This window comes from Weissella sp. LMG 11983 (assembly GCF_025908495.1).
Lineage (GTDB): Bacteria > Bacillota > Bacilli > Lactobacillales > Lactobacillaceae > Weissella > Weissella fermenti.
Genome location: NZ_JAOZFD010000001.1, coordinates 687,268 through 743,167, shown reverse-complemented (window position 1 = coordinate 743,167; position 55,900 = coordinate 687,268). Strand labels below are relative to the sequence as shown.

Sequence of the window (55,900 nt, the reverse complement as noted above, 5' to 3'; positions counted from 1 at the left end):
AACGAAGGACCAACGCTAAAGCGTTTCCGTCCACGTGCCAAGGGTTCAGCTTCACCAATCAACAAGCGTACAAGCCACATCACGATTGTGGTAAAAGAAAAGTAAGGAGGATTGAGTCATGGGTCAAAAGATTAACCCAACTGGTATGCGTGTCGGCATCATCCGCGACTGGGATGCTAAGTGGTACGCTAACAAGAAGGACTACGCAACGGCTTTGCACGAAGATTTGAAGTTGCGTAAGTACATCGAGACTAAGTTGGCTGACGCATCTGTATCTCGCATCGAGATCGAGCGTACTGCTAACCGCGTGAACATCTCAATCCACACTGCTAAGCCAGGTATGGTTATTGGTAAGGGTGGTTCTGAAGTTGATGCATTGCGTAACGAGTTGTCAAAGCTTGTTGCTAAGGGCGAGCGCGTCCACATCAACATCATTGAGATTAAGAAGCCTGATTTGGACGCCCACTTGGTTGGTTCACAAATTGCATCTGACTTGGAGCGCCGTGTGGCATTCCGTCGTGCAATGCGTGGTGCTATCCAACGTGCTATGCGTGCTGGTGCCAAGGGTATCAAGACGCAAGTTTCTGGACGTATCAACGGGGCTGACATTGCTCGTGTAGAGCAATACACTGAGGGTACGGTGCCTTTGCACACTTTGCGTGCTGACATCGACTACTCATGGGATGAGGCAACAACTACTTACGGTCAATTGGGTGTTAAGACTTGGATTTACCGTGGTGATGTTTTGCCAGAGAAGAAGTCTGTAAAGAAGCAAGGAGGCGAGTAACATGCTAGTACCAAAGCGTGTAAAGTACCGCCGTCCACACCGTGGAAAGATGCGCGGTGAGGCCAAGGGTGGTAAGACAGTTACATTTGGTGAGTTTGGTTTGCAAGCCACTGAATCACACTGGATCACTAACCGTCAAATCGAGGCTGCTCGTATTGCTATGACGCGTCACATGAAGCGTGGTGGTCAAGTTTGGATCAAGATTTTCCCACACTTGTCATACACTTCTAAGGGTGTTGGTGTTCGTATGGGTAACGGTAAGGGTACTCCAGACGGATGGGTTGCACCTGTTAAGCGCGGCAAGGTAATGTTTGAAGTTGCCGGTGTTCCTGAAGAGGTTGCCCGCGAAGCCTTGCGTCTTGCATCTAACAAGTTGCCAGTCAAGACTAAGATCTTGACTCGCCAAGTGGAGGGTGAATAATGAAGATCAAGGATCTACAAAACGAAATCAAGGGTCTCAGCCAAGCTGAGTTGGTTGCCAAGGAAAAGAGCTACAAGGAAGAATTGTTCAACTTGCGTTTCCAATTAGCTACTGGTCAACTTGAGAACACGGCTCGATTGTCAGAAGTACGTAAGCAAATTGCACGTATCAAGACGGTCATTCGTCAACAAGAATTGAACAAGTAGACTAAGAGAGGAGACCGATATGACTGAAGCTCGTAACGCACGTAAGGTTTACCAAGGCCGCGTGGTTTCAGATAAGATGGATAAGACAATCACTGTTGCCATCGAAACTTACAAGAACCACCCTGTTTATGGTAAGCGTGTTAAGTACACGAAGAAGTTTAAGGCTCACGATGAAAACAACGAAGCTAAGCAAGGTGACATCGTACGCATCATGGAGACGCGTCCAACGTCAGCTACAAAGCGCTTCCGTTTGGTAGAAATCGTCGAGAAGGCCGTTATTATCTAATCGTTTAATCTCGAATCTACCAATAACGGAAGGAGGACAAAATCGTGATTCAACAAGAGAGTCGTTTGAAGGTTGCTGACAATTCTGGTGCACGTGAAATCTTGACTATCAAGGTTTTGGGTGGATCAGGTCGTAAGTTCGCCGGTATCGGTGACATGATCGTCGCAACTGTTAAGCAAGCTATTCCTGGTGGTACTGTAAAGAAGGGTGACGTCGTTAAGGCTGTTATCGTTCGTACTGTTTCAGGAGTTCACCGTGCTGATGGTTCATACATCAAGTTCGATGAAAACGCTGCAGTCATCGTTAAGGATGACAAGAGCCCTGTAGGTACTCGTATCTTCGGACCTGTTGCGCGTGAATTGCGTGACAATGATTACATGCGTATTGTGTCATTGGCACCTGAAGTATTGTAATTACCATCATTAAATCAAGGAGGAAGCCTCGCATGTTTGTGAAGACTGGTGACAAGGTTAAGGTTATCGCCGGCAAGGACAAGGGCAAGGAAGGAGTAGTTGTTAAGACTATTGCTGCTAAGGACCGTGTTGTTGTCGAAGGTGTGAACATCGTAAAGAAGCACCAAAAGCCAAACAACCAATACCCACAAGGTGGAATTGTTGAGCTTGAAGCTCCAATCCACGTTTCAAACGTACAATTGCTTGACCCTTCTACTAACGAACCAACGAAGATTGGTTACAAGGTTGAAGATGGTAAGAAGGTACGTTTTGCTAAGAAGTCTGGAACGACTTTGGCATAATTTTCTAGGTGAAAGGAGGAAATCATTATCATGGCAAATCGCTTGAAGGAAAAGTACGTCAATGAAGTAACGCCTTCATTGATCGAGAAGTTTGAGTACTCATCAATCATGCAAGCACCTAAGATCGAAAAGATCGTGCTTAACATGGGTGTTGGTGACGCCGTATCAAACTCAAAGAACTTGGATGAAGCTGTTGCTGAATTGGAATTGATTGCTGGTCAAAAGCCAGTTATCACTCGCGCTAAGAAGTCAATCGCTGGCTTCCGTTTGCGTGAGGGTATGGCAATCGGTACTAAGGTTACTTTGCGTGGTGAGCGTATGTACGACTTCTTGGATAAGTTGATCAACGTTTCATTGCCACGTGTTCGTGACTTCCGTGGAGTTTCACCAAAGGCCTTTGATGGTCGTGGAAACTACACGTTGGGAATTCGTGAGCAACTTATTTTCCCAGAAATTGATTACGATCAAGTTAACCGCGTTCGTGGATTGGACATCGTTGTTGTAACGACGGCCAACACTGACGAAGAAGCTCGTGAATTGCTTACTCAATTGGGTATGCCTTTCTCAAAGTAATCAACACTGATTTACAGTAATTAATAATAGGAGGCAAACATCAATGTCAATGACTGACCCAATTGCAGATTTCTTGACTCGCATTCGTAACGCGAACATGGTTCGCCACGATTTAGTTGAAGTACCTGCATCAAAGATCAAGAAGGACATCGCCGAAATCTTGAAGAACGAAGGCTTTGTTCGCGACGTTGAATACATTGAAGATGACAAGCAAGGTGTCATCCGTGTCTTCCTTAAGTACGGTGCCGACAAGCAACGCGTTATCACTGGTTTGAAGCGTATTTCAAAGCCAGGATTGCGTTCATACGTCAAGGCAGATGCTGTACCTAAGGTTTTGAACGGTTTGGGTATCGCTATCATCTCAACTTCCGAAGGTGTTATCACCGATAAGGAAGCTCGCGCCAAGAAGATTGGTGGCGAGGTATTGGCTTACGTCTGGTAATAAATAAAATCTAAACAAGGAGGTGTCTACCGATGAGTCGTATTGGTAACAAGGTTTTGACTTTGCCTGCTGGCGTTGAATTGTCACGCGAAGGTAACGTCGTTACTGTTAAGGGACCTAAGGGTGAGATTTCTCGCGAAATCGCATCAGAAATCGAATTCACTGTGGACGGTACTGAAGTATCATTCACTCGTCCTTCAGACGAAGGACGTATCAAGGCACTTCACGGAACTACTCGCGCTAACGTTGCGAACATGGTTGAAGGTGTATCAGCCGGCTTCAAGAAGACTTTGAAGTTGGTCGGTGTTGGATACCGTGCTGCTAAGCAAGGCGACAAGCTTGTCTTGAACGTTGGTTACTCACACCCAGTTGAGTTTGAGGCCCGTGAAGGCTTGACAGTTGAAGTTCCTGATTCAACTACGATCACTGTTGAAGGAATCAACAAGCAATTTGTTGGTGACTTGGCCGCAGAGATCCGTGCCGTACGCGCACCTGAGCCATATAAGGGTAAGGGAATTCGCTACGAAAACGAATACGTTGCACGTAAGGAAGGTAAGACTGGTAAGTAATCTTAAGCTTATTGCTTAAGGCCCGGGAGCAACGTCTCGGGATTTACTTATTGGTATATCTTTCGAGTATATACAAAAAGAGGTTACGAACATGATTACGAAGTCAGACAAGAACAAGGTGCGTCAACGCCGACACACGCGAGTTCGTGGAAAGATTTCTGGTACTGCTGAGCGCCCACGCTTGAACGTTTACCGTTCTAACAAGAACATCTACGCGCAATTGATTGATGACGTAGCGGGTGTGACGCTTGCTAGTGCCTCAACTTTGGACAAGTCTGTTGAGACTGCTCCAAAGACTGAACAAGCAGCTAAGGTTGGAGCTTTGATCGCAGAACGCGCCAAGGCTGCAGGTGTTGAAGTTGTTGTATTCGACCGTGGTGGTTACTTGTACCACGGTCGTGTACAAGCTTTGGCAGAAGCTGCTCGTGAAGCTGGTTTGAAGTTCTAAGGGAAGGAGGAAATTTAACATGGCTTTTATCGATGCAAACAAGCTCGGCGAGCTTGAAGAAAACGTTGTTGCCATCAACCGTGTTACCAAGGTTGTTAAGGGTGGACGTCGTTTGCGTTTCGCCGCTTTGGTAGTTGTTGGTGACCGTAACGGACACGTTGGTTTTGGTACTGGTAAGGCACAAGAAGTGCCTGAAGCTATCCGCAAGGCCGTTGAAGCTGCAAAGCGTAACATCGTTGCAGTTCCAACTGTTGGTACGACCCTTCCTCACTCTGCAAATGGTGTCTTTGGCGGTGGTCGCATCTTGCTTAAGCCAGCCGTTGAAGGATCTGGAGTGGCAGCCGGTGGTGCTGCTCGTGCCGTTTTGGAATTGGCTGGTGTTGCCGACGTGACTGCAAAGTCATTGGGATCATCAACTCCAATTAACGTTGTGCGCGCAACTTTCGATGCAATCAACTCATTGAAGAACGCTGAAGAAGTTGCTGAATTGCGTCAGGTCTCACTTGAGCACTTGGCAGATTAAGGAGGCAGAAAATGGCTGAACAAGTTAAGATTACTCTTGTAAAGAGTGCTGCCCACCGTTTGCCAAAGCAACGTGCGATTGTTAAGGCCCTTGGTTTGAACAAGGTGTCATCATCAGTCGTGTTGCCTGACAACGCAGCAACGCGTGGTGCAGTGTTTAAGATTGCTCACTTGGTTACTGTTGAAGTAGTTAAGTAAGCACATAAATAGATTGCTTTGAAGGAGGTACAACCTAATGAAGCTTAATGAACTCCAAGTTGCTGAAGGTTCACGCAAGGTCCGCAACCGTGTCGGACGTGGTGAGTCATCAGGAAACGGTAAGACTGCAGGACGTGGTCAAAAGGGTCAAAAGGCTCGTGGTAAGGTACGTTTGGGCTTTGAAGGTGGACAAATGCCTTTGTTCCGTCGTAAGCCAAAGCGTGGATTTACTAACATCAACCGCAAGGAATTCGCTGTTGTGAACCTTGATGTGTTGAACCAATTCGATAACGGAACTGAAGTTTCACCAGCATTGTTGGTCGAAGCTGGTATCGTTAAGAACGAATTGAGTGGCATTAAGATCTTGGCTAACGGTCAATTGGAAAAGTCATTGACTGTTAAGGCAAACAAGTTCTCAGCCGCTGCTGTTACGGCTATTGAAGCTGCCGGTGGTAAGACTGAGGTGATCTAATGCTGAAAACCGTGCTCAACTCACTTAAGGAAAAGGACATCCGTAAAAAGTTGTTCTTTACCTTAGGGATTCTGATTGTTTACCGATTGGGTGCCTACATTACTGTGCCGGGTATTAACACGGCAGCACTTACTGAGGTAGCAAATTCTGGGCTCGGCAGCATTTTGAATATGTTTAGCGGTGGTGGACTTACAAATTACTCATTGTTCGCAATGGGTGTTTCACCATACGTTACTGCTCAAATCGTGGTACAGCTCCTACAAATGGATATTGTGCCACGATTTGTTGAATGGTCGAAACAAGGTGAAGTTGGTCGACGTAAGTTGAACCAAGTGACCCGCTATTTGACTATTGTTCTAGCGTTTGTCCAATCAATTGGAATCACCGCTGGATTCAATCAACTGAGTCAAGTGAATTTGGTTAAGACACCAAATTTGGAGACGTACTTGTTGATCGGTTTCATCCTAACTGCAGGAACTATGTTTGCTGTTTGGTTGGGTGAGATGATCACTGAGCGCGGACTCGGTCAAGGTGTCTCAATGTTGATTTTTGCTGGTATCATTGCGCGTGTGCCAGCAGGTGTATACCAACTGTTCAAGGAACACGTCCTACAAGGTGACGACCCAGCGCGTGGGTGGGCATTCTTGGTTGGTATCTTGTTGATTTTCGTATTGGTTATCGCGTTTGTTACGTGGTTCAACCAAGCGATTCGCAAGATTCCAATGCAATATACACGTCGTTCAACTGGTTCAGGTAACTCATCTTACCTACCATTGAAGATTAATGTTGCGGGTGTTATTCCTGTTATCTTCGCTTCATCATTGTTGGTAACGCCACAAACAATCTTGCAAGCATTTGCAAGTAAGTTTGCGGACGCAGGTTGGTACAACACTTTGATGCAATACCTATCAATGCAGACGATGCAAGGTGGTATTGTTTACACATTGTTGATTATCTTGTTTACGTTCTTCTATGCGTTCGTTCAGGTTAATCCTGAAAAGGTTGCGGAGAACTTGCAGAAGCAAGGTAGTTACATTGTGGGCGTCTGGCCAGGACGTGCCACTGAAAAGTGGTTGTCTGGTTTGCTGATGCGTTTGTCAGTTGTCGGCGCTTTGTTCCTAGGATTTGTCGCTTTGGCACCAATTCTAGCAACACACATCTTCGGGTTGGATAGTAACCTTGGAATGTCAGGAACATCAGTATTGATTGTCATTGGTGTGGCAATTGATCTGATTCGCCAACTTGAAGGATTGATGATGAAGCGGCAATATGTTGGATTTATTCAAGAAGGAGTCGAAGCAAAATGAGTTTGAATATCATGCTATTGGGCTTGCCAGGTGTTGGTAAGGGTACCCAAGCTGCGAAGATTGTTGAAGAGTACAACTTGCCGCACATCAGTACGGGCGACATGTTCCGTGCTGCCATGGCTAACGAGACTGAACTCGGTATGAAGGCAAAGTCATTCATGGATGCTGGTAACTTGGTCCCAGACGAAGTTACTAACGGTATCGTTGCTGAACGCTTGGCTGAAGAGGATACGAAGGTTGGATTCATCCTTGATGGATTCCCTCGTAACTTGGACCAAGCTAAGGCATTGGATGAGATGTTGGCAAAGGATGGTCGTTCATTGGACGGTGTTCTTTACTTCACTGCTGATGCTGATGTTTTGGTTGATCGTATGATGGCCCGTGGCCGTGCAGACGATACGCCTGAAGTGATTAAGAATCGCTTGGACGTTAACGGAAAGCTTACTGAGCCTATCGCTGAGTTCTATGCCGAAAAGGGCATTTTGCACAAGATCGATGGTGCTCGCGAGCTTGATGTAGTGTTCGCTGATGTAAAGACGTTACTTGATAATTTGAAGAACGCGTAATTATTCTGGGAAGCTTTCTTGTTAAATTGTAAGAGAGCATGTTATAATTACTTGTTACGTTCTCCAATGTCACAACTAAGGAGGCAGCAACGTGGCCAACGATGTTATTGAAATTTCTGGTGTGGTAAAGGAAACTTTGCCAAATGCCATGTTTACCGTTGAATTGGAAAACGGCGCCGCCATTCTAGCTCACGTGTCAGGGAAGAATTCGTAAGAACTTTATCCGCATTTTGCCTGGTGATCGTGTGACGGTTGAAATGTCGCCATATGATTTGACTAAGGGACGTATTACGTACCGCTTTAAGTAGTCAACCATAAAAAATCCAAGGGAGGTAAATACCATGAAGGTTCGTCCATCTGTTAAGCCTATGTGCGATAACTGCAAGGTTATCAAGCGTAACGGTCGTGTGATGGTGATTTGCTCAGCAAACCCTAAGCACAAGCAACGCCAAGGTGCATAATTTGCATTTTGACACAAAAACTTTTTAAATCTTATATAGGAGGTAATCGTAATGGCTCGTATTGCTGGTGTTGATTTGCCTCGCGACAAGCGTGTCGTGATCGCATTGACATATGTATATGGAATCGGTAACGCAACTGCCAAGAAGGTGTTGGAAGAAGCTAAGGTTTCTGAAGACGTACGTGTTCGTGATTTGACGCCCGACCAAGAGGACGCCATCCGTGCCGTCGTAGACGGTATCAAGGTGGAAGGTGACTTGCGTCGCGAAATTTCATTGAACATCAAGGCATTGCAAGAAATTGCATCATACCGTGGTATCCGTCACCGTAAGGGCTTGCCTGTTCGTGGTCAAAACACGAAGAACAATGCCCGTACGCGTAAGGGCCCAGCTGTTGCAATTGCAGGTAAGAAGAAGTAATTCTTAATTTGTAAAGAAAGGAGATTACTTGATTATGGCAGGTCGTACTAATCGTAAGCGTCGTGTAAAGAAGAATATTGAGTCAGGTGTTGCACACATCCACGCAACGTTCAACAACACGATTGTGATGATCACGGACGTTCAAGGTAACGCCGTTGCTTGGTCATCAGCTGGTTCTCTTGGATTTAAGGGTAGCCGTAAGTCAACGCCATTTGCTGCGCAAATGGCTGCTGAGGCTGCTGCCAAGGGTGCTATGGAAAACGGCATGAAGACTGTTGAGGTCACTGTTAAGGGACCTGGTTCAGGTCGTGAAGCCGCTATCCGTGCGTTGGCCGCTGCTGGTTTGGAAGTTACGTCAATTAAGGACGTTACTCCTGTACCACACAACGGTTCACGTCCACCAAAGCGTCGTCGTGTCTAATTGCCAGTTGCAACTAGTTCACACAATGCTTTGAAAGGGGTAACAAACAGTATGCTTGAATTCGAAAACCCAAAGATTACGCTGGTTGAAGAGGATAGCAATTACGGTAAGTTTGTGGTTGAGCCGCTTGAACGTGGTTACGGAACTACTTTGGGTAACTCCCTACGCCGTGTATTGTTGTCTTCATTGCCTGGTGCGGCAATCAATTCAGTACAAATTGATGGCGTTTTGCATGAGTTTTCAACGGTCGAAGGTGTCGTTGAAGATGTAACGCAAATCATCTTGAACCTCAAGAAGGTTTCAATGCGCATCGATAGTGATGAAGCGAAGACGCTCGAAGTTAACGTAACCGGTCCCGCTACTGTGACGGCCGGCGACATCGCTGGAGATAGTGATGTAGAGATCTTGAACAAGGATCTTCACATTGCCACTGTTGCGGCTGGGGCTACGTTGCACATGACTTTGTCTGCAGAACGCGGACGTGGTTATGTGTCAGCGGACCAGAATAAGGAATTGCATGAAGAAATGCCAATTGGCGTTCTAGCAATTGATTCAATCTTTACCCCAATCGAACGCGTAAACTATCAAGTTGAGAACACTCGTGTGGGACAACGTGATGACTTTGACAAGTTGACTTTGGACATCTGGACTGATGGATCATTGACTGCTACTGAAGCTATTTCATTGGCAGCTCGTATCATGTCAGACCACTTGAACTCATTTGTTGAATTGTCAGAACGCGCGGTTAACACACAAGTGATGGTAGACAAGGAAGAAGTACCAACTAGCAAGCATGCCGACACTCCTATTGAAGAGTTGGACTTGTCAGTTCGTTCTTATAATTGTCTCAAAAGGGCCGGGATCAACTCTGTACAAGAGTTGACGGAGCGTACAGAGACTCAAATGATGTCTGTACGAAACCTCGGTCGGAAATCACTTGACGAAATCCAGGAAAAGCTGGCAGTGCTCGGTTTAGGGTTCCACAAGGAAGATTAGATTAAACGATAGAATTCCAAGTAAAGGAGGACATACTCATGGGATACCGCAAGTTGGGACGTACTAGCTCACAACGTAAGGCTATGTTGCGTGATTTGACGACTGCTTTGTTGATCAACGGTCGCATTCAAACGACAGAAGCCCGCGCTAAGGAAGTTCGTCGTACTGCAGAGAAGATGATTACGTTGGGTAAGCGTGGTGACTTGGCTTCACGCCGTAAGGCCGCTGCTTTCGTACGTAACGTTGTTGCAGACGTACAAACGACTGAAGATAACAAGGTTAAGGTAGAAACGGCTTTGCAACACTTGTTCAACGATGTTGCACCTCGCTTTGAGGGCCGTGCGGGTGGTTACACTCGTATCTTGAAGACGGTACAACGTCGTGGAGACGCTGCACCAATGGTTATCTTGGAATTGGTTGACTAATTTCATTGGTTAATTAATAAAACAATGAAATCTCTCATGTTACATGGTATAAACCGCTACGATGGTGGCTTTAAGCCAAGTCTAGGTTGAATGGCACTTGTGTCGCACCAGTAATGTGTGAGGTTTTTTTGTATACTTTTGCCTTTATGTCGGCTGGTCCGATATAAAGGCTTTTTGTTTACCTTGGTGAGTGATGTGTCTATAATGTATGTAAACTTAGTGATATTAAAGGGGGAATATATTATGAACGCACATACGGATGATAACATTTTAAATATGACATTCCATTTGACGCCGGGGAGTTTGACGTCTGACAAGGTTTGGATTAAGGGACAACGTTATCCATACCGTTGTTTTGATGGGTTACAGATTGGTGATTCTGTTCGCGTAACAGGTGTTTCAGAAGGCACAGTCGCGCTTGAGAAGTTGCAGCGTAATAACTAACATGGCTTATAATTTCGATAATCGCCTTAAGCAAGAAATTATTACCTTGTCAGATGATAATTATACGGATGGTATGCTAAAAATAAACGGTATTTATTATCAAGTGAACAATCCGTCTAAGTTTAGTATGGGCGATACTGTTATAATTGATGATGTAATAGGTAATAAGGTTATGTTGGTTGAAATGGGGGATAATGATGATCTTATTTAGTGTGTTAATCGTATTGTTGCTGATTATATTGGCGTTTGTGGTGTTTACTGGTATTCGCATCATTCCACAGAACATGGTGGGTATGGTATCAGTGCTTGGTAAGTATCAACGTCAAATTCAGCCTGGTTTGCACGTTGTGATGCCATTCATCACGCGCGTTGATCGTGTTGACTTGGCCCAAGTACCCTTGCGTCTGAGCGAGCAAAGTGTCATCTCACGTGATAACGCTGAAGTTATTATTTCATTGTCATTGAACTATCACGTAACGGATCCATACAAGTTTACGTTTGAGAACGCGGACTCAGTAAAGTCGATGGTGCAACAATCACGTGCACATTTGCGAGGCATTATTGGTACGATGGATTTGAAGGAAGTCTTGAATGGCACAGAGCGTATTAACGCAGCGCTAAGCAAGGAACTTGGTTCAATTACGGATGCTTATGGTGTTAATGTTGATCGTATTAATATTGATACCATTCAACCAACGCCTGAAATTCAAGAATTCAATGAATAAGCAAATCAATGCCACGCGTGAACGTGAAGCCGCGATTGCGCGTGCCGAAGGTGAGGCGCGTTCAATCGAGCTGACGACGAAGGCGCAGAACGATGCCTTGGTTTCAACAGCTGAAGCTAATGCCAAGGCTGTACGTTTGGCGGCAGATGCTGAGGCATATCGTATCCAAAAGGCAAATGATATTTTGAGTACGGTTGATGCAAATTACTTGGTCGCTCAAAACATTGACGCGTTCAGAGACGTTGCTAAGAGCCCTGCTAACACGGTTATCGTACCGAATACAGCTATTGATGCTCTTGGTGAACTAAAGGTCGCTGGACAGCTTCTAAACACAAATCAAAAGTAAACGAAAAGGCAGCTCGGTTGAGCTGCCTTTTGTTATGCAAATTTCTTCTGGTAAACAACCCCGAGAATAATAAGTGCAATTGTTAAAATAAGAATGTTGGTAATACCACCCATGTTAAACAAGGCATGACCTGGTGCTAGGACTGAAAAGTCGTAGAAACCGTGTGCGAATGCAATTGGTAGTAGCGCCTTTGTCTTTAGATAGATGACCCCGAGGAAAATACCTAGTCCAAATGTAAATAGTACTTGGAATACTAGGGCGATTAAGTTGCCACCTGCAAGACCATTTACCATGTGGAATGCGGCGAAGATGACGGCTGAGACGACGATAAGTGCTGTATCACCAACGCCAGCTTTACTGAAAGCTGCAAACAAAGCACCCCGGAAGATGTATTCCTCAGTCAACCCAACTACCAAAGCGCCAATCAGATAAACGACGGCTGTTGTATTCCAGGTAATCCCCTGGGCGATGGTGCTGATAACCGCGTAGAACAAGTATGGCAATAAGAGTAACCAGGCTAGGGCAGCTTTGGTACCCCACCAGCCGATGGCGTAGTGGAACAAAATCATATTTAACAGGATAAGTGGTAGGAACCACCAGATGTCGTTAATTTGTGCCCCGATTGTTGTACCGAGGTTGCCAAATAGCTTGGTCATGAGATTGCTTTTGTCGATCAAAATATCAATCAAACCACTAATGAAAAAACCAAGGATGAGCCAGACGAGCCACTTTAAAAATGCGATGAATTTCAAAATATGAGCCACCTTTCTTTACGGATTTAACTTCACTTATTGTACATGTAGAAGGGACAATATTACACGAAAAAAGCCTGGCCTCAATGAATGAAGCCAGGCTAAGTTCATATTATCCGTGATGTGCACGCTTAGCGAAGAAGTCACCAACGAATTGGATCAACACGATAAGGAGCAAGATGATGATGGTTGCCAACCACATAACGTCGTTTTGGAAACGTTGGTAACCAGTCACGATAGCAGTTGTTCCAAGTCCACCGGCACCGATAGCACCAGCCATGGCTGTCAAACCAACCAAGCTAATCAATGTAACCGTTGAGACACGAATCAATTCTGAACGACCTTCGCGTAGGTAAACGTCAGTAATGATGTCCCAGTTCGTGGCACCGAATGAGCGAGCGGCTTCAACCTTACCAGCATCAACACCCAACAAAGCGACTTGCACTTGGCGAGCGTAGAATGGGAAGACACCCAATGACAATGGTACAAGGGCGGCCGTCGTACCGATTGTGGTACCAACGATTAATTGCGTCAAAGGTGAAAAGGCCACCACCATGATGATAAATGGAATGGCACGGCCGACAGAGACGACCTTATCCAAGATTTGGAATACGGTACGGTTCGGCGTAATACCGTTTTCAGTCGTTAGAACCAAACCAGTTCCGAAAGCAAGCCCAAGCAAGCCACCGAAGAAGGCTGAACCGATGGTCATGTAAATAGTTTGCCAGATGGCAATTCCCCAGCCGTAGTCACCACTCCAGCCAAGTTGATAAACATTTGGAAATGTCGTTTCAATCCAGTGAATCATTAGTTTTGTCCTCCCTTAGCAAGTTCGACAATCTTAACACCGTGATCAGCAAAGCTTGCCTTAGCTGTCGCACGTTGTGAATCAGTTCCCTTGAAGATAGCGATGGCCAAGCCAACCGGCGTCTTCGTCAAGATCTCCATGTTTGAGTACAACAAGTTTGTTGTGACACCGTAGTCGGCGTAAATCGTTGATAGCAATGGTTGTGCCGTATCAGCACCAACGTAATCGATTTGCAAAAGCTCTTCATCAGCTGACAATGGTTGCTCAGCCAAAAGCTCATTAACCTTTTCAAGCGCTTCGTCACGGTTCGTGGCCGTGTTAATGAAGTCCTTCGTCAATTGCTTTTGTGGGTTCGTGAAGATTTCAAGCAATGAACCGCGTTCGATAATGGCACCATTTTCCATCACAGCAACCTTGTTAGCAGCTTCCTTAACGGCCTGCATTTCGTGCGTGATCAAAACGATGGTCAAACCAAGTTCTTGGTTCAATTGCTTCAACAACGCCAAAATTTGGTTGGTCGTCTTAGGATCCAAAGCTGAGGTTGCTTCGTCAGAAATTAAAATTTCAGGGTCGTTAGCCAAGGCACGTGCGATGGCAACACGTTGCTTTTGACCACCAGAAAGTTGAGAAGGGTAGTTCTCAGCGCGGTCAGCCAAACCAACCAACTCAAGCAATTCATTAACCTTAGCGGCCTTCTCAGCCTTTGATAGGTCAGAGTGCTTCAATGGTTGGGCAACGTTACCGAATACTGTCAATTCGCTCATTAAGTTGAAGTGTTGGAAAATCATCCCAATCTTCTTACGCTCATCACGCAATTGTGCTGGCGTCAACGTCGTCATTTCAGTTCCGTTCACCAAAACAGAACCTGAAGTAGGGCGTTGTAACAAGTTAATCGTACGCACTAGCGTTGACTTACCAGCCCCAGAATAACCAACAATTCCGTAGATATCACCTTTTTCAATTGTGATTGATTCGTTTTGAACCGCCACAATTTCTCGATTCTTTTGCTTAAATGTCACGTTGACATCAGTTAGTTGAATAACAGCCATTAAAATCTCTCCTTATTAATCTCAATATGTATCACCGCTCGTGAAAGCGGTGGGGGGTGAAGTTGATTACTTCAATGTGATGTCCCATGCTGGAATTTCAGCTTGACCCCAAGTCTTCTTCAAGTAGTTCTTAGTGGCCTTTGTTTGGTAAGCCTTAACAACTTGCTTGTAGATCTTCTTGTTAGCGTTCTTCTTAGAAGCTGCGATGACGTTGATCCACTTCTTTGAATCCTTGTTAACCGGCTCAACGTAGATAGCTGAGCTCAACTTCAACTTCGCTTGTTGCGCGTAGTTCGTGTTGATAACCGCACCATCAACTGACTTCAATGATGAAGGTGTTTGGTCAGCGGCCACTTCCTTGATGTCCAAGTCCAACTTGTTCGTCTTGATATCCTTGACCGTTGGCATATCAACGCCCTTCTTCAAGGTAATCAAACCAGCTGATTGCAACAACGTCAATGCACGCGCTTCGTTAGTTGCGTCGTTAGGAACGGCGATTGCGTCACCCTTCTTGAACTTCTTCACTGACTTGTACTTTTCTGAGTACAAACGGATTGGTGTGATGAAAGTCTTACCAATTGCCTTAACTGAGTTTTTGTTTGACTTGTTCCAGTTTTCCAAGAAGTAGTAGTGTTGGAATGAGTTCAAGTCCAATGAACCATCAGCAACAGCCTTGTTAGGTTGGTTGTAGTCCGTGAAGACCTTTGTCTTAATTGTGATGCCGTACTTCTTCTTAGCTGTCTTAGCAACTTCTTCCCAAACGCCCTTGTCAGACGTTCCGACGATACCAACCGTCACAGTCTTTGAAATCAGCTGAAACAGCTGTAGCAGGCAAAACAACAGATGCAGTCAACGCTGCGGCAGCTACCGCAACACCAGTCTTAAATACCTTGTTCATAAATAAATCTCCCAAATAATTAAAGTTCATGTCCCATTTCAATAATGTGTAAGTCTCAAACAGGTGAGTAGAAAAAGAAAAAACTCGTTTCCATGTGACCATTCAAATAAATTGATGATCAAATAGAAACGAGTCTTCGTGTTACCATTCTACTTCATCTGGAGCGTTGCCACTCCAGACCTTAACAACGAGCGGGCAGTGAGCGAGATGATGCTTTGCCAATTCGTGTGTCTTGTAACGTAGACCAATCCGTCGCCAGCTTACAGACTTGCTGCTCACCAACGCCAATCACAGGCCATTTTCAGATACAATCCACATAACAACTCACACCGAACGTTGTCTCTCTTTGATGCTTCAGGTAACTTACTTTCCTGCTCAACTTGTTTAAAACTTATAAAATGCTTGATTTGTATATTAACTGATTCTGAGAAACGTGTCAACAGGAAAAGTTACTTTGTTTCCAAACGGTCTTGACGAACGAAGAACCAAACGAAGGCCAATAGGATTGGCGCACCGAATAATGTGTAGTCACCAATCATCAAACCAAGGAAGTGGGCAATGATTGCTGCCCCCAAAAATGAGGCGATAACCAAACCAACGTTACGCGTTTTCACGAATTGTGACTTATCGTGATTCAAGAAGCCATTTGCCAATGTGGCACCGAACGTCTTCAAGTTACCAGTACTCAAAACCGTTGCGTAAGGCATACCACGCAACTTGCTGAAGGTATCCGCTTGCATGGCCATGAAGATTGCCAAGACACTTAGTACAATCAATGAGTTCACGCGGGCTAGCTCAAGGAAGGCGACGAATAGAACGCCAAGCAACTCGATGAAGACTGAACGTTCTTCCCATTGCACTTCATTCTTGAATGAAGCCTTCTTGATGATTTGGTTCAAAATTGCGCCGACGAAGAAGGCAATAACTGGCCAGAAAAACAAACTAGCTGCATGCCACTTACCAGACGCAACGTTAATACCAAGTTGCAATAGGTTACCACTTTGGAAACTTGCAAAGCGGTTATCGTGAAAGGCGAAGGTATATGAGTCGATGTAACCGGCTGTACCGGCTAGCAACATACCTACACGGAGAGACTCCTTATAAGGAAACTTTTGTTCTGCCATGAACAAATTCACCAGCTTTCTACATATTAAAATTAAATAATTCCAAATATCAGTATACAACTTACTTTCGAGCAGTGCTAAAAAAGTGTGCTGGCGTTTAGGGACGTGAATTGTGGTAAAATATAGGGCATATATACTTACGAAAGTTAGGGAGACGAACGTCATGACAATGGCATTTCCGGATGACAGTTTGGCATTGCACACAGATGCTTACCAACTATCAATGATGCAAACGTATTTTAAGAAGGGCATTCATGAACGCAAGGCAGTTTACGAAATGTACTTCCGCAAGATGCCTTTTAAAAATGGTTACGCGGTTTTCGCCGGACTGGAGCGTTTGGTTGAATACTTGAAGGGACTTCATTTTTCAGAAAGTGACATCGCATACCTACGTGAAACAGGTGAGTTTGATGAAGACTTCATGGACTACCTGAAGGATTGGCGTTTTAAGGCGACGGTTCGTGCACCACGCGAAGGTGAAGTTGTCTTCACAATGAGCCAATCTTGCAAGTTGAGGGAAGCGTTTTTGATGCGCAACTTGTGGAAACGCCACTATTGAACATCGTTAACTACCAAACGTTGATTGCCACGAAGGCCTCTCGTATCCGTTCGGTTGTTGGTGATCAAACGCTGATGGAATTCGGAACTCGTCGTGCCCAAGAAATGGACGCGGCCCTATGGGGAACACGTGCTGCTTATATCGGTGGCTTTAACGCAACGTCAAACGTGCGTGCCGGTAAGCTATTTGGTATTCCAATCTCTGGTACGCATGCCCACAGTTTGGTGCAAGTTTACCGTAATGATTACGAGGCCTTTAAGGCATATGCCGAGACGCACAAGGACGTCGTATTCCTAGTGGATACGTATGATACATTGCGTTCAGGTGTGCCATCAGCAATCCGTGTTGCCAAGGAAATGGGCGACAAGATTAACTTTATCGGGGTCCGCATTGATTCGGGTGACTTGGCTTACGTTTCAAAGGGTGTCCGCAAGATGCTTGATGAAGCCGGCTTCCCAGATGCCAAGATTGTGGCATCTAACGACCTGGACGAAGAAACAATTACGAGTTTGAAGCTGCAAGGGGCTAAGATTGACACTTGGGGTATCGGGACAAAGTTGATTACGGCTTATGACCAACCTGCATTGGGCGGTGTTTATAAGGTTGTTTCAGTCGAAAACGAAAACGGTGAAATGGTGGATACCATCAAGATTTCAGGAACGGCTGAAAAGATTTCAAATCCTGGTAAGAAGCAAGTTTGGCGCATTACGCGTAACTCAGACGGAAAGTCACAAGGCGATTACGTGGCTCTTTGGGATGAAGATCCACGTGAGTTGCCAGATGGTTTGTACATGTTCCACCCAAACTATCCTTACTTGAATAAGACGGTTGTTGATTATACAGCCCGTCCAATCTTGCAAGATGTGTTTGTGGATGGTGAACTGGTCTATGACTTGCCAGCTTTGAATGATATTCGTGATTACACAGCTGAGCACATCGAATCACTATGGTCTGAGTACCGTCGTGATTTGAACCCACAAGAATACCCAGTCGACTTGTCACAAGCCGCTTGGGATCACAAGATGAATTTGATTAAGGAGCTCCGTGAATACGTCTCTGAAGTCGCAAAAGAATACGAAGAGAATTAGGAGCGTCATCATGCGTGATTTGCAAAAGAAGATTATTGATACGTTGGGTGTCCAAGCAACCATTGACCCTGAAACGGAATTCCGTCGTTCAGTGGAATTGTTGAAGGCTTACCTTAAGAAAACTGGGATGAAGACGCTGGTTTTGGGAATTTCAGGTGGTCAAGATTTAACGCTTGCTGGTAAGATGTCACAAACCGCAGCTGAAGAGTTGCGTGCTGAGACTGGGGATGCGGACTACAAGTTTGTAGCCATGCGTTTGCCATACAACGCCCAAGCTGATGAGCAAGATGCCTTGGATTCAATTGCTTGGCAACAAGCTGACCAAACAATTCGTGTAAACATCGAAGACTCTGTTCAAGGTGTGGTCAAGCAACTTGAAGCAGCAGGTGTTACGGTGTCAGACTTTAACAAGGGTAACATCAAGGCCCGTGAGCGTATGATCGCGCAATACGGTGTTGCTGGAGCTATGCATGGTGTTGTTGTTGGAACTGACCACGCAGCTGAAGCGTTGGCTGGTTTCTACACAAAGTTTGGTGATGGTGCGGCTGATATCACGCCATTGTACCGTTTGAACAAGCGCCAAGGACGTCAAATATTGGCTTACTTGGGTGCGCCTGAACACTTGTACCAAAAGACGCCAACGGCTGATTTGGAAGAAGACCGTCCAGCGTTGCCTGACGAAGTAGCTTTGGGTGTTACTTACGATGCAATCGATGACTACCTAGAAGGTAAGGATGTCGCTGAAAAGGATGCCATCCAAATCGAGAAGTTGTTTACGACAACTGAGCACAAGCGCCAATCACCAGTCACTGTTTTCGATGAGTGGTGGAAGTAAAACGTTATACGAATTGAGACCTGTTTCCTGCTGGGAAACAGGTCTTTTTTGTAATAAAAATGTATTGTGTATATTTTGACAATCGTTAAAATGATAAAACCCTAATGTAACAGAACGTTAGGTTGTTGGTTACGAATGTATAGGAATAAATTTACGACCAAAAATTTGTATATAAATTAATTAAACAATACCATATCAGTGTTTTTTAATCGTCATTCACTAATAGTTAGGAATAAATATTCATTTGACGTTTGTATTTATTTTTCCGATAATAAACACAACAAACAATTGGAAACGTTCGTATACTAACGAATTGTTACTGAAAAGGGGTATTGGAAATGGGGTCTATTAAGTTATCAGACGCGTTTGTTGCCGAAACAATTGCGAACATTAAGCCACACTGGGGAACGTTGGGCTGGGTAACCTACAAGCGTACGTATGCACGTTGGAATGATGCAGCGGGCCGTACGGAAGAATGGCATGAGACGGTTAAGCGTGTAATCGAAGGAAACATCAACTTGGATCCACGTTTGCAAGAAGGGACAGCATCAGTTGCGGATATTGATGCGCTACAAATCGAAGCCGAAGAGTTGTTCCGTGCGATTTACTCATTGTCTGCAACGCCATCTGGTCGTAACTTGTGGATCTCAGGTACGCCGTATCAAGAGGCGCACGGGGATGCGTTGAACAACTGCTGGTTTGTGGCAATGCGCCCACAAGCATACGGTGAGAGTCACATCGTGCCACCATATGCAGATAAGCAAGAAATCATGGCCTCAATGCCATTTGCTTTCTTGTTCGACCAATTGATGAAGGGTGGCGGTGTTGGTGTTTCTGTGACACAAAAGAACGTCGCGCAAATGCCGGCAGTTGCCCAAACAGTTGATGCAACTATCGTGATCAACCCTGAAGCTGATGCTTATGAAGAGGCTCGTATTGCTGGTGCTGATAACGCAACTGAAATTATGGTTGGGGACGCCGATGTTGTGACAGTGCCTGATACGCGTGAAGGTTGGGTATTGATGACGGCTGATTTGATTGATCGCCACTTCCGTCAAGATATGAAGCGCGCGGTGGTTTATGATATTTCAGCTATCCGTGCTAAGGGGGCTAAGATCAAGGGCTTTGGTGGTGTTGCTTCTGGTCCAGCGCCGTTGATTGAATTGATTCAAGATGTGAACGACTTGTTGAACGACACGTTGGGTGAGCACTTGTCATCAGTTGACTGCACGGACATCGCCAACTTGATTGGTAAGACAGTTGTTTCTGGTGGTGTGCGTCGTTCTGCAGAAATCGCGCTTGGGGATGCCGATGATGCGGCCTTCGTTGCGATGAAGCAAGACAAAGAAAAGCTCTACCACCACCGTTGGGCATCTAACAATTCTGTTTTCGTAACGGCTGATGACACAGCTGAATACGATGACATCGCCGCAGCCATTGCTGAAAATGGTGAGCCTGGGGTTGTTAACTTGGATTTGTTGCGTAACTACGGCCGTTTGGCAGATGAGCAACCAGGCATTGATGCAGATGTTGAAGGAACGAACCCATGTGGTGAGATTTCTTTGGCTAATGGTGAAGCCTGCAATTTGTTTGAGGTATTCCCGAACGTTGCGATGGAACAAGGTTTTGATCCTGCCCGTATCGTTGCATTGGGAGCCCGCTTTGCAAAGCGTGTGACATTTAGCCCATATGATTGGGAGATTTCACGTCAAATCATTAACGAGAACCGACGTATCGGGGTGTCTTTGTCAGGTATCCAAGATTGGGTTTTGACGTCATTCGGTGCCCCTGTTGTGACGGGCTGGGATGGGGACACGCCAATCTACAACCAAGAGTTGATTAATGAAGTTGACCGTTTGTACCAAGCGGTTAAGGAAGCTGATGCACAATACTCAGCAACGTTGCACTGCAACCCATCAGTGAAGTGCACAACGGTTAAGCCATCAGGTACGGTTTCAAAGTTGACGGGTGTTTCAGAAGGGATGCACTTTAACTACGCTGACCACTTGATTCAACGCATTCGTTTCCAAGATACGGATCCGTTGTTGAAGGCGTTGCAAGCAGCTCGTTACCACATCGAGCCAGATGTATACTCAGAAAACACAATGGTTGTGGAGTTCCCAGTTAAGGCTGCTTCAGCTGATTATCCTGGCTTTAAGTCAGCGGGTGAAGTTAGTGTTGCCGAGCAATTGGCGAACCAAGCCTTCTTGCAAAAGTACTGGGCTGACAATTCAGTTAGCTGCACGATTACGTTCCAAGAGGATGAGAAGCCACTGTTGGCCAAGATGTTGCGCCAATACGCCCCACAAATTAAGTCAACGTCAATGTTACCTTACTCAGGGCACGGCTTTGCGCAAGCGCCAAAGGAGCCAATTTCAGCGGAAGATTATGCTGAACGTTCAGTATCAGTATTCGGTGATGTGCAAGCGGTTTACGAAGCGCTACACAGTGAAGATAAGTTGATGGACTTGGTTGATTCAAGTGATTGTGAGACGGGTGCATGCCCAATTAAGTAACGCAGGAGCAGAGAGATGCGAGTGATTAATAAAGTTTTGATGTTGTTGATTGCGCTAGTTTTGATTATTGGTGCGACACTGTTTGGCATGCAACATTGGCAAAGTCGAACAGATGCCCAAACAACGCAAGCAAAGACAGAACGTCATGTGACAATGGTTGTTAAGCATGATGATAAAGAGAAGACGTTCAAAGTGACGTTAAAAAAGGGCGAAACGCTTTTGGATTTGGCTCAAAACGAGAAGCGTGAGCCAAAGATGTCGGTGACGGCCGATGGGTTTATCACTGAAATTGATGGTCGTGCCCAAAATCAAGTGAAGAACCAATACTGGGTTTATACGGTAAATGGAAAGCAAACCAGTGAAGCGCCCGCTGATTTGAAGTTGCATTCCGGCGATCGTATTACCTTTGAGTTGAAGCAGTTCTAATGACAAAAACGCTACATTGGGTGGCGATGACAGGCGTGTTGACGGCCGTGATGGTTGTCGCGCGCCTGTTCGTGCATCCATGGCCAAACGTGACCCCGTTCACGGCTTTGGTCATTCTTGTTGCTTGGTATTTTGGCTGGCGCATCGCCTTGCCGGCAACAAGTCTAGCCGTGATTTTAACTGGATTGTTGTTGGGGATGCACCCGGTGGTGATGGTGCAACTGATTTTGTATGCCGGTTTGGTATTGATTACCAGTGGTAGTCGGCATGTTGCTGATGAAAAAAGCATGGCATTGATTGTTGGCCTAGGCTTCTGTTTGACTTACGGTTTTTGGACGACAATTTTGCAAGCGCCATTCTTATTTGGTAGATTTAATTGGCCCGCAATTTGGAGTTATTGGTTGGCCGGATTATCGTTCGATTTTGCTCATTGTGTTACCACGTTTATGTGCGTCATGGCGCTATTTCATCCGTTTTCTAGGATACTGTTGATGTATCAAAAAATACCGCAAAAAACTTGACTTACTATGCTAAAATAAGTGTGATACATTAGGAGAATATGATAATTCAATTACCCACTGTTCACCTAATTGTAAGCATATTGTTTAGGGATTTTTTGCCGTCATGTTACCATTGGCTTATACAAACTAAAAGGGGTAAATCACAATGATGAAGACGTTCAACACGATGAGCTTGCAAAAGGAAGATTTCAAGCCCATCAACGAGAAGACGATCAACATGTACGTTTGCGGACCCACTGTCTACAACTACATCCACATCGGTAACGCACGTTCTGCGATTGCATTTGACACCATCCGTCGCTACTTCGAGTACCGCGGATACGAAGTTAACTATGTTTCTAACTTCACTGACGTCGATGACAAGATGATTGCTGCCGCCGCTGAGCAAGGAATTACGGTTCCTGAATTGGCCGACAAGTACATCGATGCCTTCAACGAAGATACAGCACCATTGAATATCAAGCCTGCAACTGTTCGCCCTCGTGCAACTGAGCACATTCCTGAGATTATCGAGTTCGTTGAGGACTTGATTAAGAAGGGCTATGCTTACGAGTCTGAAGGTGACGTTTACTTCCGTGCTAAGAAGTTCAAGGGTTACGGAATTTTGGCTCACCAAGATTTGGCTGAGATGGAATCTAACGCTGCTGGTCGTTTGGATGACGGCGAATTGGCACGTAAGGAAGACCCAATGGACTTTGCTGTCTGGAAGGGTGAGAACGGCGATGGTGCCATTGCTTGGAACTCACCTTGGGGTAAGGGACGTCCTGGATGGCACATCGAGTGCTCAGTGATGTCAACGAAGTACTTGGGAAACCACTTGGATATCCACGGTGGTGGAATTGACTTGGCTTTCCCACACCACACGAACGAAATTGCACAAACTGAAGCTCACACTGGTGAGAAGTTCGTTGAGAAGTGGTTGCACAACGGGTTCGTTACGGTTGGTGACGAAAACGAAAAGATGTCAAAGTCATTGGGTAACTTCACGACTGTTCACGAATTGTTGCAACAAATCGATGATCCAATGGTTTTGCGTTTCTTCATGGCAACGACGCAATACCGTCGTCCAATTGCATACTCACAAAAGAACATGGACTTGGCTGCCCGTAACTTGGAGCGTATCCGTACTGGTTACCGCAACTTGCAATTCCGTTTGGGATCAGCAGTTGAAGGTGCAGATGCAGATATCGAAGCAAAGGCACAAGAAAAGGTTGATGCTTTTGTCGAGGCCATGGACGATGACTTCAACGCACAAAACGCTATGACGGCGGTTTACGAGTTGATTGAATTGGCAAACTTGTACTCACAAGCTGAAGAAGTAAAGACTGACACGGTCAACTTTGTCTTGAAGCAAATCAAGGACTTGATGAACGTGTTCGGTGTTGATGGTTTGGAGCAAGCGCCTTTGTTGGATGCAGATGTTGATGCATTGATCAAGGAACGTGATGCTGCCCGTGAGACGTCAAACTTTGCTCGTTCAGATGAAATTCGTGACGAGTTGGCGGCTCGTGGCATTATCCTAGAAGATACGCCACAAGGAACACGCTGGCGTCGTGCATAATTAATAGTTTTTCGAACAGTCGCTTGGCTCTATGCTAGGCGGCTGTTTTTTTGACGCTGTTTCTCTAATTGTTTTTTAATAAAACTATTGAACTTTTGCGTGGGTAGGGTTATTGTGTACGCATGAAGAGGGGGGGATTTATTATGACGAAATTGGCGATTGTAACAGGTGCTGGTCAAGGAATTGGTGAAAGTATCGCCTTCCGATTGGCAAAAGATGGTTTTGCGATTGGTGTTGCGGACATCAATACCGTTACTGGAGAAGAAGTTGCCCACGCACTGGTTGAGGAAGGCTATGAAGCTAAGTTTTATCAGGTTGATGTGGCGCACCGGGATGAGGTGTTCCAACTGGTTGACCAGGCAGTTTCTGACTTAGGTGAGTTGGCTGTGTATGTGAATAATGCCGGGATTGCAGTGATTGATGCGTTTGTTGATGCTGATCCGGTTGATGTTGAACGGATTCTTGATGTGAATCTAAAGGGCACTTACTGGGGGATTTAAGCCGCGGCGACGCGCTTTAAGCAACAAGGACATGGTGGGCGCATTGTGAACGCTGCCTCGCTGGCTGGTGTGGAGGCATCAGCGTTACAAAGCGCCTATTCGGCATCAAAGTTTGGTATTCGTGGCTTAACACAATCGGCTGCTAAGGAATTAGCGGCGGATCAAATTACAGTTAACGCCTATAACCCCGGCGTAGTACGCACGCCATTGCGGGATGCGATTGATGAGCGAACGGCGGCGATTAAGCAGGTGACGGTGCCTGAACAACAAGCAAACGTTTTAACTGAAATTGCCTTGGGACGAGAAGCGACTCCGGCAGATGTTGCCGAAGTTGTGGCTTGGTTTGCGTCACCAGCAGCCGCGTATATTACTGGTCAATCTATCATGGTTGATGGCGGTATGGAATTTCTCTAATTTATTTTTAATAAAACTATTGACGTTTTCTAATTTTAGTTTTAAGATACAAACATCGACTAGGAAGAGATAAGTACTTTTCAAGCGTCGCCCAGAGAGTTAATGGTTGGTGTGAATTAACGGACGCGCGAATTGGAAAATGGTCTTGGAGTCTTAATGACGTGAGCAAAGTGTTAGCGTCACTCGGGTGCGCCCGTTATCGCGCTTAGGTATCGTCGGTATACGACCGTACTGAAAGAGGATGGTTCCTATTTTTGTGGACCATTGAACCCGGGTGGTAACACGTGAAAACGTCCCGCAGCTGTAGTAGCTGCGGGACGTTTTTTTGTTTACGGATAGTTGAAGAAAGTGAGGAAGGGACGATGCAATATCTATGTGTCACCGCTCACCGATGTCTTTTTGTTGGTGAGGGGCTTGGTCAAAGTCGAATGTGATTTTTGGAACTGGCGGTGGGCCAGACAAAATGACAGTTACGACAGATTGAGTTTTAAACAACAGGAGATTAAACATTATGACAGTAGAAACTAAGGTACGTTATCACTTTGACCAAGTTGGATCATATCTACGTCCAGCAGCATTGAAGCAAGCTCGCGCAGATTATGCAGCTGGGACAATCGACCACGAAACGCTTATTCAAGTGCAACATGACGAAATTCATGACTTGGTGGTTCACCAACATGAAGTCGGACTGCAGGATGTCACGGATGGTGAGTTTGCTCGTTCATGGTGGCACCTCGACTTTTTGTGGGGCCTTACCGGTGTTGAGCGCTACACACAGGAAGATTTATACAAATTCCACGGCGAAAAAACGCGAACGGATAACGTCCAATTGACTGGCAAGATTGCTTTTAACCCAGAACACCCATTCTTTGAAGACTTCGCCTACCTGAAGTCAGTTGCGCCAGAAGGGACTGAACCTAAGTCAACGATTCCAGCGCCAACGTTGCTCTTCCGCGATGGTCGTTCAGACCGGGCCTTAGAGTTTTATGACACATGGGAAGCTTACTTGGATGATTTGGCGCAAGCGTACCACGATACCTTGCAACACTATTACGATTTAGGTAGTCGTTATGTCCAACTAGATGATACGACCTGGGCCTTCTTGATTAGCAAGTTGAACGAGTTTAAGAATGATTCGGCTGAGCGTGCTAAGTATGAAAAGATTGCGACAGACAGCGTTTACGTCATTAACAAGTCGTTGGATGGCTTGCCAGAAGATTTTAAAATCTCAACGCACATTTGCCGAGGTAACTTCAAGTCAACGTATCTATTCGAAGGTGGTTATGCGCCAGTAGCAAAGTACCTTGGCCAATTGCATTATGACACCTACTTCTTGGAGTACGATGATGCCCGCTCAGGTGACTTTGAGCCGTTGCCTGAAATCTGGCAAGGTCGCGAAGACGTCACGATTGTGTTGGGCTTGGTGACAAGTAAGTCTCCTAAGCTTGAGTCGGCCGAGGCAATTAAGAATCGCATCGCCGTGGCAGCGAAGTTAGTGCCACTAGAAAACTTAGCACTATCGACGCAGTGTGGCTTTGCCTCAACGGAAGAGGGAAACGCGTTGACGGAACAAGAAGAGTGGACGAAGTTATCATTCATCAAGCACATTGCGGATGAAGTTTGGGGGTAGGCGAAATGGTTAAGAGAGTGGGAATTGTGATTGCTGGGGTTGTCGTGACTGGAACTTTGTTAGCGACAACGACGTCAATTCAGGCGGCGACAGTTAAAAAAGTAACGGTTGGATCGGTGACAGGGGATGCTGAAATTTGGCGACATATTGCGGATTCATCAGCAGCAAAAAAGGCGCATGTGCAAATTAAGGTGAAAGAATTCACGGATGGGGGAACCTTGAATAAGGCGACGGCTTCGGGTGAAGTCGACGTGAATGCCTTCCAGTCATACGACTATTTCCATGCGTTTAATAAGCAGACCGATACGGAGAAGCTAGCTGTGTTGGGCACGACTTATATTGAGCCGATGGGTGTTTATTCAAAGGACTATCACAAGGTGAGCGACATTCCAGATGGCAGCACAATTGCGATTGCGCGTGATAACGCTAACGCAGCGCGTGGCCTACGCTTGCTTGCTAACGCGGTTTTGGTTAAGTTGAAGGCGAACTTCTCAGCCTTGTCAGGTGTGGCTGATATCGCCGACAATCCACATCATTTCAAGTTCAAGGAAATAGATGACACAACCGGGGTATCGCTGGTTAAGCAGGATGACTCAGTGGCGGCGGTTCTGATTTCAAATTCAGTTTCACAAGCCGGTGGTTTGAATGTATTGAAGGATTCTATCTATCATGAGTCAATCAATTCAGGCACGATTGGTAACATCAACATTTTGGCAACACGTGAATCACAGGCCAAAAACAAGACATACAAGAAGCTAGTGGCGCTATATCGTGACCCAACAGTACAAAAGTGGATTAAGAAGCAGTATCACGGCACAAAGGTTGAAGTAAAGAAGCCGGTATCTTATTTGGAGGAAAAGTAGCATGGCAGAAGTCGAAAGTTTTACATTGGATCACACACAAGTTAAAGCGCCATATGTGCGTTTGATTGAAGCGCAATCTGGCCCAGCGGGAGGCACCATTGCGAATTATGATTTGCGCTTGGTGCAACCGAACGAAACGTCGATTGAGACGGCCGGTATTCACACGTTGGAGCACTTGTTTGCGAGCCTAGTTCGTGATGAGTTGGATGGCATTATTGATATTTCGCCATTCGGATGTCGTACGGGCTTTCATGTCATTAGTTGGCAAACGTATACGCCAACACAACTTGCGGAAACATTCACCCGCGTGTTGCGCAAGATTCGCGATGAGATTACTTGGGATGATGTACCCGCAACGACGATTCGAGAGTGTGGTAATTTCAAGGACCACAGCCTTCACTCAGCCAAGGCGTGGGCAGCCATTATCTTAGAGCAAGGATTGTCAGATGATCCGTTTGTTCGTCATATTGTAGAAGCATAATAAGTAAAACCAGGTCATTGGCCTGGTTTTTCTGTTATTATAGTAAGCATGAATGAGAAGATTAATTATGAGCAATTGAATGGCTTGGATTTGGCTTATTATGGGGATGCGGTGTACGAAGTGTACATTCGTCAACATTTATTAGCTAAAGGGATTACCAAGCCAGCCCGTTTGCAACGTGAATCAAAGAATTATGTGTCAGCTAAGGCGCACGCTGCTTTGTTTGCGTTGATGGAAACGGATGACCTATTAACAGATGAAGAGATGGCCTACTTTAAGCGTGGGCGTAATGCAAATTCACATACGAAGGCAAAGAACACGGATGTGGTAACGTACCGTATTTCAACTGGATTTGAGGCACTAATTGGCTACTTGGCAGCGAGTGACCAACAAGCCCGTTTGGATGAGATTATTGCATGGGTTTATGAACAAGTAGAAAGTGGACGAACGAGAGCAAATGGCACAACAAAGTAATAACCGAAACAAGCGCGAACGTGGTGGTAAGCCAGAGCGCAATAATAACCGTCGTGGGGCAGACCGCCGTTTTAACGACCGTGACCGCCAACCACGTGCAAAGCGTGCAGAACGACCAGAGTCAGACCAAGAGGATATTGCAGCACAAACTGAATTTGTGTTTGGACACCACGCGTCTGTTGAAGCGTTGAAGGGTGAGACGGAAATTAACAAGGTTTGGCTACAAACTGGTTTAACAGACAAGATTCGTAACGAAGTCATGACGCTAGCTAAGAAGCGTGGTTTGGTGATTCAAGATGCACCTAAGGCTAAGCTTGATGAATTGACGGACGGTCAAAACCACCAAGGTGTCGTGTTATCAATTGCCGCATATGCATATGCAACGATTGACGACTTGTTCGCCAAGGCAGCTGAAAAGGACGAAGCACCATTTTTCTTGGTCCTTGATTCAATTGAAGATCCTCACAACTTGGGATCAATCTTGCGAACGGCTGATGCGGCTGGTGTACACGGTATCATCATTCCAAAGCGTCGTGCGGTGCAATTGACATCAGTTGTTGCTAAGACGTCAACAGGAGCGATTGAGCACGTGCCAGTTGCACGTGTTACTAACTTGGTTCAACGGTTGAACAATTGAAAGAACGCGGTTTGTGGGTCTTTGGCACGGACATGGATGGTAAGGATTACCGTCGTTGGGACGCTGCTGGGCCAACTGCACTTATCATCGGTAACGAAGGTAAGGGAATTTCACCATTGTTGAAGAAGACAGTTGATGAGACGTTGACGATTCCGATGGTTGGTCACGTTCAAAGTCTGAACGCCTCAGTGGCTGCTAGTTTGCTTATCTATCAAGCATTTAATAGCCGCAACCCACTCTAGAATAAATGTCACGTATAAAGGTACTGTCTCGGCGAAATGAGATGGTGCCTTTTTTGCATAATCATGGAATAGTTGCTTCCTTGTGGCATTGTTATGAGATAAGACAACCCGCAAGGAGGGCTTCGATGATGGTGAAGCGTGTGCCAGACGATATAGAAGACATTATGAAAGATGCACGGAATGGGGATGCAATTGCACTGACCACGATTAGTAGCCAATTTAATGGGTTGATTTGGCGGGAATATGCGCGTCAAGATTTACGAATAAATCCGAGTGACTGGTATTCAGAAGCTCAGTATGTGCTATATCGTGCCTTGGCGTCGTTAAGACTCTTTACCTGGCCAACATTAGTGACTTATTACGAAAAGGCACTGCGACATCATGCTCAGCAAATTTGGCGACTTGAGTATCGCGTCGATGCATCGTTTGAGACGGTTGCAATGGAAGATGAGAAGCGCGCGAACGGTGGTCGATTGGAAGAGAACACTGTGATTTATTACGAAGAAAAGCAACACATTAAAACATCACTGCAAGCGGTCTTGTCAAAATTGACGCCAAAAGAACGGCAATTTTTGAAGTTATGGATATCAGGATATAAGGTAGAAGAATGCGCTGAAATGTTGCATCGTTCGAAATCTTGGGGGTATTTAATGCGGCGCAACATCCAGATTAAACTTTCCGTCGAGTTGCATGATGACTGAGATTGTCGATTGTGGTATAGTTAACAATAGATTAAATGAGAAATAGATAGAGCGGAGACACATTATGGCAGCAAAGAAAGTCGCTTTAGCGTGCAGTGTCTGCGGATCACGAAACTATATGGTAACAAAGAAGCCAAATCGTCTTGAGCGTCTTGAAGTTATGAAGTTTTGCAAGTTCTGCGGACAACACACAATGCACCGCGAGACGATGTAAGCACCAGGTCGGCTAAACCGTTCTGGATACAGGAGTACATGACATGAAGTTTTTGGCTAGTGTTGTTGCGGAAATGAAGAAGGTTACTTGGCCTACTTTGAGTGAAAACGTCCGTGACACTTCAATTGTTTTGATGACTGGTTTGTTTTTCGCCGTTTTGTTTGGTGGCGCTGACTGGGTATTTGAGCAAGGGGTTACTTGGTTGTCTAAGTAAGCCGGTTGCGATATAATAAAAATATCGAAACGCAGATAATAAAACCCTCAGTCATGAGGGTTTTTAATTTACAAAAATTACAGGTATAACCTGAGGAGGCAATCATGGCAGTTGAGTCATACGATAAGCAATGGTACGTTTTGCACACATACGCTGGTTACGAGAACAAGGTTAAGGCCAACTTGGAATCACGTATCGAAACGATGGGGATGACTGACTACATCTTCCGCGTTATCGTGCCTGAGCAAGAAGTTGAAGTTGAGAAGGATGGCGAGACGAAGATCATCAAGGAAAATGATTTCCCAGGTTATGCCTTGGTTGAGATGATTATGACTGATGAAGCTTGGTACGTTGTCCGTAACACACCAGGTGTTACTGGTTTCTTGGGTTCTCACGGTGGTGGTTCAAAGCCAGTTTCATTGTTGCCTGATGAAGTTGATGACATGTTGCAACGTATGAACATCGTTGAGCGTAAGGTAACTGAGCTTAACGTTGAAGTTGGTGAGACGGTCAAGATTGTTGCTGGTTCATTTGCAGGTATGCAAGGTGAAGTAACGGCTATCGATAACGACAAGCAAGAAGTGACTGTTTTGGTTGACTTCTTGGGTCGTGAAACGCCAACTGAAATCTCATTTAACGATGTACAACCATTGATTTAATGGGAAATAACGGCAATTAAGAATATTTAGTGAACGCCTGACTTGTCAAAAGTCAGGCGTTTTGTTATTATGATCTGGTATGTGTGGCAACACGCATATGTGGGAGGCGTAAATCGAAACGCGCCATTACACCACAAACACGAAGGAGGAAACAATCGTGGCTAAGAAAGTTTCAAGCATTGTTAAGTTGCAGATTCCAGCCGGTAAGGCTACCCCTGCACCTCCAGTTGGACCTGCTTTGGGTCAAGCTGGTGTTAACATCATGGGATTCGCAAAGGAGTTTAACGCTCGCACTGCCGACCAAGGTGGTTTGTTGATCCCAGTAGTTATTACTGTATATGAAGATCGTTCATTCGAATTCATCACTAAGACGCCTCCAGCAGCAGTTTTGTTGAAGAAGGCAGCCGGTGTTGAAAAGGGTTCTGGTGAGCCTAACACGAAGAAGGTCGCTACGGTTACTGCAGCACAAGTACGTGAAATTGCAGAAACTAAGATGCAAGATCTAAACGCGGCTGATGTTGATGCAGCTGTTCGCATGATCGAAGGTACTGCTCGCTCAATGGGCTTCACTGTTGAAGGCTAATTAACGAGTTCCGTACGGATCGCGTAGGAAACTAAGCATGATCAAGCGGGAGGTCAATGACCGTTTGACCGCATTTGCAAGGAGGAATAGCTACCATGGCTAAGAAGTATGGTAAGAAGTATTTGGCAGCCGCTGAAAAGATTGACAGTGCTAAGTTGTACACTGTTGAAGAAGCTGCCCAATTGGTAAAGGACATCGACTTTGCCAAGTTTGATGCAACTGTTGAAATCGCGTTCAACTTGAACGTTGATACTCGTCAAGCTGACCAACAATTGCGTGGTGCCGTTGTTTTGCCTAACGGTACTGGTAAGGACCAAACTGTTGTGGTCTTTGCTCAAGGTGATAAGGCTAAGGAAGCTGAAGAAGCTGCTGACGTAGTTGGTGCTGCTGACTTGGTTCAACGCATTTCTGACGGTTGGTTGGACTTTGACGTTGCCATTGCTACGCCTGACATGATGGCCCAAGTTGGTCGTGTTGGACGTGCATTGGGTCCTAAGGGATTGATGCCTAACCCTAAGACGGGTACTGTTACGTTTGACGTAGCAAAGGCCGTTTCTGACGCTAAGTCAGGTAAGGTTACTTACCGTACTGACCGTGACGGAAACGTTGCTGTACCAGTTGGTAAGGTATCATTTGACGCCGACAAGCTTGCTGGAAACATCAAGTCATTGTCAGACGTTATCTTGAAGGCTCGTCCTGCCGCTGTTAAGGGTGCATACGTAAAGCACGTATCAATCGCTTCAACGTTCGGACCTGCTGTTAACATCGATATCGCTTCTTTGTAATTTAGAATTTTTCTAGATCAAAGTTAGCTTTTCATGTTGACACTTCCTCGACTACCTGATAAAGTAGTTCGAGTAATAAATCGATTTACCTAAGACGCAGGTGTCGTAAGACTTAATAACCCGCCGAGGAAGTGAAAAACGCGTAAGCGACTTTTGACCCCCGGTGCAGTATGTACTGGGGGTCTTTTGGTACGAATCAAAATCTTAACAGGAGGAACATTACCATGAGTGAAGCAACTATTGCTTTGAAGGCACAACAAGTTGAAGAAGTTGCTGACAAGTTTAAGTCAGCCGCATCTGCAGTTGTTGTTGACGTGCGTGGGTTGACGGTTGAACAAGCCAACAACTTGCGTTCAGAATTGCGTTCAGAAGGCGTTGAGTTGAAGGTTATCAAGAACAAGATCTTGACGCGTGCTGCTGAAGCCGCTGAATTGACTGACTTGAACGACTTGTTTGTCGGACCATCAGCCGTTGCATTCTCTAACGAGGACGCAATCGCTCCTTCACGCATTTTGAAGAAGTTTGCTGATAACATCGAAGCCTTGGAAATCAAGGGTGGTGTTGTTGACGGTCAAGTTGCATCTGTTGAAGATATCAACAAGTACGCAGCTTTGCCAGACCGCGACGGTTTGTTGTCAATGTTGTTGTCAACGTTGCAAGCACCTGTTCGCAACTTTGCATACGCAGTTAAGGCTGTGTCAGACGCAAAGGAAGAAGCTGCTGAAGCCTAAGCATTCGCTTGGCATTACGCAGGTTTACCCGGGCATTGCCCAAACAAATAAAATCGCCGCATAGGCAAATAAACGAGGAGATTAATTATCATGGCATTTGATAAGGATTCAATCATCGCTTCATTGAAGGAAGCTACGATTTTGGACTTGGCTGACTTGGTTTCAGCTATTGAAGAAGAGTTTGGTGTTTCAGCTGCTGCCCCTGTTGCAGTTGCTGGTGCAGCTGGTGGTGCCGAAGCAGCCAAGACTGAATTTGACGTTGAGTTGACTTCAGCTGGTTCAGCTAAGGTTCAAGTTATCAAGGCAGTTCGCGAAGCAACTGGTTTGGGCTTGAAGGAAGCTAAGGACTTGGTAGACAACGCTCCTTCAGCTATCAAGGAAGGCGTTTCAGAAGACGAAGCTAACGAATTGAAGGCTAAGTTGGAAGAAGCTGGTGCCGTTGTTACTGTTAAGTAATTAACGCCCTTCTTTAAAAAAGACGTGATACTTCGGTATCACGTCTTTTTTTTGCTCTGTAAAAGTTTAGGTTAAGTCTGGCGGTCTAAAATTACAGTCATCACAGCAGCTGTTGGTCTAAAAAAAACTGACTTCAGTCAGGCGTAAGGCCAAAGACGCGCCTGATAAGGGTGACTTAGTCACGTCGGAGGTTTTTACCCCGACATTCTCAGTCTGCTTTATCAGTTTTGATGTAGAGAGAAGGAAGAACGATGAATCGGTCAGATAAAAAGCGGAACCATCGCAGACGTAAAATTTGGTTATCGCTTTTGGTTGCAGTTATCGTAATCGGCGGATCGTTGATTGGCATGACAGTTGATGGTAACTCAATGTCCGTGAGAAGCGTTATAAGGCGCGTGACAACGAGTATCGGGGTACTGGAAAAGAAGGCTACCTCGAGTGAAGCAAGTGACTTAAAAACAAAGTGGGCGACTGATACGCAGTCTACAGACGCCGATGCGACAATTGCCATCTATGATAAGCAAACGGGTGTGACGGCCTCTTATACCACGGCGGGACGCAGTCAGTTTAAAACTGCCAGTGTTATTAAGGTGTCTGTCTTATCGAATTTGATTGCGCAACACACTAATAATCAAACGAACATGACGATTAATGAAAAAAACTTGGCAACCGCCATGATTGAAGATAGTGATAACGATGCGACAACGGCCCTGTTAGAAGATGAGGGTGGGAATAAAGCACCGGATAAGCTGTTCACCAAACTAGGCATGACAAATTCTGAAATGGATGAATCTGCTTGGGGCTATAGTTTAACCACGGCAGCCGATCAAGTGACGTTATTGCGCAATATTTTTTATGACAGCTCAGTTTTGCCCGATGCAGGTCAGTCATATATTGCTGATTTGATGAGTAATGTTGCTTCGGATCAGAGTTGGGGTGTTAGTGCCGGTATTGGTAATGATGCAACGGTATCATTAAAAAATGGTTGGCTGGAAGACTCAAACGGATGGATTATTAATTCAGTTGGACACGTGAAATCACATGATAGCGACTACGTTATTGCAGTCTTAACGAGTGGTAATACGAGCGAACAGGCGGGGATTGACCTGGTACAAAAATTGGCGACAACCACCTATGATTATCTGAATAATTAGTCGAACGACCTTGCATAAGCAGGGTCGTTTTTTGCTTTGTTCAGGGTGTTGATAGTTAACTTTTTATCATGACAAAATATTGTTATTCTATTACTAAAAATTTTCAATCTAAGAAAAACTATTGTCTTGTTCCAGTTAATCGGATAATCTTGTGAAGTTGATGGGATATATACGCATCTAAACAACATTGAATGAGGAGAGGACAAGATGTTGCATATTGATAACTTAACGGTGACTTACACAGCAACCCCAGTTTTTCAAAATTTGTCTGTTACGTTTAGCCCAGGCAAGATTACAGGGATTATTGGTCCAAACGGGGCCGGTAAGTCAACTTTAATTAAGGGAGCGCTTGGGTTAGTTCGACGTACAGGGCGCGCGACGATTGATGGTCGACCAATTAAGATGGCTCGTCGCAAAGTCGCATACGTCGAACAGCGCGCGGCGTTGGACTTAACGTTTCCGATCAGCGTTTTTGAGGTGGTCTTAACGGGTACGTATGGCAAGTTAGGATTATTCAAAAGCCCTGGGCAGAAAGAACGTGAATTAGTTGATGAGGCCTTAGCGCAAGTTCATTTGACTGAATTCAAAAATCGACAAATTGGAGAGTTGTCGGGTGGTCAATTACAGCGTGTGTTCGTGGCACGAGCAATTGTGCAACAAGCAGAGGTTGTGATTTTAGATGAACCGTTTGTTGGAATCGACATGAAATCCGAAGAGGATATCATGCGTGTGTTGAAGAAGTGGCGTGATGACGGCAAGACAATTATCGTGGTGCACCACGATTTGAATAAGGTAGGGAAGTACTTTGATGAATTGCTGATTATGAATCACGGGGTGATTGCACATGGCCCAGTTGCTGATGTTTATAACCAAGCTAACATTCAACAAGCATTTTCAGCAGATTTGGGTGCCATTTTATTTGATAAATCTGAGGGGGCGTAGCGGATGGCCAGCATTGGAGAGTTTTTAGCGGCATTGGGGCATTATAACTTTTTGCAGAGCGCCTTGTTGGCGTCAGTGATGGTTGGCGTCATGTCGGGGATTATTGGTAGTTTCATTATTTTACGTGGGATGTCGTTGATGGGTGACGCCATTTCACACAGCGTGTTACCAGGAGTTGCAGTTGCCTACATGTTAGGCATTAATCTGATGGTTGGTGCGGCCGCATTTGGGGTGATTGCGGCATTGTTGATTGGGGCCGTTGCGGCGAACAGTAAATTGAAAAATGATACGGCAATCGGGATCGTTTTTTCGGCATTTTTTGCGCTGGGGTTCATCTTAATTTCAATGGCCGAGTCATCAACCAACTTACACCACATCCTATTTGGAAATGTGTTGGCCGTTTCAGATCGTGACCTAATGTCAACGGTCGCGGTCCTGGTTCTAGTCGTCTTGTTTGTTGTTATTTTTTACAAGGAACTACTGATTACGTCGTTTGATGAAACGTTTGCAAAGACGTACGGTTTACAAACTGCTTATCTGCATTATGGGTTAATGTTGGTGCTAACGTTGGTTACCGTTTCGGCTTTGCAAACCGTTGGGATTATCTTGATTGTGGCGATGTTAATTACGCCGGCTGCGACCGCATTCTTGTGGACTAATCGTTTGCAATGGATGTTGGTCATCGCAGCATCAGTTGGGGCTGTAGCGTCGGTTATTGGTTTGTACCTGTCATACACAATGAATTGGGCATCTGGTCCAGCAATTGTGTTGATGGCTGCAATTATGTTTTTAGTATCGTTTGTCGTGTCACCGAAACAAGGATTTTTAACTAAGTGGGGGAAGCAAAGTGTTTAAGAAGATTGCGATTACTGTAGGTGCATTGGGGGTTGTTGCGGGTGGACTGGTTTGGTTCGTCTCACAACGTGATAGTCAAAAAGCTGATGCAAGTGGCGAACTGCGTATTGTAACAACGAATTCGATTTTGGAAGATATGGTCGAACAAGTTGGTGGCGATGATGTAAAGGTATACAGCATTGTTAAGCGTGGCACTGACCCACACGAATACGAGCCTAAGACGGCTGATATTACAGCAACAACAGAAGCTAATGTTATTTTCCACAATGGGTTGAATCTAGAAACTGGTGGAAATGGCTGGTTTACGAAGTTGACGGAAACTGCTAACAAGCGTGATGGCAAAGAAGTATTTGCGGCATCAAAGTTAGTGCAACCAATGTATCTAACTGCTGCCGGCAAGGAACAAGAAACTGATCCGCACGCATGGTTGGATTTGAGTAACGGAATCAAGTATGTTCAAACAATTACAGCTGTACTTAAGGAAAAGGATCCTGAACACGCAGCTGAATTTGAAAAGCGTTCAGCTGCCTATCAAAAGAAGCTCTTGGCGTTACATGAAGAAGCACAACGAAAGTTCGCTGATGTGCCAGAGAACAAGCGTTTATTGGTAACGTCTGAAGGTGCCTTCAAGTATTTCTCAAAGGCTTACGGCATCAAGCCGGCGTTTATTTGGGAGATTAATACTGAATCACAAGGAACGCCTGAACAAATGAAGCAAGTCTTGGCAAAGATTAACGAGTCAGACGTAAAGTCATTATTCGTTGAGAGTTCTGTTTCACCTAAGTCAATGGAGAAGGTAGCTAAGGAAACTGGTTTGCCAATCTACGAGAAGATTTATACGGATTCTCTGGCAAAGAAGGGAACTCAGGGTGACACATACTACGACATGGTCAAGTGGAATATCGATAAGATTTACGCTGGTATGATGGTTGAATAATTAAAAAATCGGACGTGTCTCATTTTTTGGGACACGTTTTTGTATCTTAACGAAGTTATTAAAAGTCTTATATTTCGCACAAATAGTTGAGCATAAATGCACGAATAACAAGGGATTGATTGGTATAATGTCTGTAAAGTGCCTGGTATAACGGATTTTTTATTTACAAAAAAATAGTGAATTCGTTTACAAATCCACTTTGCAGGTCTAAAATTATTTGAGGATTTATTTTTAATTACATTTTTTGTGGGATACTGAGGAGATTTTTTCATATGGCTAATAAAAACATCGTCGTAGTTGGTGCCGGTTATTCTGGCGTATTTACTGCGCGCAAGTTGGCTAAGCGATTGAAGGGCACAGATTACCAAATTGTTTTGGTAGACCGCCACTCATTCTTTACATACATGACTGAGTTGCACGAAGTTGCAACGAAGCGTGTTGAGCCAAAGCACATCCAATTTGATTTGCGCACGTTGTTCGTGCGCCAACCAAACGTTAAGATTGTGACCGCCACAGTTGATACGATTGATAAGGAAGCAAAGATTGTTAAGACTTCAGAAGGAGATATTCCTTACGAGAAGTTGGTCTTGGCAACTGGTGGAACGACTAACACATTTGGTACGCCAGGTGTTGAAGAGTACGGCTACACGTTGTGGTCATTTGAAGAAGCAGTTCGTCTTCGTGCACACATTGAAGAAGTTATTCGTGAAGGTGCCATGGAGTTGGATCCAGCCAAGCGCGAAGCAAAGTTGCGTATTGCGGTTGTTGGTTCAGGATTTACTGGTGTCGAATTGGCCGGTGAATTGATTGAGCAACGCCGTGAGCTTGCTGAAGCTAACAACTTGGACGAATCAGAAATTAAGATTGACGTGATTGAAGCTGCGCCAACAATTTTGAACATGTTGACAAACCGTAAGCTTGCTGACAAGGGTGAGCAATACATGATCAAGCATGGTGTGAACATGCGTAAGTCTGCCGGTGTTGTTGAAGTTAAGGAACACGCAGCCGTTTTGAAGGACGGTACGGAAATCCCTACTGAAACATTGGTTTGGACGGCCGGTGTCAAGGCTAAGGAGCAAGGTTCAAAGTGGGGCTTGGAACAAGGCCCTGCTGGTCGTTTTATGGCCGATGACTACTCACGTGCAAAGGGTGAGGAAGACATTTACGTTGTGGGTGACGTAGCTGCCTACCAAGAGCCTGCACGTACAATTCCTGACAACCCACGTTCAGGTTGGACACCACAAACGGTTGAAGGTGGAGAATCTGCTGCCAACACTGCCGTTCCTAACATCATCTTTGATTTGTTAGGTAAGGGGTCACGTAAGGCCTTTAAGGGTCACTACCAAGGTTATGCTGTTTCAATCGGTGCACACTACACGGTTGGAATCGCTGAGCAACTTGGTAGCGTAAAGCTTGGTAAGAACGGTTTGCCATTGTCTGGTTTCTTTGCCAACATGTTCAAGCACGTGATTAACTTGTACTTCTTTGCGCAAATTACGAGTGGTTACCACATTTTCCACTACTTGATGGACGAGTTCTTCCGTACGCCAAACGGACGTACGCCATTCTATGGTTGGACGTCACGTATGGGTAACGTTTTGTGGACTGTGCCACTACGTATTGTTGTTGGTGTCTTGTGGATTTCTGCAGGTGCATCAGTTTCAGGAACGATTGGTATGATTGCTACGGTTGTTGGTTGGTTGATTGCCTTTGGTCTTTTGACATCACTTGCTGGTTTCGTTGCCTTTGTGTTGGGATTGGTATTGATTTTTGCTGGTTCAGCTACTACATCAATGGTCTTGTTGACGTTCGCTTCATTGGCCGTTATGAATGGTTCAGGTCGTACGTTCGGTTTGGACTACTGGGTAACGCCATTCTTGGAGAAGACGCTTGGACGTAGCTTGTACGGTAAGCACGAGTCACGTTACAACGACTTGAAGAAGTAATAATAAACGAAAAGAGAGCACGATGAATTTCATCGTGCTCTCTTTTACATATGCTGTGAAGCATAAAATGCGGAAATAATACCATGGGCGACGCTAACGTTAATTGAGCGCACGCTACCATATTGTGGAATGTAAATCATGGCATCAGCTGCGTTAATTAAATCATCCGCTAAGCCAAGCTTTTCTTCACCAAATAGGAAGGCAGACTTTGCCGGGAATTGTACCTCGTACACTGATTTTGGGTTGTAGCCAGGTGTATTGTCGACGGCATAAATTGTATAACCATCAGCGTGTAAGTTATCAAATAACGCTTGATAGTCGGTCACGCGATGGTGTTCGATGTGTTCATAGTTTTGGGTGCCTAGTGACCCGCGACGATCCCATTTCTTGATGCCTTCTGTAGAATCAGGAATGGCAGGGTTTTCGGGGTTTAGGAAAATAATCTTGCGCATGCCAAACGCATTACTGTTGCGTACGGCAGACGCTTTGTTGAAATCATGGCTTAGGTTTTGCATGATGGTAATCATGTCGCCGCGACGTTCGTCTAGGACGGCTTTTATTTCGTCATCAGATTGACCTTTAAAAAAGTCTGTGACGTTACGGTAGTCGGCTGAGCGACTTAAATCGATATCTGACATATGTAAATCCTCTCAAAACCATTGTACCCGACAAATTGCACCAAACGCCACAAAACATAGGTCGAGTTTGGTATTATGGTAAGTAGCAAAAAATAAGTAAGGGGGGCGTGAACATGACGCCAATTATCGAGTTGTCGCATGTGACGTACTCATATCCAAATAGCGAGACACCAGCCTTGAATGACCTCTCATTAACGATCAATCAAGGGGAATGGATTGCGATTATTGGACATAATGGGTCGGGTAAGTCGACCTTAGCAAAACTATTGAATTATCTGTTGGCGCCAACGGCAGGTGACATCACGATTGCCGGGACGCCAGTTAACGAAGAAAACATGTGGACCATTCGTGACTTAGTAGGAATGGTCTTTCAAAATCCTGACAACCAATTTGTCGGCGCAACGGTGGCTGACGATGTGGCCTTTGGCATGGAAAATCGCGGTATTCCACGTGAAGAAATGTTACCACGTGTTGCAGAAGCACTTGAAAAGGTTGGCATGGCCAAGTTTGCAGATCGTGAACCAGCCCGCCTATCTGGTGGTCAAAAGCAACGTGTGGCGATTGCATCCGTACTGGCTATCCAACCTCAAATTTTGATTTTGGACGAAGCGACAGCAATGCTCGATCCAAAGGGACGCCGTGAAATGATTGCTTTGGTGCATGAGTTGAAGCATCAACTTGGTGACGCATTGACGGTCATCTCAATCACACACGACATTGAAGAGGCAGCGAGTGCTGACCGTGTCATCGTGATTAATGATGGTGATTTGATGCAAACGGGTACGCCAGAGGACGTTTTTGCCAACGCTGAAAAGTTACGCGAATTCGGTTTGGCGGTGCCATTCGCAGAACAACTTAAGGAAAAGTTGCGTGAACGTGGGATTGATGTTCCCGACTCATACCTAACGACTGAAGGGATGGTGGATTGGCTATGGCAATCAATTTCAACCAAGTAGGTTTTACGTATCAACTGAACACGCCTTTCGCGACACCTGGTTTGCATGATGTTAACTTCACTATGCCAGAGGGAAAATTTACAGCTGTAATCGGGCACACTGGGTCAGGTAAGTCGACGATGGTGCAACACTTAGACGGATTGGTTATTCCAACGGCCGGTGAGATTACCATTGGTGATCAACGTATTGTACCAACGACGAAGCCTAAGGAGCTGAACCAAATGCGTGCACACGTGGGATTGGTGTTTCAATTCCCAGAAGCGCAATTGTTTGAGCAAACCGTTTTGAAGGACGTGATGTTCGGCCCAAAGAATTTTGGCAAGTCAGAAGCCGAAGCGAAAGAAGCGGCCCAACGTGCTTTGCGTACAGTGGGAATGGCTGAACGCTTTGATGAGCGTTCGCCTTTCGAACTATCGGGCGGTCAAATGCGCCGTGTCGCAATTGCTGGTGTTTTGGCAATGGAGCCAGATTTGTTGATTCTTGATGAGCCTACAGCCGGACTAGATCCAGCTGGGCAAGAAGAGTTGATGACGCTTTTTGCGCGTTTGCAAAAAGAACGTGACATGACGGTCGTGTTGATTACACACCAGATGGAGTATGTTGCACAATATGCCGACCACGTGGTTATTTTCGAAGGTGGTACTGTTGTGAAAGAAGGAACGCCAGCCGAAGTCTTTGCGGATGTGGATTGGCTCCATGAAAAGCAACTTGATGTGCCGATTGCAAAGCAGTTTGCAGATCAGCTTGCCACTAAGGGGTTGCAACTTGAAAATATCTTAGATATCGACCAATTGGCGGATCAATTGGCTACAAAATTAGGAGGGGAAGCACATGTTTAATAACCTCTTGATTGGACGTTATATGCCCGGTGGATCATGGGTTCATCGTTTGGATGCCCGCACAAAACTAGTGCTAAGTATCGCGTTTATTTTTGTCATTTTCTTTGCTAATAATGTGGCTGGTTATGTGGTTGCCGGAATCTTTACGCTGATGGCGATTACCCTAACTGGGTTGGGTGTCGGTGTCTTCTTGCGCGGCGTACGACCATTGTTGTTCTTGATGTTTATCACAACGCTTTTGCAATTATTCTTTGTTCAAACGGGTCACGTACTCTGGCATTGGTGGATTATCACCATTACCACGGATGGGGTGATTAACAGTATCGAAGTGTTCGTGCGTTTCGTCTTGATTATTATGTTTTCAACCATTTTGACATTAACAACACAGCCGCTAGCGGTTGCGGACGCGATGGAGAATTTGCTGGCGCCGTTGAAAAAGGTGGGCTTCCCCGTTGCTGAGTTGGCTTTGATGTTGTCAATTGCGTTGCGCTTTGTGCCAACGCTGATGGATGAAGCTGAGACGATTATGAATGCGCAACGTGCGCGTGGTGTTGAGTTCAACGAAGGAAACATCGTTAGCCGCATTAAGGCGTTTGTACCTTTGCTGATTCCATTGTTCATTAACGCGATTAAGCGTGCAATTGAGCTTGGGGATGCTATGGAGGCCCGTGGTTACCGCGGTGGTGATCACCGAACGAAGTACCGCGTTTTGACTTGGGGCAAGCAAGATACCGTTGCAGTCATTGGATTTATCGTATTTGCCGTTGTCTTAATTGCAACGCGCTGGATTTAGAAAGAAGAGAAGAGATGCCACGATACAAAGCAACAATTTCGTATGATGGCACAGAATTTTATGGTTGGCAGGTTCAGCCTGGCAAGCGAACTGTGCAACTTGAGATGGAAAAAGTCGTTAATAAGATGGCCAAGGACCCGACTGAGCATATTCGGGTACAAGGGTCAGGTCGTACTGATGCACGCGTGCACGCCAAGGGACAAGTCGTGCACTTTGATTTGCCATTTGATATTCCCAATGAAGCAGTGCGTAAGGGGCTTTCAACGATGCTGCCTTATGACATCGGCATTAAGTCCGTTGAAAAGGTGGATGAGTCTTTCCACGCGCAATTCAGTGCCCACAATAAGACGTATCTATACCGCCTTTCAACGACCGAATTCATCGATCCGTTCAAGCGCAACTACACCGGCCACTGGCACCGTCGCATTGATACGAGTTTGATGCAACAAGCCATCGGTGATTATGTTGGTGAACACGATTGGTTGAGTTTTGTAGCCTCAGGTTTCCAACAAAAAACAACGGTCCGCACGGTTTACTCAGCTAAGATGTGGGAGAAGCCGGAAGAAGATGAAATTTGGTTTGAGTTCTCAGGTAATGGGTTCTTGTACAATCAAATTCGTATCATGGTTGGTGTGCTATTAGAGATTGGTAATGGCTCACGACCAGTCGATGATATTCAACGTTTATTTACGGTGAAGGATCGTCAACAGGCCCGATTCACGGCTCCAGCTCAAGGTCTTTACTTGATGTCGGTTGATTATTAATCAGATTAGTCGAAAACTAACGAAATTACTAAATCCGAGGGCTATTGCCGTTGACGTTTGGTCAGAAAAAAGGTAAGATAAATCTCGGTATTGTTTACCACACCGCAATGGGAATGTCCTGGTACGACTTTTTTAATTATTGGTAAAGTAAACAAACAGAATATTGGAGGAATTTTCCATGCGTACAACTTATATGGCAAAGCCAGGTGAGATCGATCGCAAGTGGTACGTCATCGATGCAACTGATATTGCATTGGGACGTTTGTCAACTGTCGTAGCATCAATCTTGCGTGGTAAGAACAAGCCTACTTTCACGCCTAACGTCGACACTGGTGATAACGTTATCGTTATCAACGCCGAAAAGGTCGCTTTGACGGGTAAGAAGGCTACGGACAAGATTTACTACCACCACTCAAACCACCCAGGTGGTTTGAAGGAGCGTCAAGCTGGTGACTTGCGAGAGAAGAACCCACAACGTTTGATCGAGCTTTCAGTTCACGGCATGTTGCCAAAGGGTACTCTTGGTCGCCAACAAGGTTTGAAGTTGCACGTGTTTGCTGGTTCAGAGCACACACACGCAGCACAAAACCCTGAAGTGTTGGATATCACTAACCTTATTTAATTTAACGAAAGGAGAATAGTTAATTATGGCTCAAGTACAATACTACGGAACTGGCCGTCGTAAGAACTCTGTTGCCCGCGTACGTTTGGTACCTGGTAACGGTTCAATCACGATCAACGGTCGTTCAGCTGAACAATACATTCCTTTCGCTAACTTGCGTGAGGTTATGGTACAACCATTCAACGTTACTGAAACTCTAGGAAACTACGATGTTTTGGTTAACGTAAACGGTGGTGGTTTCTCAGGTCAATCTGGTGCCATCCGTCACGGTATCTCACGTGCTTTGTTGCAAGTGGATCCTGACTTCCGTGCAGCTTTGAAGAAGGCTGGATTGTTGACTCGTGACGCTCGTATGAAGGAGCGTAAGAAGCCAGGTTTGAAGAAGGCCCGTAAGGCTTCACAATTCTCAAAGCGTTAATCTTTCGATTTTCACTTTCTGGATTGGAAACGAATCCAAAAACAAAAAACGCGTTTGCAATTTCGATTGCGAACGCGTTTTTTTGTCGCTTTCTTTACGCTTATCATGAAAATGTGAAAAGTCTGAAATATAACACTTGTTATTTGAAGGTTTTATTGTGAAGGAATATACTAACTGTGTCAGATGGAGATGAGGGAGTCCCCACCTTGATAATCAAATATTCGTTTTATTAGATTGTTGGAGGGGTTTAACAATGACGACGATGACAGCAACATTCCAAGCTTTTTGGAAGCACATCTTTGACTTTAAGGGTCGCACAACACGTACGGAGTATTTTTTGAATATGTTGTGGCAGACCGTTTGGCTTGGGATGCTTGCTTTACTTTTGGCACTATTCAGCAACAACTTATTGGTACATCTTTCAGCGGGTGTTGATCACACAGGTCTCACAGCCGTTGGTGTATTGTTTTTTGTATCAGTATTTGCCATTGCGGTACCATCATTTTCAATGATGGTACGACGTTTCAACGACATCGGCCTTAGTTTCTGGGGATGGAAGATTTTTGTTCTAGTAATAGGGTTGTCGTTTATGCCATTCGGCAGCGGTGCAACATTGGGGCACTTTGCCGTGGATGGCATCATCTTGGTGCTAGCTTTGATTGGAACGGATGGCTTGAAAAACGTGCCATTGATAGGTAGTCGAAATAAGTAAAACCAATGACGTTTAAAGTGGTGATGACAAATATTTGTTATCACCACTTTTTTGTTTGTTTGTCAATTTTGTGAATGTTGCAAAAATAAATAAAAAATACAAAGTGATGTTATTTGTAATGGTTTAGTTGGTTTGCGTGTTGGCGGAGTCCGCTAGAATTAAAGGGGGAATAGTTTTTCATTAGATATTGGTTAACGATATAAATAAAATGGAATTGGTCTCCCTTTAGCTTGTGAAAAAATTGACAGGTTATTTGATTTGGCGGTAAGGTCTATCCCTAGAACCAAGGCCTTGGTGATAAAAAAATAATGTGGGGATATGTTTTGGAAAACGACACAGCGAAATTTAGAAAAAAGATGTACAAGGCAGGGAAGTTTTGGGTAGCGGCCGGTGCTATGTTTATCGGGATGATTATGGCTGGACCGGTACAAGCCGATCAACTTGCCGCGCAGCCAGCGGAATCAGCTGAGGTAACACAGCATGAAACGCCAACAGATAGTCAGGCGCCGGATAGTGTTACTAGCCTAAGTGATACTAAAGAGACTGTACAGTCATCCGCAGCGTCAGTTGATAGTAGTCATGTGGCAACATCATCAGCTAGCGAAACAACATCGTCAGCTAGTGAAATATCAACGAAAACTAGTTCAGCGGCATCATCAGTCGCAAGTTCGGCCACAATGTTGTCTGCCACTAGTTCAGCGTCATCGTCAGTCGACGCAACTATCATTGATGGCTATCATGATGAAGGCGGTAACTGGGTTTACTACCGTGACGGTGAAAAGCTAACAGGACGTCAACTGATTGACACGTTTAACGTCTCGACGAGGATGGTCACCAAGTGAAAGGTGATTGGCGCGAAACTGACGGCAAGCGTGCTTACTATGATGGGCAAGAAGGACGTGCCCTAACTGAGACACAGGTAGTTGACGGGGCTGTGCGAGGCTTTGATGGTGATGGATATGAAATCACGAATGGTTTTGGACAAACATCAAACCAAGACACGTACTATTTTGACAACGAAGGGAATCACGTTACCGGTATTCAGGTGATTGATGGTAAGACATATAATTTCGATGACCAAGGTCGCATGCTGAAGGGGATTGCAGCTGAAGTCAACGGGACGATGATGTACTTTGATGATCAGACAGGTGTGGCAACGCCAACGTCTGATCCTAAATTTAACCCTGAATTGGAACCGGTACCACAACAAAATGCACAACACAATGCAGCACATGGGACCACACCTGAAGACTTTGACAACATGGCCGGTTATTTGACAGCTGATACATGGTATCGCCCAAATGATATTTTAGATAACGGAGAAACGTGGCGTGAATCGACGCCAACTGAGTACCGCCCGTTGATTGAGACGTGGTGGCCAACTAAGCAAACGCAAGCAGATTATGTAAATTACATGAATGATGCTTTGCAGGTATCAACTAAGACTGTAAGTGCAGCTGACTCAGAAGCTACGCTAACTGCCGCAGCTGATGCCATTCAAGCAGCTATTGAACGTCAGATTACGGTTAAACAATCCACGGACTGGCTACGTGAATTGATGGCGGCTTTCGTCGTGACACAACCGCAATGGAATAAGAGTAGTGAAGATGAAAACGATGATCACTTGCAAGGTGGTGCGTTGTCATTTGAAAACAATCCAGATACGGATGCTAATTCAGATTACCGTTTGATGAACCGTACACCAACGAATCAAACGGGCGAACGTTTGTATCACATTGATGATTTATTAGGGGGATACGAATTACTATTAGCGAATGACGTGGACAATTCAAATCCGCAAGTACAAGCTGAGCAACTTAACTGGCTATACTATTTGATGAATTTTGGTTCAATCACGGCTAATGATCCAGATGCTAATTTTGATGCCATTCGTGTTGACGCTGTCGATAATGTTGATGCTGACCTATTGCAATTGGCCGCCCAATACTTCCGTGATGCCTACGGTATGGCAACGAATGATGCGACATCAAATCAACACTTGTCAATTTTGGAAGATTGGAGTCATAACGACCCAGCTTACATGAATGAACATGGGAACGACCAATTGACAATGGATGATTACATGCATACGCAATTGATTTGGTCATTAACAAAGTCAGATGCACAGCGTGGCAAGATGGACCGCTTCTTGGATTTCTACTTAACTAATCGTGCTAATGACAATACTGAAAACGAAGCGCAACCTAGTTACTCATTTGTGCGTGCTCACGACAGTGAAGTGCAAACAGTGATTGCTGAAATCGTGACTAAGTTGCACCCTGAAGCTGGGAATGGTTTGATGCCGACCCAAGCTCAGATGGATGAAGCGTTCAAGATTTACAATGCTGACCAAAAGAAGGCGGTTAAGGAATACACGCACTACAACATGCCTTCTGCATACGCCATGTTGTTGACGAATAAAGATGTGATTCCTCGAGTGTACTACGGTGATTTGTACACAGATGATGGCCAATACATGGCTACGAAGTCACCGTACTTTGATGCCATTGATGCGATGTTGAAGGCACGTACTAAGTATGTGGCTGGTGGCCAAACGATGGCAGTTGACAAGAATGATGTCCTAACGAGTGTTCGTTTTGGTAAGGGTGCGATGACGGCTAATGATGCTGGAACTGCCGAAACACGCACAGAAGGTGTTGGTTTAATTATTAGTAACAATCATGATTTGAAGATGGCTGATAGTGACCAGGTTGTTTTGCACATGGGAATCGCGCACGCGAACCAGGCATTCCGTGCCGTTGTTATGACAACGGCAACTGGTTTGGCAATTTATAGCGATGATAATGCGCCAATTCGACACAGATGCGAATGGAGATTTGATTTTTACAAACGCGGATGTATACGGCGTTTTGAATCCACAAGTATCAGGCTTCTTGGCGATGTGGGTGCCAGTTGGTGCTAGTGCAACACAAGATGCCCGTACGGCCGCAAGCACTGAAGCGACGACTGATGGATCAGCTTACCATTCAAATGCTGCACTAGACAGTCAGGTGATTTTTGAAGGGTTCTCAAACTTCCAGGCAATGCCAACAACCCACGATGAATACACAAATGTGGTTTTGGCTAAGCATACTGACTTGTTGACTGATTGGGGTGTGACATCAGTCCAATTGGCCCCACAATATCGTTCTTCAACGGATGGTACGTTCTTGGATTTAATCATTCAAAACGGATACGCCTTTACGGATCGTTATGACTTGGGATTTGGGACGCCAACTAAGTACGGTGATGATAATGATTTGCGTGATGTGATTAAGTCGCTCCACGCAAATGGTATTCAAGTGATGGCTGACTTTGTGCCGGACCAACTTTACGCATTGCCGGGTAAGGAACTAGTTCAAGTAACCCGAACAAATAATATGGGTGAACCAGACAAGAATTCAGAAATCCAACACTTGATGTATGTCACAAGTACTCGTGGTGGTGGTGAATACCAAAAGCAATACGGTGGTGAGTTCTTGGCTAAGTTGCGTGAATTGTACCCCGATTTGTTTACGACGGATCAAATTTCAACGGGTAAGCCGATTGATGACTCAGTAAAGATTAAAGAATGGTCTGCTAAGTATCTTAATGGTACGGCAATCCAAGGTCGTGGTGCTGGCTATGTGCTACGTGATGCGGGTAATAATAGCTATTATCGTGTGACGGCTAATGCAGGTAACACGAATTTGCCAAATCAAATGCTAGGCAAGCCTGTGCTGACTGGTTTCCAAAAGCTAGCAGATGGGTACCACTTCGAAACCCTTAGTGGGTCAGCGGCAAAGGATGCGTTTATCAAGGATGATAATGGTGAGTTGTATTACTTTGATGATAATGGGGTGATGGTCACAGGTGATCAAAAGGTTCATGGCGGTCAATACTTCTTCTTGCCAAATGGGATTGCGTTGACCGATGCATTTATCGAGACTGAAGATGGTCACATGCGATACTACGACAAGAACGGTCAGTTAGTTGTTAATCAATACGTTACTGATCATCAAGCAAACGCATTCCGTGTGGACGCTGATGGAAATGTTATTCGTAGCCAAGCTTTGACGGTTGATGGTAATGAGCAATACTTCGGTTCAAATGGTGTCCAAGCAAAGGCCCAATTGGTTCGTGATGAAAATGGTCAGGCTCATTACTACGCTGCCGGCAATGGAAATATGATTAAGAACCAATTTATTTTGGATACGGATGGCCACTGGCTATACGCTGACCAAAATGGTGATCTTGCGCGCGGCATGACGACTCTTAACCAAGGTACACTTTACTTTGATGATCAAAATCATCAAGTAAAGGATGACTTTGTTTATGATGCTGATGGGGTTCACTATTTCAATGGAACTAATGGTGACGAGGTCAAAAATGATTATGCTTATCACAATGGTAAGTGGTACTACTTTGATGAGAATGGTCGCATGGTAACTGGTTTACAAACGATTAACGGTGAACTACGTTACTTTGGTGCTGATGGGGCGCAACTAAAGGGTGGTCAAGCAACCAATCAAAAGACGAATCAAACGTATGTGTTTGATGAGACAAATGGGTCTGGTAAGCTAGTGACGATTTAAGATTTACGAGAAAAGACAGTTGTGAAGCTGTCTTTTTTCTGTGTAAGGTGGTGTTATCAGCGTAAATGCGGTAAAGTGTTTACTTTACCACAGTAGCTATTGGTCATGTCGGAGGTTTTAAACCGTCGACATTCCCAGTCTACTTTATGTGAGGTGTTTTTGAGATGAGTAAATATTATAAAATTGCGATTGCGCTAGCTGTTTCAACTTTCGCAATCGGAACCACTGAATTTGTGCCGGTTGGGATGCTGACAGACATTGCCAAGGATATGCATGTGTCCACCGGGATGATTGGTCTATTGGTAACGGGATATGCGATAGCCCAGGCAGTAGGGGCGCCAATCGTAACGAGTTTTGTCGGTCGGATAGCCCGTCGTCGCTTGTTTACGTGGTTGATGTTTCTGTTTGCGGTATTAAATGTCGCTTCTGCAGTAGCGCCTTCGTATGGTCTTTTGCTGGTGACACGAGCCTTGACTGCCGTGGTGCACGGCGTGTTTTTTGCGACAGCGTCGGTGTATCTGACAAATATGGCGCCGTTGGATAAGAAGGGCGAAGCGGCCTCGTGGTTATTTGGCGGCCTGACGGTTGCGACGGTCTTCGGTGTACCGTTTGGCACGTACTTAGGTGATGTTGTCGGCTGGCGCGCAACGTTTGCGGTAGTCGGAGCTATGGGCTTGATCGGTTGGTTTGGCGTATTAATCCAAGTACCAAAGTCGGTCGCGCCGTCTGTTTCGGACAACCAATTGTTAGGGATTATTACTGTTATTCGACAACCGCGCATTTCACTAACGCTTTTGATGGCAACGCTTGGATTTGGGGCGACCTTTGTGTTGTACACATACATTCGTCCTTATCTCCAACAAGTGACTGGCATTTCAACGACCAGTGTTGTTTGGGTGCTAGTCTTGTATGGTGTCTTTGTCACAATCGGAAATGTGATTGGTGGGCGATTAGCTAATCGCCAATCACTACACATTCTAATGGGTGTGTTTTTAGCACAATCGATTGTGCAAATCGTTCAGTTGATGTTGCTACCTAAGGCTGGATGGTATTTACTGGGCGTCGCACTGCTTGGTTTAGTGGCGTTCATGGGTAATGCCTCATTGCAAAGTCGCATCATTATTACGACGACTGAACTAGCCCCGGCGCATACTGATGTTGCTTCAGCACTCAATGTATCAGCCCTGAACTTTGGCATCGCTGGTGGTTCATTGGTTGGTAACATGGTGATGTCGCATGTGGGATTGCAAACACTACCTATCGTGGGGGCGTTGATTGGCCTTTTGGCAATTGGCGTTGCACAGCTTCTTAGACGTTATTAATTGTGATAGCCGTTCGAATCAGGCGATTCGAACGGCTATTTTTGTCCAGAATTCAGGTCAGCGTTTAACGCCACGTTAAAAATTGGTTTTTGTTCAACAACTCACATTCCCGTAAACTGGCATTATGTAGGATTTAATCTATGGGAATGTGAAGGTAAGGAACGATCGAACGAATAAAACATGCCGTTGTGATTAGTTGTGTATTGCTTGGGAGCATTGTGGGGATGACGAACAGCAATGTGCTGGTGCACGCAGAGGCAACGATAACAAACACAGCGACTGAGGATGTGGCAAGTTGGGTACCTGATACAGCGCTACGGGTGGCATTACAAGCGGCCTTGGGAAAAGGGGTGCCGTTAACGAAAGAGAATGTTGCGACAATTACGCAACTTAATCTAACGTATGATGGCATTTCTAATTTATCTGGCCTTGAGTTTGCGACGAACTTGCGGGCACTTGATTTAACGGGAAACACAATTACGGATATTACGCCGTTGCAGCATTTGCACAATCTAACCGACGTTAGTTTACGAATGAACAAAGCAACTGTGATGCCGGATTTGACGCCACTTGCAGGGACGCCGGTTAAGTCATTGAATTTAGTTGCAGATGACTATGGGACGCAACCAGATAAGATGGCAGGACTTGCCCAATTAACGTCGCTTGAAGAATTAGAAATGCAGAATAATGATCTGGCAACAGTACCACCGGTGACTAATCTGCCTAAACTGAATTACTTGGGGATTGCGGGTAACAATCTGACATCAGTCCAATCATTGGCGGGGATGCATCAACTGACTGCGTTGAAGGTTGGTTCAAATCAGCTAACCGACTACACACCGATTGCATCGCTCACAAACTTAACAACGTTGTCGATTGGGAATAATCGTAGTAATGATATTTCGATGTTGCACTCATTGGTTAACTTACAAGAAGCGACGTTTTCGCAAATGGGGTTAACGAATAATGCAGTGCAGGTGTTTTCATATATGCCTAAGTTGGTGACGTTATCAATTGATTTTAATGATCAAATTTCTGACCTAACGCCATTGGCTGGTTTACGCCAGCTACAAAGCTTGAATTTTAGCAAGGATCAAGTTTCTGATTTAACGCCGCTTAAGCAACTGACGAATTTGACTGACTTGAGTTTTTCGAATACCCAAGTTGCAAATTTGGCGCCATTAGCCGGTTTAACGAAGTTGACGTCATTGAATCTGTTACGTAACCACGTATCAGATTTAAGCCCATTGCAAAACTTGCAGGGGCTTTCTTATCTGAATGCGAAGTACCAGTCGGTCACTAATGCAGCCGTTGGGTTGAAGCGTGGTGAGACGACAGCCACAGTGCCGTTGTCCGTTAAAGACACGTCAGGGAACACGATTGCCTTGCAGCAAGATGGCACCTCGATTAAAACAGTAAACGGTCAAGTGATGCTGCAAGACGTTAAGCCGGACAGTTCCGCGTTTTTGTCTTGGGACAACCAGAGTGCTAGTGGGATTAATAGTCGCTTTAGTGGCACGATTGAACAGCCTTTCACTGTCAAAACAGAGGTGGCGCAACCGAGTCGTTTGCCAGTTACGCTGGCCGTATTAAAGGGGGATGGCAGCAACCTAACCTCCGTGGCAAGTAACTACATCAAGTCAGCAGCGACGTTCGAGCCTGGCAAAAACGGTACAGGCACGTTAACGATTACCGCTAAAGTGCCTGCCAATTACGGGCCAAACAGCATTACGTTTACGAGTGGCCGTCAATTATCAGCAAACTTGGTTGGGTCTGAATATATCATGACCTATGCGTTTGATTTAACGGCTGAACAAGTTGCAAAGCCGTTGTTTATTGAAAATATGCACGTTGATTTCCGCACAGGAAGTTTCGTCTATGATAATTGGTATGATGTAACGTTCCGATTAGAAGGTATGCCAGGCGCAACGCCACTACCACCGGTGAAGGAGGCGAATGAGGCGGATACAACGGTAGCAATGTTAGCCGAAGGCGTTATGCGACCGGAGGCACCGAAAAAGCAAATTCAAGATCAGACGGTTAAGCAGATGCCTGTGGCGACAGTCACGCAATTAACTAAAACCGCAAAGCATGCACCGGTTGTTGTAGCTGGTGTTGCGCCAGGGCAGAACTCAGCAGTGGTGACGAATCCTGCCGAGAAGCCGGACACTCAGGCGCAAACCGTTACACCAAATGCGGACACACCAAGCGTTGTTACAAAATCACAGCCAGCGCCAACTAAATCCGACCCGCAAACTTCAACGGAAATGATTATCGTCGCAGCTGTTGGTAGTGTTGTAATCGGCTTGATTCTTGGCTGGGCTGGTATTGATTGGTGGGGTAAGCGTCATTAATAACATGACGTTATTGCATGAAATTTAACGTGTCATTGAAATATATAATTTGACTTTGTATAAAACAAAAGACTAGAATGAAGTCAAGAAAGCGCTTACAGAAATATGCGTATGGGGGTTTATAAAAGATGTCAGATAAGAAGATTTCTGCAGGATTAGCAGCATTGAAGGTCATGGAAGGCTGGGGGATTGATACCATGTACGGTATTCCTTCTGGTACGTTGAGTGGTTTGATGAATGCGATGGGAAATCCAGAAAACAAAGTAAAGTTTATCCAAGTTAAGCACGAAGAAATTGGTGCGATGGCTGCAGTTATGCAATATAAGTTCGGGGGAAATATTGCGGTAACAGTTGGTTCTGGTGGACCAGGCGCCACTCACTTGATTAACGGGTTGTACGATGCGTACATGGATCACATCCCTGTGCTAGCCATTTTGGGTTGAAAGCCAGTACGCGAATTGAACATGGATTCGTTCCAAGAATTGAACCAAAACCCAATGTATGACCACATTGCGGTTTACAACCGTCGTGTTGCCACGGCCGAGCAATTACCACACTTGGTGGACGATGCCATTCGTACCGCCATTTCAAAGCGTGGTGTTGCGGTGCTTGAAGTGCCAGCTGACTTTGGTTTCGCTGAGTTGGATGCTGAGTCAATCTACTCAACACCGTTGTACTCATCAGGAACGAAGTACAAGCATTACAAGCCAGTTGCGCCTGAGGTTGAAGAAATCGATGAGGCAGTCGCAATTTTGAAGGACTCAGAGCGCCCTGTTATCTATGCAGGATTCGGAACGCAAGGTCACGGTGACTTGGTGGAAGAATTGTCACGCAAGATTAAGGCGCCAGTGATTACAACTGGAAAGAACTTTGATAACTTTAACTGGGACTTTGAAGGGTTGACTGGTTCAACATTCCGTGTTGGTTGGAAGCCGGCTAACGAAGCTGTTTTGGAAGCCGATACGGTATTGTTCATTGGAACAAACTTCCCATTCTCAGAAGTTGAAGGAACGTTCCGTAACGTGAAGAAGTTCATCCAAATTGACGCCAACCCAGACATGTTGGGTAAGCGTCACGAAACGGACGTTGCCATTTTGGCGGATGCTGGTGAATCATTGAAGGCGTTGCTGGCTAAGGTTGAACCAGTTGCTGATACACCATGGTGGCAAGCAAACATCAAGAACGTTCAAAACTGGCGCGACTACATGAACAAGTTGGAGCAAAAGACAGAGGGACCTTTGCAAGCTTACCAAGTCTACAACGCTATCAACAAGCTTGCTGATGAAGATGCCATCTTCTCAACTGATGTCGGTGACGTGACGCAATTGTCAACGCGTCACTTGCACATGAACCCTAAGCAAATGTGGCGTACATCACCATTGTTCGCAACGATGGGAATCGCTTTGCCAGGTGGTATTGGTGCCAAGAACATTTACCCAGACCGTCAAGTTTGGAATATTATCGGTGATGGTGCGTTCTCAATGACGTATCCTGATGTTGTCACGAGTGTGCGTTATGACATGCCAATGATTAACGTTATCTTTACAAACACAGAGTACGGTTTCATCAAGAACAAGTATGAAGACACTAACGAATACAACTTTGGAGTCGACTTTACAGATGTTGATTACGCCAAGGTTGGTGAAGCGCAAGGTGCCATTGGTTTGACAGTCAACCGCATTGAAGACATTGACCGTGTGATGCAAGAAGCGGTTGATTACTACAAGCAAGGTCGCGTTGTCGTTGTGGATGCGAAGATTACCAAGGACCGTCCAATTCCAGTTGAAACGTTGAAGCTTGATACAAACTTGTACAGTGAAGACGTGGTTAAGGAATACAAGGAAAAGTACGAAGCTGAAGCGCTTGTACCATTCCGTGAGTTCCTTGAAGGTGAAGGTTTGAAGTCAATCTACATCAAGGAAGATAATGCCAACAAGTTTAGTTTCTAAACACAGTTGATATAAATCGGTACTACAATTAATGTAGTACCGATTTTTTTGGAGGTAGCGGGATGGATTTAAAACAAGAGATTATGACTGATCCGCGTAATGCTGCGTTTACAAAGCGTGGTCTTGAGCCAATTTATATGATTGCGCCAACCGTTAAAATATTGATTATTGGTCAGGCGCCGGGTGCGGTTGTTGAGCAAACGGGGATTTCGTTTAACGACAAAAGTGGTGATCGGTTGCGTGAGTGGATGGGGATCGACCGTAAAACCTTCTACGAGTCGGGTTTAATTGGCGTGCTGCCGATGGATTTTTATTTCCCAGGTAAGGGAAAGAGTGGCGATTTGCCACCACGAAAGTTTGTGGCAGGTGAGTGGCATCAACGACTACTTGATACGATGCCAAATATCGAACTGATTTTGCTGGTCGGTAAATATGCGCAACAGCATTATTTGCCAATCAAAGCGAGTGAATCGTTAACCAGTGTGGTGCATCGTTTCGTTGAATTTGGTCCGCGCTATTTGCCACTGGCACATCCATCACCACTTAATAACATCTGGCTTGCCAAGAATCCGTGGTTTGAAATGGAAGTTGTCCCAGCACTAAAAAAGCGCGTCACAG

At 45.2% G+C, this 55,900-nt stretch carries 65 protein-coding genes, 6 pseudogenes and 3 other annotated features (2 of these 74 running past the window's edge); of the genes and pseudogenes, 64 read left to right on the top strand and 7 right to left on the bottom strand.

Going from position 1 to position 55,900, the window contains the following annotated elements:
* The 25 genes and pseudogenes from rplV to OIT45_RS03880 all read left to right on the top strand — a co-directional run.
* A protein-coding gene (gene rplV, locus OIT45_RS04000) for a 50S ribosomal protein L22 (protein WP_002827984.1) crosses the window boundary here: on the top strand, positions 1-105 show its final stretch. The gene continues 243 nt to the left of window position 1, outside the view; the window shows 105 of its 348 coding nt (coding positions 244-348); its start codon lies off the left edge, out of view; it ends in the stop codon at positions 103-105.
* Positions 106-118: 13 nt separating this feature from the next.
* On the top strand, positions 119-787 hold the full coding sequence (gene rpsC / locus OIT45_RS03995; protein ID WP_004560268.1) for a 30S ribosomal protein S3: 669 nt from the start codon (positions 119-121) through the stop codon (positions 785-787).
* A gap of 1 nt (position 788) precedes the next feature.
* Complete coding sequence (gene rplP / locus OIT45_RS03990; protein WP_004560267.1) at positions 789-1,208, top strand: 50S ribosomal protein L16; 420 nt, start codon at positions 789-791, stop codon at positions 1,206-1,208.
* On the top strand, positions 1,208-1,414 hold the full coding sequence (gene rpmC, locus OIT45_RS03985; RefSeq protein ID WP_004560266.1) for a 50S ribosomal protein L29: 207 nt from the start codon (positions 1,208-1,210) through the stop codon (positions 1,412-1,414). The genes rplP and rpmC overlap by 1 nt, the downstream gene beginning before the upstream one ends.
* A 19-nt stretch (positions 1,415-1,433) precedes the next feature.
* Positions 1,434-1,700 (top strand): 30S ribosomal protein S17, encoded by a 267-nt coding sequence (gene rpsQ / locus OIT45_RS03980; protein WP_004560265.1) that lies wholly within the window; start codon positions 1,434-1,436, stop codon positions 1,698-1,700.
* A 44-nt stretch (positions 1,701-1,744) separates the two neighbouring features.
* A complete protein-coding gene (rplN, locus tag OIT45_RS03975; RefSeq protein WP_004560264.1) occupies positions 1,745-2,113 on the top strand; it encodes a 50S ribosomal protein L14 in 369 nt (122 codons plus the stop codon).
* Positions 2,114-2,145: 32 nt separating this feature from the next.
* Positions 2,146-2,454, top strand: a complete 309-nt coding sequence (rplX, locus tag OIT45_RS03970) for a 50S ribosomal protein L24 (protein ID WP_004560263.1) — start codon at positions 2,146-2,148, stop codon at positions 2,452-2,454.
* Positions 2,455-2,484: 30 nt separating this feature from the next.
* The gene (rplE, locus tag OIT45_RS03965; RefSeq protein ID WP_004560262.1) at positions 2,485-3,027 is read left to right on the top strand and encodes a 50S ribosomal protein L5; all 543 of its coding nucleotides are present in this window, start codon (positions 2,485-2,487) and stop codon (positions 3,025-3,027) included.
* Positions 3,028-3,070: 43 nt separating this feature from the next.
* The gene (rpsH, locus tag OIT45_RS03960) at positions 3,071-3,469 is read left to right on the top strand and encodes a 30S ribosomal protein S8 (RefSeq protein WP_264329934.1); all 399 of its coding nucleotides are present in this window, start codon (positions 3,071-3,073) and stop codon (positions 3,467-3,469) included.
* Between the two features lie 32 nt (positions 3,470-3,501).
* Positions 3,502-4,038, top strand: coding sequence for a 50S ribosomal protein L6 (gene rplF / locus OIT45_RS03955; RefSeq protein ID WP_004560260.1), 537 nt, complete (start codon positions 3,502-3,504; stop codon positions 4,036-4,038).
* A 91-nt stretch (positions 4,039-4,129) separates the two neighbouring features.
* Entirely contained in the window at positions 4,130-4,486 is a 357-nt protein-coding gene (gene rplR / locus OIT45_RS03950; RefSeq protein WP_004560259.1) for a 50S ribosomal protein L18, read from the top strand.
* A gap of 19 nt (positions 4,487-4,505) precedes the next feature.
* Entirely contained in the window at positions 4,506-5,009 is a 504-nt protein-coding gene (gene rpsE, locus OIT45_RS03945; protein WP_004560257.1) for a 30S ribosomal protein S5, read from the top strand.
* 11 nt (positions 5,010-5,020) lie between these two features.
* Positions 5,021-5,206, top strand: a complete 186-nt coding sequence (gene rpmD, locus OIT45_RS03940; protein WP_004560255.1) for a 50S ribosomal protein L30 — start codon at positions 5,021-5,023, stop codon at positions 5,204-5,206.
* 37 nt (positions 5,207-5,243) lie between these two features.
* On the top strand, positions 5,244-5,678 hold the full coding sequence (rplO, locus tag OIT45_RS03935) for a 50S ribosomal protein L15 (RefSeq protein ID WP_004560253.1): 435 nt from the start codon (positions 5,244-5,246) through the stop codon (positions 5,676-5,678).
* Positions 5,678-6,985 carry a preprotein translocase subunit SecY gene (gene secY, locus OIT45_RS03930; RefSeq protein ID WP_004560251.1) on the top strand — a complete coding sequence of 436 codons (1,308 nt, stop codon included), beginning with the start codon at positions 5,678-5,680 and terminating at the stop codon, positions 6,983-6,985. Before rplO ends, secY begins: the two co-directional genes overlap by 1 nt.
* The gene (locus OIT45_RS03925; protein ID WP_004560248.1) at positions 6,982-7,551 is read left to right on the top strand and encodes an adenylate kinase; all 570 of its coding nucleotides are present in this window, start codon (positions 6,982-6,984) and stop codon (positions 7,549-7,551) included. The genes secY and OIT45_RS03925 overlap by 4 nt, the downstream gene beginning before the upstream one ends.
* A 91-nt stretch (positions 7,552-7,642) precedes the next feature.
* A pseudogene (gene infA / locus OIT45_RS03920) lies at positions 7,643-7,859 on the top strand (translation initiation factor IF-1).
* A gap of 33 nt (positions 7,860-7,892) precedes the next feature.
* On the top strand, positions 7,893-8,012 hold the full coding sequence (rpmJ, locus tag OIT45_RS03915) for a 50S ribosomal protein L36 (protein WP_004560245.1): 120 nt from the start codon (positions 7,893-7,895) through the stop codon (positions 8,010-8,012).
* 51 nt (positions 8,013-8,063) lie between these two features.
* A complete protein-coding gene (rpsM, locus tag OIT45_RS03910; protein ID WP_004560244.1) occupies positions 8,064-8,429 on the top strand; it encodes a 30S ribosomal protein S13 in 366 nt (121 codons plus the stop codon).
* A 34-nt stretch (positions 8,430-8,463) separates the two neighbouring features.
* Positions 8,464-8,850, top strand: a complete 387-nt coding sequence (gene rpsK / locus OIT45_RS03905) for a 30S ribosomal protein S11 (RefSeq protein ID WP_004560243.1) — start codon at positions 8,464-8,466, stop codon at positions 8,848-8,850.
* A 51-nt stretch (positions 8,851-8,901) separates the two neighbouring features.
* Complete coding sequence (locus tag OIT45_RS03900) at positions 8,902-9,846, top strand: DNA-directed RNA polymerase subunit alpha (protein ID WP_199403817.1); 945 nt, start codon at positions 8,902-8,904, stop codon at positions 9,844-9,846.
* Between the two features lie 38 nt (positions 9,847-9,884).
* Positions 9,885-10,271 (top strand): 50S ribosomal protein L17, encoded by a 387-nt coding sequence (rplQ, locus tag OIT45_RS03895; RefSeq protein ID WP_004560241.1) that lies wholly within the window; start codon positions 9,885-9,887, stop codon positions 10,269-10,271.
* A 243-nt stretch (positions 10,272-10,514) separates the two neighbouring features.
* On the top strand, positions 10,515-10,715 hold the full coding sequence (locus OIT45_RS03890) for a hypothetical protein (RefSeq protein WP_199403816.1): 201 nt from the start codon (positions 10,515-10,517) through the stop codon (positions 10,713-10,715).
* Between the two features lies 1 nt (position 10,716).
* Positions 10,717-10,926, top strand: a complete 210-nt coding sequence (locus tag OIT45_RS03885) for a hypothetical protein (RefSeq protein ID WP_199403815.1) — start codon at positions 10,717-10,719, stop codon at positions 10,924-10,926.
* Positions 10,913-11,786 (top strand): annotated as a pseudogene (locus OIT45_RS03880) (SPFH domain-containing protein). Before OIT45_RS03885 ends, OIT45_RS03880 begins: the two are co-directional and overlap by 14 nt.
* Positions 11,787-11,818: 32 nt before the next feature.
* Here the strand turns inward: OIT45_RS03880 and OIT45_RS03875 are convergent.
* The 6 genes from OIT45_RS03875 to OIT45_RS03855 all read right to left on the bottom strand — a co-directional run bounded on the left by OIT45_RS03875 (position 11,819) and on the right by OIT45_RS03855 (position 16,417).
* Positions 11,819-12,442 carry a CPBP family intramembrane glutamic endopeptidase gene (locus OIT45_RS03875; protein WP_199403814.1) on the bottom strand — a complete coding sequence of 208 codons (624 nt, stop codon included), beginning with the start codon at positions 12,440-12,442 and terminating at the stop codon, positions 11,819-11,821.
* A gap of 208 nt (positions 12,443-12,650) precedes the next feature.
* Positions 12,651-13,346, bottom strand: coding sequence for a methionine ABC transporter permease (locus tag OIT45_RS03870; protein WP_004560236.1), 696 nt, complete (start codon positions 13,344-13,346; stop codon positions 12,651-12,653).
* A complete protein-coding gene (locus tag OIT45_RS03865) occupies positions 13,346-14,395 on the bottom strand; it encodes a methionine ABC transporter ATP-binding protein (protein WP_199403813.1) in 1,050 nt (349 codons plus the stop codon). The genes OIT45_RS03870 and OIT45_RS03865 overlap by 1 nt, the downstream gene beginning before the upstream one ends.
* A gap of 66 nt (positions 14,396-14,461) precedes the next feature.
* Positions 14,462-15,193 carry a MetQ/NlpA family ABC transporter substrate-binding protein gene (locus OIT45_RS03860; RefSeq protein ID WP_413743284.1) on the bottom strand — a complete coding sequence of 244 codons (732 nt, stop codon included), beginning with the start codon at positions 15,191-15,193 and terminating at the stop codon, positions 14,462-14,464.
* On the bottom strand, positions 15,165-15,293 hold the full coding sequence (locus tag OIT45_RS12625; protein ID WP_413743283.1) for a hypothetical protein: 129 nt from the start codon (positions 15,291-15,293) through the stop codon (positions 15,165-15,167). The genes OIT45_RS03860 and OIT45_RS12625 overlap by 29 nt, the downstream gene beginning before the upstream one ends.
* Before the next feature lie 121 nt (positions 15,294-15,414).
* Positions 15,415-15,681 (bottom strand) — a binding site (T-box leader).
* A 61-nt stretch (positions 15,682-15,742) separates the two neighbouring features.
* Positions 15,743-16,417, bottom strand: coding sequence for a YoaK family protein (locus tag OIT45_RS03855; RefSeq protein ID WP_199403811.1), 675 nt, complete (start codon positions 16,415-16,417; stop codon positions 15,743-15,745).
* 163 nt (positions 16,418-16,580) lie between these two features.
* Here OIT45_RS03855 and OIT45_RS03850 point away from each other — a divergent pair.
* From OIT45_RS03850 to OIT45_RS03730, 25 genes and pseudogenes are all read left to right on the top strand, one after another.
* Positions 16,581-18,064, top strand: a pseudogene (locus tag OIT45_RS03850) (nicotinate phosphoribosyltransferase).
* A gap of 10 nt (positions 18,065-18,074) precedes the next feature.
* Positions 18,075-18,899 carry an ammonia-dependent NAD(+) synthetase gene (gene nadE / locus OIT45_RS03845; RefSeq protein WP_264339879.1) on the top strand — a complete coding sequence of 275 codons (825 nt, stop codon included), beginning with the start codon at positions 18,075-18,077 and terminating at the stop codon, positions 18,897-18,899.
* Between the two features lie 338 nt (positions 18,900-19,237).
* Positions 19,238-21,415, top strand: a complete 2,178-nt coding sequence (gene nrdJ / locus OIT45_RS03840) for a ribonucleoside-triphosphate reductase, adenosylcobalamin-dependent (protein ID WP_264339878.1) — start codon at positions 19,238-19,240, stop codon at positions 21,413-21,415.
* A 15-nt stretch (positions 21,416-21,430) separates the two neighbouring features.
* Positions 21,431-21,841: a DUF4430 domain-containing protein gene (locus OIT45_RS03835; protein WP_135797177.1), complete on the top strand. Its 411-nt coding sequence runs from the start codon at positions 21,431-21,433 to the stop codon at positions 21,839-21,841.
* Entirely contained in the window at positions 21,841-22,362 is a 522-nt protein-coding gene (locus tag OIT45_RS03830; protein WP_199403809.1) for a hypothetical protein, read from the top strand. Before OIT45_RS03835 ends, OIT45_RS03830 begins: the two co-directional genes overlap by 1 nt.
* Positions 22,363-22,507: 145 nt before the next feature.
* Positions 22,508-23,923 carry a cysteine--tRNA ligase gene (gene cysS / locus OIT45_RS03825; protein ID WP_199403808.1) on the top strand — a complete coding sequence of 472 codons (1,416 nt, stop codon included), beginning with the start codon at positions 22,508-22,510 and terminating at the stop codon, positions 23,921-23,923.
* A gap of 143 nt (positions 23,924-24,066) precedes the next feature.
* Positions 24,067-24,837: pseudogene (locus OIT45_RS03820) on the top strand (acetoin reductase).
* Positions 24,838-24,889: 52 nt separating this feature from the next.
* Positions 24,890-25,138, top strand: a binding site (T-box leader).
* A 210-nt stretch (positions 25,139-25,348) separates the two neighbouring features.
* Positions 25,349-26,467: a vitamin B12 independent methionine synthase gene (locus OIT45_RS03815; RefSeq protein ID WP_264329930.1), complete on the top strand. Its 1,119-nt coding sequence runs from the start codon at positions 25,349-25,351 to the stop codon at positions 26,465-26,467.
* A gap of 5 nt (positions 26,468-26,472) precedes the next feature.
* Positions 26,473-27,330, top strand: coding sequence for a MetQ/NlpA family ABC transporter substrate-binding protein (locus OIT45_RS03810; protein WP_199403805.1), 858 nt, complete (start codon positions 26,473-26,475; stop codon positions 27,328-27,330).
* Between the two features lies 1 nt (position 27,331).
* On the top strand, positions 27,332-27,811 hold the full coding sequence (locus OIT45_RS03805) for an S-ribosylhomocysteine lyase (RefSeq protein ID WP_199403804.1): 480 nt from the start codon (positions 27,332-27,334) through the stop codon (positions 27,809-27,811).
* Positions 27,812-27,859: 48 nt separating this feature from the next.
* Positions 27,860-28,285 carry a Mini-ribonuclease 3 gene (locus tag OIT45_RS03800; RefSeq protein WP_135797183.1) on the top strand — a complete coding sequence of 142 codons (426 nt, stop codon included), beginning with the start codon at positions 27,860-27,862 and terminating at the stop codon, positions 28,283-28,285.
* Positions 28,269-29,164, top strand: a pseudogene (rlmB, locus tag OIT45_RS03795) (23S rRNA (guanosine(2251)-2'-O)-methyltransferase RlmB). Before OIT45_RS03800 ends, rlmB begins: the two are co-directional and overlap by 17 nt.
* Before the next feature lie 125 nt (positions 29,165-29,289).
* On the top strand, positions 29,290-29,865 hold the full coding sequence (locus tag OIT45_RS03790; RefSeq protein ID WP_264329928.1) for a hypothetical protein: 576 nt from the start codon (positions 29,290-29,292) through the stop codon (positions 29,863-29,865).
* 64 nt (positions 29,866-29,929) lie between these two features.
* Complete coding sequence (gene rpmG / locus OIT45_RS03785; protein ID WP_010372159.1) at positions 29,930-30,079, top strand: 50S ribosomal protein L33; 150 nt, start codon at positions 29,930-29,932, stop codon at positions 30,077-30,079.
* 43 nt (positions 30,080-30,122) lie between these two features.
* Positions 30,123-30,293, top strand: coding sequence for a preprotein translocase subunit SecE (gene secE / locus OIT45_RS03780; RefSeq protein ID WP_004560219.1), 171 nt, complete (start codon positions 30,123-30,125; stop codon positions 30,291-30,293).
* Between the two features lie 104 nt (positions 30,294-30,397).
* A complete protein-coding gene (nusG, locus tag OIT45_RS03775; protein WP_004560218.1) occupies positions 30,398-30,952 on the top strand; it encodes a transcription termination/antitermination protein NusG in 555 nt (184 codons plus the stop codon).
* A gap of 157 nt (positions 30,953-31,109) precedes the next feature.
* Positions 31,110-31,535 (top strand): 50S ribosomal protein L11, encoded by a 426-nt coding sequence (rplK, locus tag OIT45_RS03770; RefSeq protein WP_004560217.1) that lies wholly within the window; start codon positions 31,110-31,112, stop codon positions 31,533-31,535.
* Positions 31,536-31,630: 95 nt separating this feature from the next.
* On the top strand, positions 31,631-32,320 hold the full coding sequence (gene rplA, locus OIT45_RS03765) for a 50S ribosomal protein L1 (protein WP_264339877.1): 690 nt from the start codon (positions 31,631-31,633) through the stop codon (positions 32,318-32,320).
* 70 nt (positions 32,321-32,390) lie between these two features.
* Positions 32,391-32,517: a sequence feature (ribosomal protein L10 leader region), on the top strand.
* A gap of 27 nt (positions 32,518-32,544) precedes the next feature.
* A complete protein-coding gene (gene rplJ, locus OIT45_RS03760) occupies positions 32,545-33,051 on the top strand; it encodes a 50S ribosomal protein L10 (RefSeq protein WP_004560215.1) in 507 nt (168 codons plus the stop codon).
* A gap of 90 nt (positions 33,052-33,141) precedes the next feature.
* The gene (rplL, locus tag OIT45_RS03755) at positions 33,142-33,507 is read left to right on the top strand and encodes a 50S ribosomal protein L7/L12 (RefSeq protein ID WP_004560214.1); all 366 of its coding nucleotides are present in this window, start codon (positions 33,142-33,144) and stop codon (positions 33,505-33,507) included.
* A gap of 251 nt (positions 33,508-33,758) precedes the next feature.
* Positions 33,759-34,661 (top strand): serine hydrolase, encoded by a 903-nt coding sequence (locus tag OIT45_RS03750; RefSeq protein WP_199403802.1) that lies wholly within the window; start codon positions 33,759-33,761, stop codon positions 34,659-34,661.
* 207 nt (positions 34,662-34,868) lie between these two features.
* Entirely contained in the window at positions 34,869-35,603 is a 735-nt protein-coding gene (locus OIT45_RS03745; RefSeq protein ID WP_199403801.1) for a metal ABC transporter ATP-binding protein, read from the top strand.
* Positions 35,604-35,606: 3 nt separating this feature from the next.
* The gene (locus OIT45_RS03740; protein ID WP_135797188.1) at positions 35,607-36,458 is read left to right on the top strand and encodes a metal ABC transporter permease; all 852 of its coding nucleotides are present in this window, start codon (positions 35,607-35,609) and stop codon (positions 36,456-36,458) included.
* Entirely contained in the window at positions 36,451-37,395 is a 945-nt protein-coding gene (locus tag OIT45_RS03735; protein WP_264339876.1) for a metal ABC transporter solute-binding protein, Zn/Mn family, read from the top strand. Before OIT45_RS03740 ends, OIT45_RS03735 begins: the two co-directional genes overlap by 8 nt.
* Positions 37,396-37,667: 272 nt before the next feature.
* On the top strand, positions 37,668-39,341 hold the full coding sequence (locus OIT45_RS03730) for an NAD(P)/FAD-dependent oxidoreductase (protein ID WP_199403800.1): 1,674 nt from the start codon (positions 37,668-37,670) through the stop codon (positions 39,339-39,341).
* A 44-nt stretch (positions 39,342-39,385) separates the two neighbouring features.
* Here OIT45_RS03730 and OIT45_RS03725 read toward each other — a convergent pair whose 3' ends face one another.
* Positions 39,386-39,979: a TrmH family RNA methyltransferase gene (locus OIT45_RS03725; RefSeq protein WP_199403799.1), complete on the bottom strand. Its 594-nt coding sequence runs from the start codon at positions 39,977-39,979 to the stop codon at positions 39,386-39,388.
* Positions 39,980-40,092: 113 nt separating this feature from the next.
* Between OIT45_RS03725 and OIT45_RS03720 the strand changes: the two genes are divergently transcribed.
* The 14 genes and pseudogenes from OIT45_RS03720 to OIT45_RS03655 form a co-directional block, all read left to right on the top strand.
* Positions 40,093-40,935 (top strand): energy-coupling factor ABC transporter ATP-binding protein, encoded by an 843-nt coding sequence (locus tag OIT45_RS03720; RefSeq protein WP_199403798.1) that lies wholly within the window; start codon positions 40,093-40,095, stop codon positions 40,933-40,935.
* A complete protein-coding gene (locus OIT45_RS03715) occupies positions 40,911-41,774 on the top strand; it encodes an energy-coupling factor transporter ATPase (RefSeq protein ID WP_199403797.1) in 864 nt (287 codons plus the stop codon). The genes OIT45_RS03720 and OIT45_RS03715 overlap by 25 nt, the downstream gene beginning before the upstream one ends.
* On the top strand, positions 41,767-42,567 hold the full coding sequence (locus OIT45_RS03710) for an energy-coupling factor transporter transmembrane component T family protein (RefSeq protein ID WP_199403796.1): 801 nt from the start codon (positions 41,767-41,769) through the stop codon (positions 42,565-42,567). The genes OIT45_RS03715 and OIT45_RS03710 overlap by 8 nt, the downstream gene beginning before the upstream one ends.
* A gap of 14 nt (positions 42,568-42,581) precedes the next feature.
* Positions 42,582-43,331 (top strand): tRNA pseudouridine(38-40) synthase TruA, encoded by a 750-nt coding sequence (gene truA, locus OIT45_RS03705; protein ID WP_135797195.1) that lies wholly within the window; start codon positions 42,582-42,584, stop codon positions 43,329-43,331.
* Between the two features lie 178 nt (positions 43,332-43,509).
* Positions 43,510-43,953 (top strand): 50S ribosomal protein L13, encoded by a 444-nt coding sequence (gene rplM / locus OIT45_RS03700; protein WP_004560203.1) that lies wholly within the window; start codon positions 43,510-43,512, stop codon positions 43,951-43,953.
* Positions 43,954-43,978: 25 nt separating this feature from the next.
* Positions 43,979-44,371: a 30S ribosomal protein S9 gene (gene rpsI / locus OIT45_RS03695; protein ID WP_135797196.1), complete on the top strand. Its 393-nt coding sequence runs from the start codon at positions 43,979-43,981 to the stop codon at positions 44,369-44,371.
* A 253-nt stretch (positions 44,372-44,624) separates the two neighbouring features.
* A complete protein-coding gene (locus OIT45_RS03690) occupies positions 44,625-45,083 on the top strand; it encodes a DUF805 domain-containing protein (protein WP_199403795.1) in 459 nt (152 codons plus the stop codon).
* 308 nt (positions 45,084-45,391) lie between these two features.
* Positions 45,392-45,925: a KxYKxGKxW signal peptide domain-containing protein gene (locus OIT45_RS03685; protein WP_264339875.1), complete on the top strand. Its 534-nt coding sequence runs from the start codon at positions 45,392-45,394 to the stop codon at positions 45,923-45,925.
* The gene (locus tag OIT45_RS03680; RefSeq protein ID WP_264339874.1) at positions 45,922-48,006 is read left to right on the top strand and encodes a glycoside hydrolase family 70 protein; all 2,085 of its coding nucleotides are present in this window, start codon (positions 45,922-45,924) and stop codon (positions 48,004-48,006) included. The genes OIT45_RS03685 and OIT45_RS03680 overlap by 4 nt, the downstream gene beginning before the upstream one ends.
* A complete protein-coding gene (locus tag OIT45_RS03675) occupies positions 47,921-49,657 on the top strand; it encodes a glycoside hydrolase family 70 protein (RefSeq protein WP_264339873.1) in 1,737 nt (578 codons plus the stop codon). Before OIT45_RS03680 ends, OIT45_RS03675 begins: the two co-directional genes overlap by 86 nt.
* A gap of 164 nt (positions 49,658-49,821) precedes the next feature.
* The gene (locus OIT45_RS03670; protein WP_199403794.1) at positions 49,822-50,979 is read left to right on the top strand and encodes an MFS transporter; all 1,158 of its coding nucleotides are present in this window, start codon (positions 49,822-49,824) and stop codon (positions 50,977-50,979) included.
* A 224-nt stretch (positions 50,980-51,203) separates the two neighbouring features.
* Entirely contained in the window at positions 51,204-53,333 is a 2,130-nt protein-coding gene (locus OIT45_RS03665) for a leucine-rich repeat domain-containing protein (protein ID WP_199403793.1), read from the top strand.
* 128 nt (positions 53,334-53,461) lie between these two features.
* A pseudogene (gene spxB / locus OIT45_RS03660) lies at positions 53,462-55,282 on the top strand (pyruvate oxidase).
* 62 nt (positions 55,283-55,344) lie between these two features.
* Positions 55,345-55,900: the 5' portion of a uracil-DNA glycosylase family protein gene (locus tag OIT45_RS03655; protein WP_199403792.1), read on the top strand. The gene runs 17 nt beyond the window's last position; 556 of the gene's 573 nt are visible here — the first part of the coding sequence; the start codon lies at positions 55,345-55,347; its stop codon lies beyond the right edge, outside the window.

Excerpts from the sequence above, each read along its gene's own strand:
- rpsC (WP_004560268.1), top strand. The coding sequence starts at position 119 with ATGGGTCAAAAGATTAACCCAACTGGTATGCGTGTCGGCATCATCCGC.
- rplP (WP_004560267.1), top strand. The coding sequence starts at position 789 with ATGCTAGTACCAAAGCGTGTAAAGTACCGCCGTCCACACCGTGGAAAG.
- rpmC (WP_004560266.1), top strand. The coding sequence starts at position 1,208 with ATGAAGATCAAGGATCTACAAAACGAAATCAAGGGTCTCAGCCAAGCT.
- rpsQ (WP_004560265.1), top strand. The coding sequence starts at position 1,434 with ATGACTGAAGCTCGTAACGCACGTAAGGTTTACCAAGGCCGCGTGGTT.
- rplX (WP_004560263.1), top strand. The coding sequence starts at position 2,146 with ATGTTTGTGAAGACTGGTGACAAGGTTAAGGTTATCGCCGGCAAGGAC.
- rplE (WP_004560262.1), top strand. The coding sequence starts at position 2,485 with ATGGCAAATCGCTTGAAGGAAAAGTACGTCAATGAAGTAACGCCTTCA.
- rpsH (WP_264329934.1), top strand. The coding sequence starts at position 3,071 with ATGTCAATGACTGACCCAATTGCAGATTTCTTGACTCGCATTCGTAAC.
- rplF (WP_004560260.1), top strand. The coding sequence starts at position 3,502 with ATGAGTCGTATTGGTAACAAGGTTTTGACTTTGCCTGCTGGCGTTGAA.
- rplR (WP_004560259.1), top strand. The coding sequence starts at position 4,130 with ATGATTACGAAGTCAGACAAGAACAAGGTGCGTCAACGCCGACACACG.
- rpsE (WP_004560257.1), top strand. The coding sequence starts at position 4,506 with ATGGCTTTTATCGATGCAAACAAGCTCGGCGAGCTTGAAGAAAACGTT.
- rpmD (WP_004560255.1), top strand. The coding sequence starts at position 5,021 with ATGGCTGAACAAGTTAAGATTACTCTTGTAAAGAGTGCTGCCCACCGT.
- rplO (WP_004560253.1), top strand. The coding sequence starts at position 5,244 with ATGAAGCTTAATGAACTCCAAGTTGCTGAAGGTTCACGCAAGGTCCGC.
- secY (WP_004560251.1), top strand. The coding sequence starts at position 5,678 with ATGCTGAAAACCGTGCTCAACTCACTTAAGGAAAAGGACATCCGTAAA.
- OIT45_RS03925 (WP_004560248.1), top strand. The coding sequence starts at position 6,982 with ATGAGTTTGAATATCATGCTATTGGGCTTGCCAGGTGTTGGTAAGGGT.
- rpmJ (WP_004560245.1), top strand. The coding sequence starts at position 7,893 with ATGAAGGTTCGTCCATCTGTTAAGCCTATGTGCGATAACTGCAAGGTT.
- rpsM (WP_004560244.1), top strand. The coding sequence starts at position 8,064 with ATGGCTCGTATTGCTGGTGTTGATTTGCCTCGCGACAAGCGTGTCGTG.
- rpsK (WP_004560243.1), top strand. The coding sequence starts at position 8,464 with ATGGCAGGTCGTACTAATCGTAAGCGTCGTGTAAAGAAGAATATTGAG.
- OIT45_RS03900 (WP_199403817.1), top strand. The coding sequence starts at position 8,902 with ATGCTTGAATTCGAAAACCCAAAGATTACGCTGGTTGAAGAGGATAGC.
- rplQ (WP_004560241.1), top strand. The coding sequence starts at position 9,885 with ATGGGATACCGCAAGTTGGGACGTACTAGCTCACAACGTAAGGCTATG.
- OIT45_RS03890 (WP_199403816.1), top strand. The coding sequence starts at position 10,515 with ATGAACGCACATACGGATGATAACATTTTAAATATGACATTCCATTTG.
- OIT45_RS03885 (WP_199403815.1), top strand. The coding sequence starts at position 10,717 with ATGGCTTATAATTTCGATAATCGCCTTAAGCAAGAAATTATTACCTTG.
- OIT45_RS03875 (WP_199403814.1), bottom strand. The coding sequence starts at position 12,442 with ATGACCAAGCTATTTGGCAACCTCGGTACAACAATCGGGGCACAAATT.
- OIT45_RS03870 (WP_004560236.1), bottom strand. The coding sequence starts at position 13,346 with ATGATTCACTGGATTGAAACGACATTTCCAAATGTTTATCAACTTGGC.
- OIT45_RS03865 (WP_199403813.1), bottom strand. The coding sequence starts at position 14,395 with ATGGCTGTTATTCAACTAACTGATGTCAACGTGACATTTAAGCAAAAG.
- OIT45_RS12625 (WP_413743283.1), bottom strand. The coding sequence starts at position 15,293 with ATGAACAAGGTATTTAAGACTGGTGTTGCGGTAGCTGCCGCAGCGTTG.
- OIT45_RS03855 (WP_199403811.1), bottom strand. The coding sequence starts at position 16,417 with ATGGCAGAACAAAAGTTTCCTTATAAGGAGTCTCTCCGTGTAGGTATG.
- nadE (WP_264339879.1), top strand. The coding sequence starts at position 18,075 with ATGCGTGATTTGCAAAAGAAGATTATTGATACGTTGGGTGTCCAAGCA.
- nrdJ (WP_264339878.1), top strand. The coding sequence starts at position 19,238 with ATGGGGTCTATTAAGTTATCAGACGCGTTTGTTGCCGAAACAATTGCG.
- OIT45_RS03835 (WP_135797177.1), top strand. The coding sequence starts at position 21,431 with ATGCGAGTGATTAATAAAGTTTTGATGTTGTTGATTGCGCTAGTTTTG.
- OIT45_RS03830 (WP_199403809.1), top strand. The coding sequence starts at position 21,841 with ATGACAAAAACGCTACATTGGGTGGCGATGACAGGCGTGTTGACGGCC.
- cysS (WP_199403808.1), top strand. The coding sequence starts at position 22,508 with ATGATGAAGACGTTCAACACGATGAGCTTGCAAAAGGAAGATTTCAAG.
- OIT45_RS03815 (WP_264329930.1), top strand. The coding sequence starts at position 25,349 with ATGACAGTAGAAACTAAGGTACGTTATCACTTTGACCAAGTTGGATCA.
- OIT45_RS03810 (WP_199403805.1), top strand. The coding sequence starts at position 26,473 with ATGGTTAAGAGAGTGGGAATTGTGATTGCTGGGGTTGTCGTGACTGGA.
- OIT45_RS03805 (WP_199403804.1), top strand. The coding sequence starts at position 27,332 with ATGGCAGAAGTCGAAAGTTTTACATTGGATCACACACAAGTTAAAGCG.
- OIT45_RS03800 (WP_135797183.1), top strand. The coding sequence starts at position 27,860 with ATGAATGAGAAGATTAATTATGAGCAATTGAATGGCTTGGATTTGGCT.
- OIT45_RS03790 (WP_264329928.1), top strand. The coding sequence starts at position 29,290 with ATGATGGTGAAGCGTGTGCCAGACGATATAGAAGACATTATGAAAGAT.
- rpmG (WP_010372159.1), top strand. The coding sequence starts at position 29,930 with ATGGCAGCAAAGAAAGTCGCTTTAGCGTGCAGTGTCTGCGGATCACGA.
- secE (WP_004560219.1), top strand. The coding sequence starts at position 30,123 with ATGAAGTTTTTGGCTAGTGTTGTTGCGGAAATGAAGAAGGTTACTTGG.
- nusG (WP_004560218.1), top strand. The coding sequence starts at position 30,398 with ATGGCAGTTGAGTCATACGATAAGCAATGGTACGTTTTGCACACATAC.
- rplA (WP_264339877.1), top strand. The coding sequence starts at position 31,631 with ATGGCTAAGAAGTATGGTAAGAAGTATTTGGCAGCCGCTGAAAAGATT.
- rplJ (WP_004560215.1), top strand. The coding sequence starts at position 32,545 with ATGAGTGAAGCAACTATTGCTTTGAAGGCACAACAAGTTGAAGAAGTT.
- rplL (WP_004560214.1), top strand. The coding sequence starts at position 33,142 with ATGGCATTTGATAAGGATTCAATCATCGCTTCATTGAAGGAAGCTACG.
- OIT45_RS03750 (WP_199403802.1), top strand. The coding sequence starts at position 33,759 with ATGAATCGGTCAGATAAAAAGCGGAACCATCGCAGACGTAAAATTTGG.
- OIT45_RS03745 (WP_199403801.1), top strand. The coding sequence starts at position 34,869 with ATGTTGCATATTGATAACTTAACGGTGACTTACACAGCAACCCCAGTT.
- OIT45_RS03740 (WP_135797188.1), top strand. The coding sequence starts at position 35,607 with ATGGCCAGCATTGGAGAGTTTTTAGCGGCATTGGGGCATTATAACTTT.
- OIT45_RS03730 (WP_199403800.1), top strand. The coding sequence starts at position 37,668 with ATGGCTAATAAAAACATCGTCGTAGTTGGTGCCGGTTATTCTGGCGTA.
- OIT45_RS03725 (WP_199403799.1), bottom strand. The coding sequence starts at position 39,979 with ATGTCAGATATCGATTTAAGTCGCTCAGCCGACTACCGTAACGTCACA.
- OIT45_RS03720 (WP_199403798.1), top strand. The coding sequence starts at position 40,093 with ATGACGCCAATTATCGAGTTGTCGCATGTGACGTACTCATATCCAAAT.
- OIT45_RS03715 (WP_199403797.1), top strand. The coding sequence starts at position 40,911 with ATGGCAATCAATTTCAACCAAGTAGGTTTTACGTATCAACTGAACACG.
- OIT45_RS03710 (WP_199403796.1), top strand. The coding sequence starts at position 41,767 with ATGTTTAATAACCTCTTGATTGGACGTTATATGCCCGGTGGATCATGG.
- truA (WP_135797195.1), top strand. The coding sequence starts at position 42,582 with ATGCCACGATACAAAGCAACAATTTCGTATGATGGCACAGAATTTTAT.
- rplM (WP_004560203.1), top strand. The coding sequence starts at position 43,510 with ATGCGTACAACTTATATGGCAAAGCCAGGTGAGATCGATCGCAAGTGG.
- rpsI (WP_135797196.1), top strand. The coding sequence starts at position 43,979 with ATGGCTCAAGTACAATACTACGGAACTGGCCGTCGTAAGAACTCTGTT.
- OIT45_RS03690 (WP_199403795.1), top strand. The coding sequence starts at position 44,625 with ATGACGACGATGACAGCAACATTCCAAGCTTTTTGGAAGCACATCTTT.
- OIT45_RS03685 (WP_264339875.1), top strand. The coding sequence starts at position 45,392 with ATGTGGGGATATGTTTTGGAAAACGACACAGCGAAATTTAGAAAAAAG.
- OIT45_RS03670 (WP_199403794.1), top strand. The coding sequence starts at position 49,822 with ATGAGTAAATATTATAAAATTGCGATTGCGCTAGCTGTTTCAACTTTC.
- OIT45_RS03665 (WP_199403793.1), top strand. The coding sequence starts at position 51,204 with ATGACGAACAGCAATGTGCTGGTGCACGCAGAGGCAACGATAACAAAC.